At 62.4% G+C, this 57,671-nt stretch carries 47 protein-coding genes (1 of these 47 running past the window's edge); 18 read left to right on the plus strand and 29 right to left on the minus strand.

The features are described from left to right. From ACFMO7_RS14885 to ACFMO7_RS14900, 4 genes are all read right to left on the minus strand, one after another. Window positions 1-2,856 (minus strand): malectin domain-containing carbohydrate-binding protein (locus ACFMO7_RS14885; protein WP_376796278.1); only part of this gene is annotated, 2,856 nt, incomplete at its 3' end. Window positions 2,857-2,997: 141 nt separating this feature from the next. Further along, window positions 2,998-4,008, minus strand: coding sequence for a carbohydrate ABC transporter permease (locus ACFMO7_RS14890; protein WP_376796279.1), 1,011 nt, complete (start codon window positions 4,006-4,008; stop codon window positions 2,998-3,000). A 3-nt stretch (window positions 4,009-4,011) separates the two neighbouring features. Further along, window positions 4,012-5,025: a carbohydrate ABC transporter permease gene (locus ACFMO7_RS14895; protein ID WP_376796280.1), complete on the minus strand. Its 1,014-nt coding sequence runs from the start codon at window positions 5,023-5,025 to the stop codon at window positions 4,012-4,014. A gap of 109 nt (window positions 5,026-5,134) precedes the next feature. Next, window positions 5,135-6,505 (minus strand): ABC transporter substrate-binding protein, encoded by a 1,371-nt coding sequence (locus ACFMO7_RS14900; protein WP_376796281.1) that lies wholly within the window; start codon window positions 6,503-6,505, stop codon window positions 5,135-5,137. A 620-nt stretch (window positions 6,506-7,125) separates the two neighbouring features. On the opposite strand from ACFMO7_RS14900, the gene ACFMO7_RS14905 reads away from it, so the two are divergent. Together ACFMO7_RS14905 and ACFMO7_RS14910 are read left to right on the plus strand one after the other, a co-directional pair. After that, window positions 7,126-8,172 (plus strand): LacI family DNA-binding transcriptional regulator, encoded by a 1,047-nt coding sequence (locus tag ACFMO7_RS14905; protein ID WP_376796282.1) that lies wholly within the window; start codon window positions 7,126-7,128, stop codon window positions 8,170-8,172. Window positions 8,173-8,701: 529 nt separating this feature from the next. Then, window positions 8,702-9,562: an aldo/keto reductase gene (locus ACFMO7_RS14910; RefSeq protein WP_376796283.1), complete on the plus strand. Its 861-nt coding sequence runs from the start codon at window positions 8,702-8,704 to the stop codon at window positions 9,560-9,562. 494 nt (window positions 9,563-10,056) lie between these two features. Here ACFMO7_RS14910 and ACFMO7_RS14915 read toward each other — a convergent pair whose 3' ends face one another. The 9 genes from ACFMO7_RS14915 to ACFMO7_RS14955 all read right to left on the minus strand — a co-directional run bounded on the left by ACFMO7_RS14915 (window position 10,057) and on the right by ACFMO7_RS14955 (window position 17,564). Continuing rightward, entirely contained in the window at window positions 10,057-10,431 is a 375-nt protein-coding gene (locus tag ACFMO7_RS14915; RefSeq protein ID WP_376796284.1) for a MauE/DoxX family redox-associated membrane protein, read from the minus strand. A gap of 21 nt (window positions 10,432-10,452) precedes the next feature. Then, entirely contained in the window at window positions 10,453-12,129 is a 1,677-nt protein-coding gene (locus tag ACFMO7_RS14920) for a hypothetical protein (protein ID WP_376796285.1), read from the minus strand. Window positions 12,130-12,259: 130 nt separating this feature from the next. Beyond that, complete coding sequence (locus tag ACFMO7_RS14925) at window positions 12,260-13,036, minus strand: ABC transporter ATP-binding protein (protein ID WP_376796286.1); 777 nt, start codon at window positions 13,034-13,036, stop codon at window positions 12,260-12,262. A 32-nt stretch (window positions 13,037-13,068) separates the two neighbouring features. Continuing rightward, window positions 13,069-13,380 carry a hypothetical protein gene (locus ACFMO7_RS14930; protein WP_376796287.1) on the minus strand — a complete coding sequence of 104 codons (312 nt, stop codon included), beginning with the start codon at window positions 13,378-13,380 and terminating at the stop codon, window positions 13,069-13,071. After that, on the minus strand, window positions 13,367-13,993 hold the full coding sequence (locus ACFMO7_RS14935; RefSeq protein ID WP_376796288.1) for a hypothetical protein: 627 nt from the start codon (window positions 13,991-13,993) through the stop codon (window positions 13,367-13,369). The genes ACFMO7_RS14930 and ACFMO7_RS14935 overlap by 14 nt, the downstream gene beginning before the upstream one ends. A gap of 250 nt (window positions 13,994-14,243) precedes the next feature. Next, entirely contained in the window at window positions 14,244-14,567 is a 324-nt protein-coding gene (locus tag ACFMO7_RS14940) for a helix-turn-helix domain-containing protein (RefSeq protein WP_376796289.1), read from the minus strand. Window positions 14,568-15,230: 663 nt separating this feature from the next. Next, on the minus strand, window positions 15,231-16,655 hold the full coding sequence (locus tag ACFMO7_RS14945; RefSeq protein WP_376796290.1) for a PTS ascorbate transporter subunit IIC: 1,425 nt from the start codon (window positions 16,653-16,655) through the stop codon (window positions 15,231-15,233). A gap of 121 nt (window positions 16,656-16,776) precedes the next feature. Beyond that, complete coding sequence (locus ACFMO7_RS14950; protein ID WP_376796291.1) at window positions 16,777-17,049, minus strand: PTS sugar transporter subunit IIB; 273 nt, start codon at window positions 17,047-17,049, stop codon at window positions 16,777-16,779. A 35-nt stretch (window positions 17,050-17,084) separates the two neighbouring features. Then, complete coding sequence (locus ACFMO7_RS14955) at window positions 17,085-17,564, minus strand: PTS sugar transporter subunit IIA (RefSeq protein WP_376796292.1); 480 nt, start codon at window positions 17,562-17,564, stop codon at window positions 17,085-17,087. A gap of 598 nt (window positions 17,565-18,162) precedes the next feature. On the opposite strand from ACFMO7_RS14955, the gene ACFMO7_RS14960 reads away from it, so the two are divergent. The 4 genes from ACFMO7_RS14960 (at window position 18,163) to ptsP (ending at window position 21,713) form a co-directional block, all read left to right on the plus strand. Continuing rightward, complete coding sequence (locus ACFMO7_RS14960; RefSeq protein WP_376796293.1) at window positions 18,163-19,077, plus strand: MerR family transcriptional regulator; 915 nt, start codon at window positions 18,163-18,165, stop codon at window positions 19,075-19,077. Between the two features lie 131 nt (window positions 19,078-19,208). Beyond that, entirely contained in the window at window positions 19,209-19,610 is a 402-nt protein-coding gene (locus tag ACFMO7_RS14965) for a PTS sugar transporter subunit IIA (RefSeq protein WP_376796294.1), read from the plus strand. Window positions 19,611-19,660: 50 nt separating this feature from the next. Then, window positions 19,661-19,993 carry an HPr family phosphocarrier protein gene (locus tag ACFMO7_RS14970; RefSeq protein WP_376796295.1) on the plus strand — a complete coding sequence of 111 codons (333 nt, stop codon included), beginning with the start codon at window positions 19,661-19,663 and terminating at the stop codon, window positions 19,991-19,993. Beyond that, window positions 19,986-21,713, plus strand: coding sequence for a phosphoenolpyruvate--protein phosphotransferase (gene ptsP, locus ACFMO7_RS14975; protein WP_376796296.1), 1,728 nt, complete (start codon window positions 19,986-19,988; stop codon window positions 21,711-21,713). Before ACFMO7_RS14970 ends, ptsP begins: the two co-directional genes overlap by 8 nt. A 53-nt stretch (window positions 21,714-21,766) precedes the next feature. Here ptsP and ACFMO7_RS14980 read toward each other — a convergent pair whose 3' ends face one another. The 6 genes from ACFMO7_RS14980 to ACFMO7_RS15005 all read right to left on the minus strand — a co-directional run bounded on the left by ACFMO7_RS14980 (window position 21,767) and on the right by ACFMO7_RS15005 (window position 29,889). Beyond that, complete coding sequence (locus tag ACFMO7_RS14980) at window positions 21,767-22,501, minus strand: response regulator transcription factor (RefSeq protein ID WP_376796297.1); 735 nt, start codon at window positions 22,499-22,501, stop codon at window positions 21,767-21,769. Further along, window positions 22,455-25,229: an ATP-binding protein gene (locus ACFMO7_RS14985; protein WP_376796298.1), complete on the minus strand. Its 2,775-nt coding sequence runs from the start codon at window positions 25,227-25,229 to the stop codon at window positions 22,455-22,457. The genes ACFMO7_RS14980 and ACFMO7_RS14985 overlap by 47 nt, the downstream gene beginning before the upstream one ends. Before the next feature lie 280 nt (window positions 25,230-25,509). Then, window positions 25,510-26,553 carry an ABC transporter substrate-binding protein gene (locus ACFMO7_RS14990; protein ID WP_376796299.1) on the minus strand — a complete coding sequence of 348 codons (1,044 nt, stop codon included), beginning with the start codon at window positions 26,551-26,553 and terminating at the stop codon, window positions 25,510-25,512. 272 nt (window positions 26,554-26,825) lie between these two features. Continuing rightward, window positions 26,826-27,716, minus strand: coding sequence for an ABC transporter permease (locus tag ACFMO7_RS14995; protein WP_376796300.1), 891 nt, complete (start codon window positions 27,714-27,716; stop codon window positions 26,826-26,828). Next, complete coding sequence (locus ACFMO7_RS15000; RefSeq protein WP_376796301.1) at window positions 27,691-28,584, minus strand: ABC transporter ATP-binding protein; 894 nt, start codon at window positions 28,582-28,584, stop codon at window positions 27,691-27,693. The genes ACFMO7_RS14995 and ACFMO7_RS15000 overlap by 26 nt, the downstream gene beginning before the upstream one ends. A 429-nt stretch (window positions 28,585-29,013) precedes the next feature. Further along, the gene (locus ACFMO7_RS15005) at window positions 29,014-29,889 is read right to left on the minus strand and encodes a class I SAM-dependent methyltransferase (protein ID WP_376796302.1); all 876 of its coding nucleotides are present in this window, start codon (window positions 29,887-29,889) and stop codon (window positions 29,014-29,016) included. A gap of 496 nt (window positions 29,890-30,385) precedes the next feature. Between ACFMO7_RS15005 and ACFMO7_RS15010 the strand changes: the two genes are divergently transcribed. Next, the gene (locus tag ACFMO7_RS15010; protein WP_376796303.1) at window positions 30,386-31,327 is read left to right on the plus strand and encodes a class I SAM-dependent methyltransferase; all 942 of its coding nucleotides are present in this window, start codon (window positions 30,386-30,388) and stop codon (window positions 31,325-31,327) included. A gap of 266 nt (window positions 31,328-31,593) precedes the next feature. On the opposite strand, the gene ACFMO7_RS15015 is transcribed toward ACFMO7_RS15010, so the two are convergent. The 10 genes from ACFMO7_RS15015 to ACFMO7_RS15060 form a co-directional block, all read right to left on the minus strand. Next, on the minus strand, window positions 31,594-33,111 hold the full coding sequence (locus ACFMO7_RS15015) for a carboxylesterase/lipase family protein (RefSeq protein WP_376796304.1): 1,518 nt from the start codon (window positions 33,109-33,111) through the stop codon (window positions 31,594-31,596). 306 nt (window positions 33,112-33,417) lie between these two features. Then, a complete protein-coding gene (locus ACFMO7_RS15020) occupies window positions 33,418-34,296 on the minus strand; it encodes a PHP domain-containing protein (protein ID WP_376796305.1) in 879 nt (292 codons plus the stop codon). A gap of 394 nt (window positions 34,297-34,690) precedes the next feature. After that, a complete protein-coding gene (locus tag ACFMO7_RS15025; RefSeq protein ID WP_376796306.1) occupies window positions 34,691-35,128 on the minus strand; it encodes an RbsD/FucU family protein in 438 nt (145 codons plus the stop codon). 243 nt (window positions 35,129-35,371) lie between these two features. Further along, on the minus strand, window positions 35,372-37,861 hold the full coding sequence (locus tag ACFMO7_RS15030) for a TIM-barrel domain-containing protein (protein ID WP_376796307.1): 2,490 nt from the start codon (window positions 37,859-37,861) through the stop codon (window positions 35,372-35,374). After that, window positions 37,858-38,607: a transaldolase family protein gene (locus ACFMO7_RS15035; protein WP_376796308.1), complete on the minus strand. Its 750-nt coding sequence runs from the start codon at window positions 38,605-38,607 to the stop codon at window positions 37,858-37,860. Before ACFMO7_RS15035 ends, ACFMO7_RS15030 begins: the two co-directional genes overlap by 4 nt. Before the next feature lie 29 nt (window positions 38,608-38,636). Next, window positions 38,637-39,527 carry a carbohydrate ABC transporter permease gene (locus ACFMO7_RS15040; protein ID WP_376796309.1) on the minus strand — a complete coding sequence of 297 codons (891 nt, stop codon included), beginning with the start codon at window positions 39,525-39,527 and terminating at the stop codon, window positions 38,637-38,639. 41 nt (window positions 39,528-39,568) lie between these two features. Continuing rightward, entirely contained in the window at window positions 39,569-40,507 is a 939-nt protein-coding gene (locus ACFMO7_RS15045) for a carbohydrate ABC transporter permease (RefSeq protein WP_376796310.1), read from the minus strand. Between the two features lie 180 nt (window positions 40,508-40,687). Next, entirely contained in the window at window positions 40,688-42,058 is a 1,371-nt protein-coding gene (locus ACFMO7_RS15050) for an ABC transporter substrate-binding protein (RefSeq protein WP_376796311.1), read from the minus strand. 178 nt (window positions 42,059-42,236) lie between these two features. After that, window positions 42,237-43,613, minus strand: a complete 1,377-nt coding sequence (locus tag ACFMO7_RS15055; RefSeq protein WP_376796312.1) for a hypothetical protein — start codon at window positions 43,611-43,613, stop codon at window positions 42,237-42,239. 80 nt (window positions 43,614-43,693) lie between these two features. Continuing rightward, window positions 43,694-44,899, minus strand: coding sequence for an ROK family protein (locus ACFMO7_RS15060; protein WP_376796313.1), 1,206 nt, complete (start codon window positions 44,897-44,899; stop codon window positions 43,694-43,696). A gap of 467 nt (window positions 44,900-45,366) precedes the next feature. Here ACFMO7_RS15060 and ACFMO7_RS15065 point away from each other — a divergent pair, with 467 nt between their 5' ends. The 11 genes from ACFMO7_RS15065 to ACFMO7_RS15115 all read left to right on the plus strand — a co-directional run. Further along, window positions 45,367-45,705, plus strand: a complete 339-nt coding sequence (locus ACFMO7_RS15065) for a UxaA family hydrolase (RefSeq protein ID WP_376796314.1) — start codon at window positions 45,367-45,369, stop codon at window positions 45,703-45,705. Beyond that, entirely contained in the window at window positions 45,687-46,844 is a 1,158-nt protein-coding gene (locus ACFMO7_RS15070) for a UxaA family hydrolase (protein WP_376796315.1), read from the plus strand. Before ACFMO7_RS15065 ends, ACFMO7_RS15070 begins: the two co-directional genes overlap by 19 nt. Window positions 46,845-46,900: 56 nt before the next feature. Next, on the plus strand, window positions 46,901-48,349 hold the full coding sequence (locus ACFMO7_RS15075) for an NAD-dependent succinate-semialdehyde dehydrogenase (RefSeq protein WP_376796316.1): 1,449 nt from the start codon (window positions 46,901-46,903) through the stop codon (window positions 48,347-48,349). A gap of 63 nt (window positions 48,350-48,412) precedes the next feature. Then, window positions 48,413-49,357: a hydroxyacid dehydrogenase gene (locus tag ACFMO7_RS15080; protein ID WP_376796317.1), complete on the plus strand. Its 945-nt coding sequence runs from the start codon at window positions 48,413-48,415 to the stop codon at window positions 49,355-49,357. 111 nt (window positions 49,358-49,468) lie between these two features. Further along, a complete protein-coding gene (locus ACFMO7_RS15085; protein WP_376796318.1) occupies window positions 49,469-50,551 on the plus strand; it encodes an Ldh family oxidoreductase in 1,083 nt (360 codons plus the stop codon). A 4-nt stretch (window positions 50,552-50,555) separates the two neighbouring features. Further along, window positions 50,556-51,347 (plus strand): FadR/GntR family transcriptional regulator, encoded by a 792-nt coding sequence (locus tag ACFMO7_RS15090; protein ID WP_376796319.1) that lies wholly within the window; start codon window positions 50,556-50,558, stop codon window positions 51,345-51,347. A gap of 194 nt (window positions 51,348-51,541) precedes the next feature. Beyond that, window positions 51,542-52,600 (plus strand): LacI family DNA-binding transcriptional regulator, encoded by a 1,059-nt coding sequence (locus tag ACFMO7_RS15095; RefSeq protein WP_376796320.1) that lies wholly within the window; start codon window positions 51,542-51,544, stop codon window positions 52,598-52,600. A gap of 248 nt (window positions 52,601-52,848) precedes the next feature. After that, the gene (locus tag ACFMO7_RS15100; RefSeq protein WP_376796321.1) at window positions 52,849-54,426 is read left to right on the plus strand and encodes an APC family permease; all 1,578 of its coding nucleotides are present in this window, start codon (window positions 52,849-52,851) and stop codon (window positions 54,424-54,426) included. A gap of 229 nt (window positions 54,427-54,655) precedes the next feature. After that, window positions 54,656-55,504, plus strand: a complete 849-nt coding sequence (locus tag ACFMO7_RS15105; protein ID WP_376796322.1) for a BtpA/SgcQ family protein — start codon at window positions 54,656-54,658, stop codon at window positions 55,502-55,504. A gap of 2 nt (window positions 55,505-55,506) precedes the next feature. Continuing rightward, window positions 55,507-57,051 carry an FGGY-family carbohydrate kinase gene (locus ACFMO7_RS15110; protein WP_376796323.1) on the plus strand — a complete coding sequence of 515 codons (1,545 nt, stop codon included), beginning with the start codon at window positions 55,507-55,509 and terminating at the stop codon, window positions 57,049-57,051. Between the two features lie 118 nt (window positions 57,052-57,169). Beyond that, window positions 57,170-57,671, plus strand: partial view of an SDR family NAD(P)-dependent oxidoreductase gene (locus ACFMO7_RS15115; protein ID WP_376796324.1) — the 5' portion only. The gene runs 284 nt beyond the window's last position; only the first 502 of its 786 coding nucleotides appear in the window; the start codon lies at window positions 57,170-57,172; the stop codon falls past the right edge of the window.

Raw genomic sequence — 57,671 nt, forward strand, 5'->3', positions numbered from 1 at the left:
GGTCGCCGTGAACTGGCGTTGCAGAGCTGTCTTGTAGCCCGCCGTGGCGTAGACGTCGAAGTTGCTCAGCACTGACTGGCCATTGATAGCCACATTGAAGACGCGCTTCCCGGGGGCCTGGAAGGTCAGCTCAGCCCAGTCCAGTTTGACGACATAGAGGGCACCCGCCGTCAGACCGGGGATTGTATACGTAAACGAGCTATTCCAGCGGCAGGACTGCCAGACGGCCTGCGGGGCGGGATTGCTCAGGCCGCTGGTGTTGATGGCCGTCGAGCTGTCGCTATACTGGTTGCCCTGGTTGTAGTCCGTATCGGCTACAAAGCTGCCGACTGCCCCGCCGCCAGCGTTGATCGCCAGCACCAGTGTGCCTGTAGGGGTGGGAGTCGGGGTCGGCGTGCTGGTGGGAGTCACCGTCACCGTCGGAGTGGGCGTGGCAGTGCCGCCCGAGGGCTGCCAGATCTCAATGCCGCTGATGAAGGGATTATCGGCCCCTCCCTGCGTAAACGAGATGACGATCTGGCCGCTGCTGTTGGCGGTCGCCGTGAACTGGCGTTGGACGGCCGTCTTATAGCCTGCTGTGGCATAGACGTCGAAGCGGCTCAGGACCGTTGCCCCGTTGATCGCCACGTTGAAGAGGCGCTGGCCGGCAGCCGTCCAGGTCAGCTCGGCCCAATCGAGTGCCACCGTGTAGGTGTTGCCCGCGCGGAGATTGCCGATCGTGTACGTAAAGGCACTATTCCAGCGGCAGGACTGCCAGACGGCCTGCGGGATAGCCTCGGCCACCAGGCTTGTATTGATGACTGTCGAAGTATCGCTATACTGATTGCCCTGGTCGTAGTCCATATCGGCCACAAAGCTGCCTGCCGCGCTCCCACCGGCGTTGATCGCCAGGACCAGCGTGCCTGTGGGGGCTGGTGCAGGCGTTGGGGTCGGGGTGGGAGTTGGTGTTGGCAGGGGAGCTGTTGGTGAGGGTGAGGGCGTGGGGGTCCCCGTTGGGAAGCCACAGACTTGCGAGCTGGGACTCCAGCCCGAGTTTCCGCTTCCCAGCGTGATGTTCCATGACCCGCTGCTCTCGCAACTCTGCACGCTGGCCACCGTCAGCCCACTGGCCGTCACGTTGCTGGCCGAACCCGTGATCTGACTCACCTTGTTCGAGAAAGCGAACTCGGCCCCGTTAATGTTCACCCCGTTCAGATTCACCGTACTGATGGGGTTGCCGCCATCGAAGGAGATGGCCATATACTGGCTGGCATCGATCTCCACGTTCGAGACCGTGAAGGTCGCATTGATGGCCCCGCTATCGGCCCAGAACATCAGCGCTCCGAACTGCTGAATGCCTTGATCACCGATCCCTGCCGTCTGCCGGATCGTATCGTTGCTGACCGTAGTAGTGCCGGCGAAAGGAGCAGTGGCGTTGCCAAAGTCCTCATAGTCCAGCATGATGCCGCCGCCGCGATACTGGGAGCCGGTCACCAGGTCGTTCGTAACGCTGTTGCCGTTGCCGCCGTAGATGGCAATGCCGTTGGCCAGGTAGGGCGACTGGACCGTATCGTGGTCAAAGGTATTGTTGCTATCGCCGGTGGCCGGTACGTTGTCGGTGGCCGACCACATAGCCAGGCCATCGTCACCGGTGCCGCGGATGATGCTCTGTGTGACGCTGGAATCCGTCACATTGCGGTGGAAGTTGATGCCATCAGCCAGAACGCTATCGATGCGGCAGCCCGTTACCGTAAGACCACTGAACGGGCCATCGAACCACATACCAACCTTGGTATGTTCAATCCAGATGTTCGAGATCGTCGAATTGTTCAGTGAACCGCCAATCCCGTTATCCTGGAGGCAGTCGATGCGGTTTGTAATCTGACCTTCGATAGCGAAATTCGACAGCGTCACATTGGAGCTGGTGCGACCATCGTAGGCGTCGTAGCCATAGACGCCGACGCCCGTCCCGTTGCCCACGGGTGCGCCCGTCAGGACCGTGTACCAGGGACCGGCCCCCGTCATCGTTACCTTGTCGACGAGCAGATGGCTGGTCACAAGATAGGTCCCCCTGGGCAGCCAGACCGTTTTTCCCTGGGCCGAGGCATCATTGATGGCCTGCTGAATGGCGCTGGTCGCGTCGACCTTGCCGGCGGGATCGGCATTATAGGGAGGATCAGTCACCGAGAGCGAGCCAGCGGGCTGTGTCAGCGGGGCTGGCACCTGCTCGAAATCGGCCACGTCAATGGCGTACCAGGGCGCCGTATTCTCGGGGTCGACCTGCAGCTTCACTGTCGTGCCAGCGCTCATCTGGGGCAGCAACAGATGTACCTCATCAAACTGGTGGTGCGGCGTACCGCCAGGGGTATCGTTCCAGTCGTTAGCATTACAGTTCGAGAAGTTCGGCTGCCCATAGAGCCAGCTATACTTAGAGGTCAGAGTCAGCTCCTGGGACTGCTTCACGCCATTGATATAGATGCTCAGCGTCGCCGTGATGCCGCCGCCGCTGGCGGAGTCCGGAATGCTATAGCGCAGATTCAAAGCGTTGGCAGGCTGAGTCAGCGTGAACTGCACGTACTGGCCGCTGGTCAGCAGCACCGCCTGGCGATCCACAGCGTCGGAAGCCAGGCTACCGAGCGTGAAGTCTGGCCCCAGAATGCTCCCGTTGGTCTTCGCCTGATGAGCTTCCATCTCGACGTAAGGAAGTGTGGCCCCGGCCCCGCCGGTCACGGCCGCGCTGCTGGCCTGGGCTGTGCCCGTCAAGCGCCACATCATCAGGAGTGTCCCCAGGCTTCCCAGAACCAGCACAAGCGCCGTAAGCAGGAGTCCCAGCCTGCGACCTGGTCCGACAAAGACATGCTTCATTGCATTCTGCATCAGATACCTCCTTTCTTATCCTCTCCCCGCTCTCAAGAGAGACGGGGTGCTTCCCCCAGGCCCTCCCCTTGTGAGCGGGCGAGCAGAGAGCTAGCACCGGCCTCCCTTCTGCCTTCGCCGTCCCTGTCCCCTCTCTGCTGGCTAGCCCTTCAGACCGGTCAGATTGACACCGCGGATAATTTGCCTCTGGAAGATCAAGAAGAGCAGAACGGGCGGAAGGCTGGCGAAGACCAGGCCGGCCATCAAATAGCTGAAGGGCAAATTAGCGTTGAGGCTCGACTCGTGGTAGAGCGCCACCATCAGCGGCTGCAGATTGCTATTCGAGAGGACCAGCAGCGGCCACAAGAAATCTTTCCAGGAAGCGATCACGGTAAAGATCGAGATCACCGCCAGGGCCGGGCGCGAGAGCGGCAGCACGATGCGCGTAAAGACCTGCCAGTTGTTGGCCCCATCCAGGCGTGCGGCCTCGACCAGTTCGCTGGGGATCGTATCGAAGAAGCCTTTCAGAACCAGAATATTGAAGGCATTCGCCGCCTCCGGCAGCCAGACTCCGGCCCAGTTATTGATCAGGGAGACATGGATCAGCGGTAGATCGCTGATATTGACGAACTGGGGGATCAGGTAGACGACCGAGGGCACCATCAAAGTCGCAAAGAAAGCAAACTGAAGCACCCCCTTGCCCCGCAGAGGTAGCTTCGAAAGGGCGTAGGCAGCGGTCGCAGAGACCAGCAACTGAAGCAGCACCGCCCCCGCTGCCAGAATCAGCGAATTCCCCAGATAGAGCGGCAACTGCAGAATCTGCCAGGCATTGACGTAATTGCTCCACTGAGGATGAGCGGGCCAGAAGGTTGGTGGCCTCTGAAAGATCTCCACATTCGACTTCAAAGCTCCGCTGGCCATCCAATAGAGCGGGCCGAAGGTCGTCACCGTGGCCGCCAACAAGAGCAAGAAGACGCCCCAATAGAGCAGGCGCACCAGCGGGCGGCGCAGCATCAAAGGCGAAACCAGTGAGCGCGCGCTGCTCGCCGTCGCCTCGCCAGCGGAGCGGCGTCCGCGGGGCCAGAGCCGGCGGAACCGGGTCCCGAGCCTCCTGGAGGAGGAAGGCTGATCCTCCTCCTGCGCAGACCAGCGTTCGAACCAACCCATCGTCATAGATCACTCTCCTTGCAGCAGGCGGCTGCTCAAGCGCATATAGACCAGAGCAAAAGCGGCCAGGACCAGGAAGAGCATGACACTCAGAGCGCTGGCCTCGCCGAAGTCCGCGTTCTGGAAAGCATAGGTATAGATCAGCAGGAGAATACTCAGAGTCGCGTGTTGGGGGCCGCCGCCGGTGATCGTAAACGGCTCGATAAAGACCTGCATAGTGGCGATGATCTGCAGGACCAGCATCAGCAGCAGCATCGGGCGCAGGCAGGGGAGCGTCACATGCCAGAGGCGGCGCCAGAAGCCGGCCCCGTCGATCTCCGCGGCCTCGTAGAGGGAAGCGGGCACTCCCTGAAGAGCGGCCAGATAGACCAGCATCGTCGAGCCGGCGGCGCTCCAGGTTGCCACCACCACCAGGCAGGGCAAGGCCGTCTGCGGATCTTCCAGCCAGAGCCGGCCCGGTAGATGAAGCAGGCCCAACAGCGCGTTCAGCAGGCCCGAATCCGGATCGTACATCCAGCGCCACAGAAAAACTGTCACAATCGGGGGGAGCATGACCGGCAAATAGAAGGCCAGACGAAAATAGCTCTTCCCGTGGCGCATCTCATTGATGGCCAGAGCCAGTCCCAGTGGCACCAGATAGCCGAAGAGCAGAGCATAGCCGGTAAAGGCCAACGTGTTGCGCCAGGCGATAGCAAAGAGAGGATCGGAAAGCACGCGGCGATAATTGGTCCAGCCCACCCAGGTGGCGGGATTGATCAGATCGACGCTCTGAAAACTCATCAGGAAGCCCAGCACCACCGGATACCAGACAAAGAGCGCAAAGATCAGCAGCGCCGGCAGCACGAAGAGATAGCCCTGAACCTGGCGAGGCCACCACCAGCGCCTGCCTGGCCGTAACAGCCTGTTTCTCCCCCTCCTCGAGGGTCCCCGCTCCAAAGGGCCAGACTGCCCGTCCTGGACCTGCGTTTGAGCCGGGGCACCAGCCGGAGAGAGCGACGATGACGAAGACGAAAACAGCAACATACGGCACCTCTTCAGCGGGCCGCGTGTGCGAGGGACTGAGAGACGCAGGCGCTGGCTTCCCTGCGCAGGCACGCGGCCACGCGGACTGGCAGACAGCTCGCTGGCAGGATTAGGAGGAAGCCGACTGATCGAGAATCTGCTGAAACTGCTGTGCGGCCTGGTTAAGCAGCGTCTCGGGGTCGGCCTTTGGATCTGTCAGAACAGCCTGCATCACCGGATCGAGAGCGGCGTACATCTTCTGGGTCTGGTTGCGCGGCTCTGGGCGCAGCTGAAGCTGAGCGTTCATGAAAGCGGTGTAGTTCTCCAAAGGGACCGTTGCGTACTTGCGATAGAGGGCCGAAAGCTGCTCCTGAAAGGATCCCTGGAAAAGGACAGCCGTCGGCGCGCCCACCGCCTGGCCGGCAGCGGCCTGTTGGGCCAGACTGCGCTCAACAACGTCCAGATTGAAGTTGGAAAAAATCACATAATCGAAGGCCGCCTTGATCACCTCGGGAGCCGACTTCGGGTTGAAGACCCAGAGATTACCGCCGGTCAGGGCGGCGTTGCCCCCGTGCTGAGGCATTGGCCCGATCCCAAAGTCCTTCAGATTGGCCTGATACTGGGCCTGCAAGGCGTTGAGCTGGTCCGGAGCCATAACCACCATCGCCACCTTGCCGGTCGCCAGCAGCTGCAGGGTGTCGGCCTGAGTCAAGAGCTGCTGCTGGGTCATCGAGCGATCGCTGAAGCGCATGGCCTTCAAGAAATTGAGCACGCTCAGGCCCTGGGGACTGTTGAAGACGGCCTTTGTGCCATCGGAAGACTCCATATCGCCGCCAGCGGTGTACATCCAGTTGGTGAAATGCCAGCCGCCCTGGTTAGCCGTGCTGGTTTCAGCAAAGCCGGCAACCTTAGAGCTGGTCAGCTGCCTGGCGTAGCCGCGGAATTCCTCCCAAGTTGTGGGTGGCTTGTCGGGATCCAGACCCGCTCCCTGGAAGAGCTTGCGATTGTAGAAGATGCCCAGGACGTAGCCATTGACCGGAATCCCGTAGACGCGATCGCCACGGGTCACGATCGAAGCGATGCTGGGAATATAGTCCTTGAACGAGGGCCAGCTCCTGGCCAGGCTCGTGATGTCGGCTACCGCGTGACGGGCGATCAGAAGAGGGGGTTCGGTGAAATAGCTCTGGACGCCGTCTTCAAGCTGACCGGCGGCCAGTTTGGCGAAATAGGTCGTAGGATCGTAGGGATCGTTCTTGCCGACGATATGCTCCTGGGGATGGGCCTGCTCGAAGTCTTTGACCACCTGGTTGAAGACGTAAACGGCGCCCGGATTAGTCGCCGGAGGAAGCGTATTGACGGTGGCTGTCACCGTGGTGGTCGGGCTGCCGCCGCAGGCCGCCAACAGTTCCAGCCCTGCGAAGCCAGCACCCAGCGCGAGCGAGCGCTGCAGGAAGCGACGGCGGTTCAGGTGAGACCCTCTTGCCGCTAGTGGGGTGCTCATAGGTTAACCTCCTTGTCAAATAGACACGATGTCTCTACGTCATGCCATACGGACGTCCTATCGAGGACATCCCCACACTGGCATGAACCTGGTCCCGGCTGAGCCAGAGAGGAAAGAGGCTTGACTGCGCCTGGCTATGCTGGCCCCATCAGAGGTTATTCAGCGCAAGCGGGCGAAAGCAAGGCGCGTGCTGATTGAACGGATGAGGACGGCTCAGGATGAACGTGCTGGTTGGGGAGAAGTGAAGAGCGCCATAGCTGAGTGACCTCCTTAAGCGTATCTGTCGCTGGCAAACGTTGGCAGGCACTGGCTCCCGTCAGGCGCTGACGAGCTGGGGTGAGCCGAGGCAACGTAAGGTTAACGTTTACTCTGCCTTCTGAGGTAGAAGGTAACATAGAAACAGGGGATTGTCAAGGGGAGGTGCGGGTACTCGTTTTCCTCGGCCTGGCAGGCTCGTGGGGCCGGATAGGCCTCCATCCTTCCCGGCGGCGGTTGGGATGATGCGTTGACACGAGCTGGCCGGGCATGGTACCATTGAAACAACCTGTTTAAGTTATCGTTTACCTTTTGGGACAGGGGAGGGGTCGACACTGGAATCAAAACGACCAAAGCGCTTAACAATGGTGGAGATCGCCAGGCGCGCGGGCGTATCGACCACCACGGTCTCTAAGGTCCTCAATCAGCGGCCTGGCGTCGGCGAGAAGACGCGGGCCCGCATCCTGCGTCTGATTGAGCAGAGTGATTACGTCCAGAATCACGCCGCGCGTCATTTGCGCAAGGGACGCAGCGGCCTGATCGATCTGGTGCTGATGCGTCTGGAGGGCGGCTACGATCTCGGCATCATGCAGGGTGTGCAGGAGGTCCTCGAAGCAAGCGGCTATCGCCTGGTGGTCTTTGCAACCAACGAGGACGAGACTACAGAGCGGCTCTGGCTCCGGCGTATCCTCGATCAGTCTAGCGATGGGGTGCTGCTCTTGCTTCCCTACGAGCGCGTCGGCATCGCCAATACGCTCTTAGAGCAGGGCATTCCTTTTGTGGCCATCGGGGATCGCAATGAGCCGACAACGGCTTTCCCGACGATCGGCTCGACGATCTGGCTCGGTGGCTATACGGCCACGGAGTACCTGCTTTCGCTTGGCCATCGGCGTATCGCTATCATCACTGGTCCGCTGCATCTGACGACTTCGCGGGCTCGCCTGGCGGGCTATCGTGAGGCGCTGGAACAGGCCGGGATCGCGGTTGATCCGGCCTTGATCTGTGAAGGGAGTTATCTGCTGGGCGACGGGATTCGGCAGACGGAGGCCCTGCTTGATCTGCCGGATCCGCCAACCGCCATTTTCGCCGGCAATGATGCCCAGGCGGCGGGCGTCTATCAGGCGCTCTATCGGCGCCATATTCGTATCCCTGAGGAAATGAGTGTCATTGGCTTCGATGATGTGACCTATTCAGCGCACATGGCGCCGCCGCTGACGACTATCCGCCAGCCTTTGGAGGAGATGGGTCGCATGGCGGCAGAGATGCTGCTGCGCCTGATCGCCGGTCAGCCCCTGGAGACCCATCATGTCGAGCTGGCAACCTCGCTGGTCATTCGTGAGTCGTGTGGGCCGCCGCGTCGGGGTCCACTCCGCAAGGGCCGGGAAGGTGGTGGCACTGGCTGCGGGGACTGACCGCCGACGATCCCCGCGCCGGGCCTCCCCTCTACCTGTCTCCTTCCTGCCGGCCACGGCCAGGCTGCCCTGTTTGTTCCCTTTTCTCTCTCTGGCAGCTTGTTCGGTTGACAGCTCACACTCCTGCCTCTGGACGGTTGCTGACATCCACCTCCTGATACCTGTTGTTCAGCCGGGTCGCCGATAGACTTTTCTTCCGCTTCTGGGACCGAGGCCGGGGGAAGGTGAGTCTCTTTTGGGCGCTGGTAAGTGCCTGGAAACAGGTCAGGCTGGCCGCCTGAGAGAAGGAAGCTGGCAATAAATAAGCTTGCTGGTTGGATTGAAGAGAATCCGCCAATTTTGGGAGAGGATTCTCCTATCGCTCTCAGCGTGCGGCCGCTTATACTCTTCTTTCTGGAGAGCGAGCGACAGAGGTCGGGGCCGACTCGCGGGAAAGGAAAAGGCTGGGCTGAGTGGCCCTGGCCTGACCTGGATCGTGGGTCGGCGAGCTACGCAGATCGACATCACCTTCGAGAGGAGCAAACCCAAGATGCAGGGACACCAACCGCATAGCGATATTCCCTCGGTTAGCCTCAACAATGGGGTGAGCATGCCCCAGCTTGGTTTAGGGGTCTTCCTGACTCCTAAGGAGCAGACCATTCAGAGCGTTCTGGCCGCCTTTGAGAGCGGCTACCGCCTGATCGATACTGCTGCCGCTTACCACAACGAAGAGGAGGTGGGCGAAGCGATTCGGCAGAGCGGCCTGCCACGCGAGGAGCTGTTTATCACCAGCAAGCTCTGGAATTCCGATCATGGCTACGATCAGGCTCTCAAGGGGTTAGAGGCAAGCCTCAAGAGGCTGGGACTCGATTACCTCGATCTCTACCTGATTCACTGGCCACTGCCGATGAAAGGTCTGGCCGGGCAGACCTGGAAGGCTCTGGAGCGAGCCTACAGGGATGGCAAGGTGCGCGCCATTGGGGTCAGCAACTTCAAGCCGGCCCATCTTGAGCGCCTGCTGCAGGAAAGCGAAATAGTTCCGGCGGTGCTCCAGATTGAGCTTCACCCAACGTTCACTCAGGAAGAGACGCGGCGTTATGCCCAGGCCCATGGGATTCAGGTTGAGTCCTGGTATCCACTGGGAGGCCAACGCAGCAAGGACAGCCTGCTGAGTACTCCCTTGCTCAAGCAGTTAGCTGACAAATACGGCAAGACTCCGGCGCAGATTGTCCTGCGCTGGCATATTCAGCTTGGTCTGGTGGTGATCCCCAAGTCGGTGCATCCCGAGCGCATCAGAGAGAATCGCCAGATCTTTGATTTCGAACTCAGTCAGGAAGACATGCGGGCCATCTCAGCGCTTGATACTGGAGTGCGCCTGGGACCCGATCCTGACACCTTTGACGCCGAGTAGGGCGAGGTGCCATTAAGGCGGCTGGAGACCTTCGGGGTCGCGGAGCGGATTTGCTGCGCTGGAACCCTCTGCGAGGAGGGAGAGTGCGAGAGAAGAATAGCGGCGTGAGAGATGGCGATCCGCAATCCGTGAATCTGAAGCCTCTCCGGCCTCCACTGCCGCCAGTTCTGTCGGCTCTCTCGCCTGCTAGTGGTTCCGCGAAAGCGCCTCAGTATGGGAGCAGGTTGCGCCACCCCTAAACCTCTCTTTTGCTTCTCACCGCCAGAAATTTCCCCCAACGTCTCTCTTCTTTCTGATTTCATCGGACCCCGACCTGTCTCTTTCCAGACCAGAGGGGAAGAGGAGCGTCTGCAGCGCCATGATGGTCGCAAGGAACGCCAGAGCGATCAGGGCGCTGAGCAATCCGAGCTGGTATGACGGCTCAATGAACAAGGCTGGAAACAGGGGACGGAGGGCTAACGCTGGCGCCAGCCCTATTCCCAGCGCTGCCAGCCCTAGGCCAAGATTGCGCAGCAAGGAGCGAGGAAAAGAGCTGACCTCTCCTGGATTGGCCTCTCCGAAACAATGGCAGGCCAGACTAAGATGCCTGCGCAGGCTATTGCTAAAGCAAAAGAAAATATTAAGATCATAGCGAGCAGGACGAAAGCCATCCAGCGTGTGGCTATTCCCAGCAGCAGAGCCAGCGCGCAACCTGCCTCTGCGCCAGGCAGGAAGAGCGCCAATTGGCGAGCAAGATAGCCTGGGACGAGCTGGAAGGCCACAATCGTAGAGTAAAAGCCCGCTCGTACCCGGAGCTTCTGCAAGCCGGCGTAGAGAAAGAGTGCTGCCAGCCAGAAGCGTACAGCGATAAAAAAGAGGATGACCACCATCGGACGTTCCTTTCTCTGGGTCTAGCGAAAAGGGCCTGAGCCTCGAGGCAGCGGGCTGAGGACCTTGGACAATACCCGGGCGCTCTGTAGAGTCAATGCGATCAGGAAAATGAGGGTAGCAGCGGGCAGTCCCCAAAAAAACCACATTCGGAGCTGGGGGGAGAGCGAAAGATGCGTCATAGCTTGCAGCAGTCTCAGTATCAGATAGCGCTTAGCCGGATCGAGATCCAGCAGAGTGGCAGCGCTGAGGGGCAACAAGGAGCTTAGCGCCAGACCCAAGCCACCCAACAGGAAAATGCCGGCGCTAACCCGCAGGCTTCCTTGAACGCTCAGTGGTCTTGCCGTCGGGCAGCCGGCGCTTACCGAAAGCAGGCTAAAGCCGAGGCCGCAGCCCAGCAGACAGAGGTAGAAGAGGGCCGCCAGTCTCGACGTCAGAGGCATCAGTACCAGGGTCAGAATGAAGAGAAAGTTGTTGATGAGAAGAAGGGGGAGACCTGTAGCCAGCAGACACGACCAGAGCAAGGTTCCTGCAGTTGTCGGCGTCATTTGCAGCAGCGACCGGGCCTCTAAGAGGCGTCGGAGCGCGGGCAGGCCGAGCATACGCGCGATTAGGGCGTCGAGGCTCAGAGTCAGGGCTAGCACCAGAGGGAGCGCCAGCGGCCCACTCAGCGTTGCGTGCCAGCCAGCCGCCAATAGCAGCAGCGCAGAAATCACAATACTGGAGAGACGGCGCCAGTCGTAGAGAGCGTCCTGCCAGCAGAAGCCGATCAAGGCAGAGACGGCAGGAGGTCCCAGGTGCAGACGCTGAGCCGATTCCCACAGGCTTCCACCCCGCAGAGTGGCACGATCCACCGATCGATCCCGGGCCTGGCGACCAGGCGCCGCTAACACGCCCTCCCAGCCAGCAAGGTAGCCGCGCCTGCCTATCCACACACACATTCCCCCCAGCAAGAGCAGCCCTGCGAACATGGCAGCCAGCACCAGGAGCGAGGTCCCTGGCGAAAGTGGGGCCAGTGACGGGCCTGTTCCGCCTCCAGCGGGAGTCAGAATGAGCGCTGTCAGTACTGTACCGGGCCATAAAATGCTGCCTGAGAGCTGTTGTAAGCCCATATGCTCCCCGATTTCAGGAAAGCGACTGAGGAGCACCAGCCCGAGTGGCAGACAGCAAAAGCCGACGGCGACAACGATGATGAGTCGTCGCAGGTGGCGCTTGCCAAAGTAGCGGGCCAGCCACAAGGTCAGCAGCAGGGCGACCAGCGTTGAGCAAAAGGCCCCGTAGAGAAGCAACAAACCGAGCGCAAGGGCCAGAGGCAGGGAGAGCTGCAGTGCGGCCAGAGCTACGGCGCCCAGGGCCAAGAGGATTACCCCTATGCTTCCCAGGGTAGCCAGTAGGCGCAGGCTGACGCGCATCAACACCAAGACCATCGATACGGGGGCGGTCAGCCACCATTCCTGGTCGGGCAGATCCCAGAGCGCAGTCGGGGCCTGGAGAAGCTGCCAGCCGAGGCAGAGCAGCCACAGGCCGGTCAGACCACCCGGCAAGATCGCTGACTCCAGACGACGCGCTGTTGTTGAAGGGAGGGCATGTGAATGACCCAGCAACCAGCATGCAGCCAGGAGGGCCAGGGTCAGAGCACTCATCACGAGTCTGGGAATGATCTGTTCTCGCTGACGACGGAGGTGCAGTTTCCCGTACAAACCCAAGAGCCTCAAGCCCTGATGGAGAGTTCCAGGCTGGCTGGCTCTCTCTCCAGATGCGCGATGACCGGCCGACAACGGCATCCTATACTCCTTGCTCGCTGAGAGGCTAGGCCTGACTGACTGGACTTCACTGCTCGCGGCGGGCTGCCTCCTCGCCGGAAACTGTCAGGGCGAAGAAGACCGCTTCGAGCGAGGCATCTGCTCCCTTGCTTGCCAGACGACGTAGCTCGTCGAGATCTCCATCGGCGATCAGGCGACCGTGGGAGAGGATAATAGCGCGGGAGCAGAGACGCTCGGCAACATCAAGCAAGTGAGTGGATACGAGTACCGCGCCCCCTGTGGCGCAGTGTTGACTCAAAAGGCCCTTCACCTCGCGAACGTTGGCCGGATCAAGGCCATTGAGAGGTTCATCCAGTAGTAGGAGACGGGGCTGGTGGAGCAGCACGCTGCAGAGAGCGAGACGGCGCCGCATACCCTGCGAATAGCTCTGAATGCGCTGCTGAGCTACCTCACGCAGCTTCAGTTGGGCCAGTAGCTGCCCGGCGCGCTGCTGGCAGAGGACGCGGGGCAGGCGGTGCAATGCGCCTACCAGCTCGAGAAACTCGAAGCCTGAGAGCGTCTCGTAGAGAAAAGGCTCCTCGTCCAGGTAACCCACGAACTGCTTCCAGGAGGGGGAACCCCAGGTGATGCGTCCGCCCAGGCCCTGAATCTGGCCAGCATCCGGTGAGAGCAGACCAGCGATCACTCGCAGGGCGGTTGTTTTGCCGGCTCCGTTCTCCCCCAAGAGGGCTACCAGCTCCCCCGGATGGAGAGCAAAGCTAACCGCTTCCAGGGCCTGTGTCCTGCCATAGGAGCGGCTGATCTCCGCCACTGTGACCACAGGAGAAGTCTGCTCCTTCATCATTGAGTTTCTCCCTTCTTCCCTGGAAGGTCTCATCAGTGGACCCAGAGATTTTGGAGCAGAAAGAGGATCGCCACGATCACTATGGTCCAACCGAACAAGAGCAAGCCCCTGTTCCCTGAAGCTGGGCGATCCTGAACACCCACTTGAGGGTGGCGCTGCCTGGTGTAAGCCAGCCACAGGGCCGCCACTCCCAGGGCCAGCAGCAGGATGGGCAACACCCAGAAAAGAGCGCTGAGGGCCTGCTTGAACGAGCCTTGTGCGGACGAGTACTCTAGAACCAGGTTCACCAGGAGCAATACGAAGAGAATAATTGCTACCTGGAGTAAACGGCTACGCCATTGCATAAGATGCTTGACCTACCTCTTGCATCGATCGCGATGCCTCAAGCCCTGGCTGTTGAATGGTAACGGCATCCCCTTGATCTTCTATCCGCCCTGTCCAGGTGAGGCGACCGTCGCGTGCCTCATCTACCTCGCCTACTGTCTGCCTGCCATCATGGAAGAGGATGAGGCCAAGGGATTCCTGGTCGGCTCCTACGTAGGAGTGGAGCGTTGCAGCCGCCAGATGCCGATAGTGCAGGGTCAACGAGGTGCTGGCTGTCCAGGTCTGCCCGCTCTGAATAAAAACTTGCAGTCCCTCGACAGTGCGTTGGCCTGGGCTAAATCCTTGAGTTGCAGGCAGGTCGGCTGCACGATGGAACTCCGAAGTGGCTTCTAGACGGGCGAGTTCCCTGGCCAGAGCCTTGCCTGTTAGCTGGAGCAGGCGGACTTCCCCGCTACCGTGATAGCCGAGTGACGCAGCGCTCACCCCTGGGGACCCCTCTAGCAGCGGCGTTAGCGCTGCCACTCCGCTACCGAAGAGGAATTTACGGACGGCATCACGACGCCCAATGGGAGCTATGAAGCTGCTGACAGCAGGGTGCTCAAAGATCGAGCTGACGAACGATCTCCTTGCCATGGCGACCTCCGTTTCTGATGGCTTAGATGGCCAAAGCAGAACATATCTTTCCACTACCATGTATCCCCTTTTCCTGGAAAGGAGTGTACCATAGCACGGGACAGAATGGAGATCATAAAGCTACAGGATAAGCATGGGCATTTTGATCCCGAAGAAGCCAGGCATTTTTCACCTGAAAGGTGACCCCATCTGCCTGGTAATTCAAGGGCTATACTCTAAGCCTGGGAGGGTAAAGCCTTGAGTCTTGCGATTACGTATCGATGGAATCTACTAAAATATAGCCATAGCGACTAACTCGATGGATGGAAAGACCGCTTGGTTCAAGTTTACTGCGTAAATTCTCTATATGCCGTTTCAATGACCGGAGACTTGTTGCTGTACAGGCTTCGGCAAAGGCCGCCTCCACCAAATAATGGTCTGGTAGTGCTCTGCCTTGCAGCAGTGGTTCCAGAATACGGTATTCAGTGGGGGTACAACGCAGCAAGATCTCGTCGACGATGATGGTCCTATTCATCTGGCTGAGCTTCACAGAGTGCTTTCCTACCCTCAGAGAAACCAATTCCTCTGATGGCATGCCTGTCTCCCTCCCTTTAATGCTGATATAAATACTCTGATAGACATATATAGTAATTGTTAATTGAGTTGCAAGGTCTAACCGGTGGCTAGACTGGGGCTTTTGGGGAGTAAGCTGTTATAAACTCTACCTTAAATGAGATTGACTTTTTAAGGTATCTCCGATAATATAGAGAAATTGTATAGACAAAATATTTTCGTGAATCTAAGAATAGTTCGGTTCTCTTGTGAGGCTGGCACTGGGCCGCCAGGCCGGACCAACCTCCTTGCTTCCGGGTTGAGCATAAGAGTGGGGGTATAGAGGGGAAGGTATGCGTCTTGGCCTGGAGTGCCCGACCAAAGTCCAGAGGACAGGAAGCCACAAAAGCTCTCGGGGAGACCCGAGACGGAGCAAAGCCAGCTGTGCCAGGTGGTCTTGGATGGAGGTGTACCCGCAGCGTGCGCTCCGCTCCAAGGCGATCGCTGCGGCTTCCGACGAGCAGCACTGAGCGGTCGGGCGAACCCCATCCCGGCGCCTTCTACTGTGGGTACCGCGCGCGGGAAGCGCTGTTGCCGCTCCGGCCAGCAGCAGAAGAAGAAACGGGCGGGCCTGTAAGGGCCTTGTCCACTCCGAGTAGGGGACAGGCAGGCCCTTACAGACCTTATAGTCAGCGTGAAGGTCTTCTCAGGCGGTGGTTTCAGCGGTGGCCTGCGTCTCCACCGCCTCCTCCTGCGGCCCGCTGCGCGGCGTGATGCGCAGCGTCACAAATGAGGCCAGTGCCAGCAGGACCACGGCCAGCACCACCACCACGGCGTAGGAGCCGACAAAGCCCGTCTTGGCCCCCAGACCTGCGATAATGCCTGCCAGGCAGAAGTCGGTATCTCCGAACGTCGTATTCGCCAGGCCGAACGACCCCATGAAAGCCAGCAACAGGGCGGGCAGAAGCGTGATCAGCAATCCATTAATGAAGGCGCCGAGCGCTGCTCCCAGCCAGCCACCGGTAGAATTGCCATAGACGCCCGAGGTGCCGCCATCGAAGAAATGAGGAACCATGCCGGGAATAATCAAAGCCAGGCCCAGTGGTCCCATCAAGAACAATCCCACGATGCCGCCCAGCAGGCTCATAATGAAACCGATCAGAACCGCATTGGGAGCAAAGGGGAAGGTCGTTGGACAGTCTAGAGCCGGCAAAGCGTTGGGGACTACCTTTTCCGCGATGCCGCGGAAAGCCGGCACAATCTCCGCCAGGATCATGCGCACACCGACCAGGATAATGGCGACGCCAGCCCCGAAGGTCAGGGCCTGAGTCAGAGCGAACATAATATAGTTCCCGCCGCCGGCGGCCTGGGCCAGAGCCGCCGGTCCGGCGATGATGGCCAGCACCAGATAGATGATCACCATCGTCAGCGTCGTCATTACGAGCGAATCGCGCAAGAAGGCCAGACCTTCCGGTACCGTCAAATCCTCAGCGCTGGCCGGAGGCGCTCCCAGGCGACGGACCAGCTTGCCGACGAATCCCGAGGTAATGTAGCCAAACGTATTGAAATGGCCCAAGGCAAAGCCGGCATCGCGAGTCACCTTGCGCGTAAAAGGATGGACCAGGGCCGGCATCACGGCCCCAATCGTCCCCAACAGCAAGGCTCCCAGCACGACCTGATGAACCCCTGTGATGCCCGCACTGCCCAGAACCACGGCCAGCACTGTGGCCATATAGAACAGATGATGACCGGTCAAAAAGACAAACTTCACGGGAGTCAGGCGGGCCAGGATCAGGTTGACCAGAAAACCGCATGCCATGATGAGCGCGGTTGGCGCGCCAAAGGCTTTCTGAGCCAGACTGACGATCGCCTCGTTGGTCGGCACCACGCCCTGCAAATGAAAACCAGCCTGGACCATCGTCCCCAGCGGTGTCAGGGCACCGATCAAAATAGTCGCCCCGCCCGTCAGGATCAAAAAGCCAACAATGGTCTTGAGCGTCCCCGCAATCAGCTCACTGACGGGGCGCCGCAGGACCAACAAGCCCAACAGGGCGATTAATCCCACCAGCAGCGGTGGCTTGCTCAGAATCTCCGAGACAATGAACTGAACGATTGCAAGCACTATGTTCATCGTTCACCATCCTTCTTCTGGCTGGCTGACTGGCTGGCCTGGAGGTCTCTCTCCAGACCACAACGCTGCCTGCTTGAAAGTATCTGTCTTCAGCGCTTACTGAGAGGGCCTCAGTTGGAGATTACTTCCCTTGTACCAGGGGCAAGAGCTTCTCCTTCATCTCCTTTCGATCGACATAATTCTTGATCACGACAATGGGGATGCCGCGATCGGCCAGCAAGCGTGCGAATTCGGCGGAGGTGACAATAATATCGGCCCGTTCCGAGCGGGCAGTTCCGATGTCGCTGACAACGACTTGAGCCTTGAGGCCGGCAGCCTTAAGAACGTCCTCAATGGTCATGCGCAGGACGAGGCTGCTGCCAAAGCCCATACCGCAGACGGCTAAGATCTTCACAGTCCATTCCCCCTGATTGGCCTGAGTGCCCTTGCTTACTGAGTGGACGATGAAGCTGCAATGATCTGCATGACTTCCTCGGCAGTGGTGCTGGCCACGATGGCGGCCAGCGCCTGCTCATTGGCCAGGAGTTGGGTCAGCATAGTCAGGGCTTGCAGATGTTTCTGGCGGTCAACGGCGCCAAAGGCGATCGCGATCCTGACCGGGTCGTTATCCTCGTTGCCGAAGCGCACAGGCGGCTCCAGCGTCAGCAAGCTCAGGCAAGGCTGTTTAACGCCATCGCTTGGGCGCGCGTGTAGCAGAGCGACACCGGGCACAATGACCATGTAGGGGCCGTAGGTCTGCAGTGCCCGCTGCATGGCCTCGATATAGCGCTCCTCGATGGCGCCGCTGGCCAGCAGCAACTGGCCAGCCTCGCGAATGACCTGCCTGGGGTCGCTGGCGGCGACGCCCAGGCGAATGGTGGCGGGCGTCAGTAGATCTTTGAGCTGAAAAGGCGCTTCAGATGAAGTCACAACCGACCTCTCCAGGATTGGAAGAAGGAGCGGGCGAGACGGGGCGACCAGGGTGGTTGCTCTGTGCTGCGACTCTCATCTCGCTCGCCTGCTTCTGCGCTCATGCTGGCTCTTCCTTCTTTTCTCCTTCCCTCGCTCAGCCGGACCTTAAAGCTGAGGTCGCCGATGTCTCTTGTAGCCGGGCTAACGGGCCTGCGACCAACTCACCAGGCCAGGTGCCAGGTGGGCGTCTTGCTGATCTGGGCTGGGACCTGGCCGAAGCCGGGCTGACCGGCACGCTCCCTTCACCTTCCTCACTCCCGGCCTCTTGGGCGCCTGGTCCAGGTGGAAGAGCCTGCTTGCTACTAGGATAAACTTTGCCGTCGTGTCAAAGTCAAGCAGTCGTGGCCCTCTTTCGCTCTGACGGCTCCAATTCCGCCCTATCCTGGCTGTCTGTGGGCGTACGGGGTAGAGCCTGGCCGGCCCGGTCCGCTCCGCCCTTGCCTTGACTTTCACGTCGCGGCAAGGTTTATCCTAGAGAGAGGAAAAGCGCCTGTGCTCTTTGCGGATGCCAGGCCAGAGCGCTTCCTCAGAGATGAGGAAGGAGGAGAGCAAGCTGGTGCTCAAGATCAGCGATTTCGCCAGGCTCGGGCAGGTCTCCATGAGGACCTTGCGCTACTACGATGAGATTGGGCTGCTCAAGCCGGTACAGGTGGACACCCTCACGGGGTACCGCTACTATGCTGTAGAGCAGCTCACCCGCCTTCATCGCATTCTCGATCTCAAAGAGATGGGCTTCGAGCTGGCTCAGATTGTTCAGTTGCTGGATGAGCAGGTGACCCCTGAGCACTTCCGGTCTGTGCTGCAGCAGCGGCTGGCTGAAGTGCAGCAGCAGATTCTGATCGAGCAAGAGCGACAGGCGCGCATTGAAGCTCGTCTGAAGCAGCTCGCGCTCGATAGTCAGCAGGCCAGCTACGAGGTCGTGCTCAAGCGTCTCAAGCCGCAGCTTGTGGCCTCCAGTCGTACGACGGTCCCCAGTGTGGCCCTCCAACTGCGCTTTGCCCGGCAGATGCTGCAATTCTTGAAAGAGTGCGGGGTCAGGACCAGTGAGCAGCTCCTCTTATTGACGCTGGACACCAATGGGGAGGGGGACAGGAGCCTGGTCGAGGTAGCGATCCCGGTCGAAGGGTCCTCAGTGGGCAATATTGTCGAACGCAGCAGTGGCCACATTACTATTCGAGAGCTACCCGCCGTGACCGCAGCGACCTTACTCTATCGGGGGGACCCCTATGGGCTAAGCGAGGTCTACCAATCTCTGGGCGCCTGGATTGAAGCGCATGGCTACGCTGTTGCTGGCCCTTCCCGTCACCTGCTGCTGCATTATCAGGACGAGCCAGGGAGCTGCCTGAGCGAGGTTCAGCTTCCAGTCGAGCGCAAGGAGGGGGGAGCTGGGCGACTCTTCTTACACAGCGGCCGGCGTCCGGTGGGGGCGGAGGGTGTGGCCCTTCCGGCGCGCGCCACAGCGGGGAGCTGACAGTCGAAGGAACAGGCAGGTTTCCTGCCTTGAGCGTCTACCAGAGCGTGACCGTGTGACCGTGTGATTGATTTGGCTTCACACCCAGGCTGTCCCCTCTGGGCAGCCTTGCTTGAGAGAGGAATGGCCGCGTGATCGGTGTTGTCCTTGTTTCTCATGGCTCGTTAGCTGCCGGGCTAAAGGATGCAGTGGAGATGATCGCTGGTCCCCAGGAGCGCTTCGTGGCCATTGGCATGCCCGCGGGTGGCTCGCTGGAGCAGCTGAAGCGGCAGGTCGAGGCGGCGGTCCGCGAGGTGATGAGCGATGGCGGGGTGCTCATCCTCATCGATATCCTGGGAGGCAATCCGGCCAGCGCCTCCCTCCAATTGGCGCTGCAGGGCACGCAAGTCATTTGCGGCGTCAATCTGCCGATGCTCCTTGAAATTCTCGTTCAGCGAGAATACATGAGCTTGCGCGATCTCACGCCTATCGCCATTCAGGCGGCGAAAGAGGGCGTTATCAATCTTACCCAGCGCCTGGCTGATCGTGGATAGCGGCCTCTGCGCCCTCACATCAGTCCAGCGGAGCAGGAAAGGGGATAGGTTTGGCTGCATCAACAGAAGTGGTTGTTGCCTATCGCGATGGCCTGCATGCCCGTCCGGCCACCTTGCTGGCGAAAACAGCGGCGGCCTTCTCGTCGACGATCACCATCGAAAACCTGACGCAGGGCAGCAAGCCGGTGAATGCCAAAAGTCCACTGACGATCTTATCCATTGGCATCCAGCGCCATGACCGGCTGCGCATCGCTGCTGAGGGGGAAGACGAACAAGAGGCCGTAGAGGCTCTCGCCCAGCTCATCGCTCACAACTTCGGCGAGGCTGAGGCCGAGACCGAGGCCGAGGCGGACGAGCAGCAGGAGCAGATGAGCCATGAATGAGAAGCAAATCCGTGGTATAGCGGCCTCTCCCGGGATAGCTGTCGGCCCCGTCTATCGCTACGAGCCGCCGCGGATCCAGGTGGCAGAGGCAGCGGCTCAAGATGCCGCGGCGGAGCTGGCGCGTCTCGAAGCAGCCCTGGCTGCGGCCCGTCAGGAGATCCGGCTTCTGGCCGAGCAGGCGGGCAAGACTGTAGGACCCCAAGAGGCGGCCATCTTCTCCGCCCATGAGCTATTTTTACAAGATCCCGAGCTGCTGCAGCAGGTTCGGGAGCGCATCCGTCACCGACAGGCTGCCGCTTCCGCCTGGCAGGAAGGCTTTCAGTACTATATTCAGCAACTGCGCACGGTGCCGGACGAGTACCTCCAGGCGCGCGTTCTAGACCTGGAAGATGTGGCGCAGCGGGTGCTTCGCCATCTGATCGGTCAGCCCGAGGAGGGTCTGCAGCTGAGCGAGCCGGCGGTCATCGTGGCGCAGGAGCTGACCCCCTCAGTGGTAGTGCGCTGTCCGCGGGAGCTGATACTGGCTTTTTGCACGGCTCGGGGCGGGCCAACCTCGCACGTTGCCATTCTGGCCAGGGCCTTAGGCGTGCCGGCGGTAGTTGGTTTGGGTGAAGGCCTGCAGGCTTTGCGTTCCGGGCAGACGGTGATCGTGGACGGAGAGCAGGGTCTTGTCGTTGCAGAGCCGGCGGAGGACAAGTTGGCCTCCTATCTCCAGCAAGCTCAATGGCGCCAGCAGCAGGCCAGGCAGGCGGCAATGGCCAGCCTGCAGCCGGCCTGTACCAGAGATGGCCGCTGCTACCCCGTGCGGGCCAATCTCCAGGCTCCCGAGGAAATCGCCGATGTGCGGGCCTTTGGTGCCGAGGGTATTGGCCTGCTGCGCACCGAATTCCTTTTTCTGAACCGTGGTGAGGCCCCCAGCGAGGAAGAGCAACTGGCAGTCTATCGCGCCATCATAGAAGCCATCCAGCCGGCGCCCGTGGTCTTCCGTACCTTTGACATCGGTGGAGACAAGCCGGTCCCCTATCTCTCTCTGCCGCCTGAGACTAATCCTTTTCTGGGCGTGCGCGGTCTGCGCCTGGGACTGAGGCACTCGGAGCTTCTGCGTACCCAGTTGCGGGCCTTACTGCGCGCGGGAGCGGAGCGAGAGCTGCGCATCCTCTTTCCGATGGTTAGCAGCTATGAGGAAGTTGAGGCCCTGCGTCGACTCTTGGAGGGCCTCCAGGCCGAGCTGCGCCAACAAGGGCAGGCTCTGGCCAGGCGGGTGGAGCTTGGCATTATGATCGAGGTACCGGCTGCTGCCCTGCTTGCCGATGCTTTGGCCGAAGCTGTTGACTTCTTGAGCCTGGGCACCAACGATCTGACTCAGTATACCCTGGCAGCCGACCGGACCAACGAGGGCACGGCTCCCCTGGCCGATCCTCTTCATCCGGCGGTGCTGCGTCTGCTTCAGTTGACCGTTGAGGCTGCCCACCGTCACCGGCGCCGGGTGGAGATCTGCGGTGAACTGGCCAGCGAGCCGCTGGCTCTCCCCCTATTGCTGGGCCTGGGCATCGACGAGCTGAGCATGGTCCCTCGGGCTGTCCCCCAGGCCAAGCAAGTGATTCGGCGCTGCAGCCTGAGCGAGGCGCAGCAGCTAGCCCAACAGGCCCTGCGCCTGCGCACCGCCGCGGAGGTACGTGCCTGCCTGCGAGCCAGCTTCCCCGCAGACGTGGTCCCTTGAACAACAGGGGCCGAGAGCAGAGGCGGTGGAGGAGCCGGAGGAGGCCGCCGGCTCTAGTCCTCCGCGGGGCCAGGAATCACCAGGCGATAGCCCACTCCCGGCTCGGTCAGCAAGTAGCGGGGGTGGGCCGGGTCCGGCTCCAGCTTCTGGCGCAGGCGATTGAGGTAGACACGGAGATACTCCACCTCGCCGCCATACTCGGGTCCCCAGACGTGCTGAAGCAGCCAGCGATGAGTCAGGACCTTACCGGCCTGGGTAACTAACTGCTCCAGCAGCGCGAATTCCGTCGGAGAAAGACGGACCTCCTCGCCGCCGCGGCGCACAATGCGCCTGGCCAGATCCACCTCGATCTCTCCAAAGCGGTGTGCACCTGGGGCCGGCGAGACTGAGACCCCGCTCTCCCAATGAGCGCGTCGCAGCACCGCCCGCACTCGTGCCAGCAACTCCTCGACCCCGAACGGCTTAGTCAGGTAATCGTCTGCTCCCAGGTCGAGCGCCGCCACCTTATCGCGCTCAGAGTCGAGGGCCGTCAGCACGATAATGGGGACCGTCGACTGCTCGCGCACGCGCCGACAGACCTCCAGTCCATCCATACGGGGCATCATGAGATCAAGGATCAGCAGGTGCGGTCGTTCGCGCTCAAAGATGGCCAGCGCCTCCAGGCCGGTAGCGGCCTCCAGTACATCGAAGCCCCGCACGCGCAGATTGCGGCTCACGAAGTCGCGCAGCGCCAGCTCATCCTCAGCGAGCAGAATGCGCCTGGCCTTGCCTGTTCCTGTGGTAGCCATCGCTGCTCTCTCCCTCTGCTTTGTCTGCCTCACCAGGCGTTCCAGGCGCCGTCGGTGAGGCGCACGGCAGCGAAAAGTAAATAGCGGTGCCCTGGCTGTCACTTTGGACCCAGATGCGTCCCCCATGGGCCTCCACGAAGGCCTTGCAGATTGCCAGGCCCAGTCCTGTCCCGCCAGCATGCTGGTGGCGTCCGCGTGAAGCCCGGTAGAAGCGTTCAAAAATATGCGGCAGCTCCTCGGGAGCAATGCCGGGCCCGTCATCGATCACCGCGAAAGTGAGCATGGATTCGCCATCGGAGGAGGGCCAGGCTCTGACCTGCACCTGCTGTGCTCCGTAGAGCAGAGCATTGTTGATCAGATTGTGCAGGACCACCTCGATCCGTCCGCGATCGACCAGTACCGGCGGCAGTCCCGGCGGGATCTCCACAGTCAGCCGGGCTGTCCCTGACTTGATCCGCTCGCCGACCGTCAACACCAGGGCGCGCGGCTCGACAGGAGCGCGCTGGAGCTGTAACAGACCGGCCTCCTGGCGCGAGAGATCGAGCAGATTGCGCACAAGCTGTGTCAGGCGATCGGCCTCCTGCATAATAGTCTGCAAAAACTGCTGCTGCTCTTCTGGGGGCCAGACCACGTCTTGTTGGAGCAAGGTCGAGGCGTAGCCCTTGATAGCGGCTAACGGCGTGCGCACCTCGTGGCCCACAGCCGCCAGCAAGGTTGTCTTAAACTCATCCAGCTCGCGCTCGCGCGTGACATCGCGCACCAGCAAGCCGCGTCCGATCGTCTCGCCACTTTCGCTCTGGACTGCGAAGAGTCGTAGCTGGAGGGCGCGCGCCTGGGCACCCTCGCGGTTCTTGATCAGGAAGGCTGCTGGCTCCGTGCGCTTCACGGCCCGAGCGCAGGCCTCCGCCTCAGCCCCGCTCTCCTGGAGAGCCTCATAAAAGGTGGCCATGGGCTGCCCCTCCAGCGCCGGGCGGGAGAGGCCGGCGATCAGGCAGGCTGCCTGGTTAGCGTAGAGAATCCGGTCATCGCTGCCCAAGAGGAGCAACCCATCCTGCATGCTCTCCATGATGGCTGCCAGCCGCCGCTTCTCCTCGCTGGCTTGTCGGTAGAGGCGTTCGTTCTCCTGAGCCACCTGGCGCAGGCGCTCGTCGCTGCGCTCATAGAGCATAGCGTGCTCCCAGGCCAGAGTAGCATAGTTGGCGAAGGTCGAGAGCAGCTGCACCTCATGCTCCTCGAAAAGACGAGGCTCCTGTCGGTGGACCACCAGGACGACGCTGCCAACGTGGTGGCTGATGATGGGCAGGGCCAGAACGGCGCGGAAGCCGTCGTCGTAGGCGAAAGAAGGCTGGCTGCCATCGAGGAGCTTCTGGACTGGCTGGCCGCTGTGTAGGGCCAGCACGGCTGCCGAGCTAACGCGCTCGGGCGAGAGCGAGAGCAGGCGGTTGTAGCGCTCGCTGTGGCCGCTACTCTGCAAGACGCGCAGCACTCCCTGCTCATCAGGGAGCAGTACTGCCACCGCCTGGACATCGACCAGGCGCTGGACCTCGGCCATGATCTCCTCGATGACAGCACGGGGATCAAGAGAGCTGACCACGGCGTTAGAGGTCTCTAACAGGGTATGCAGCTCGCTCAGCTTGCGCAGGCCGTCGCGTTCCAGCCGAATCAGGGAACGCGCCAGATCGCCGATCTCGTCGCGCTGGCTGGCGAGCAGGAGGGTGGCCGGGGGAATGGCTTGGGCGCTGGCTGGCAGCGCCTGGTGCTGGCTAGCCAGCGTCTGCAGGGGACGAATGACGCGCATGAGCAAGAGCAGCCAGAAGAGGAGGCCGCCCAGGGTGAACAGCAAGGCCACGAGCAGAAGCCAGAGATGAAACTGATCCACTACGGCCAGAGCCTCGCCCGACGGTCGCTCAACTACCACCGCCCAGCCGACGTTCGGTACCGGCACCGAGCTAAATAGCCAGTCCTGGCCATCTGGTCCCGGTCCGGGGCGCGAGAGACTCTGACCCTGGAGCGCTTGCGAAGCGCCCGCTAGCTCGCTGAGGGCTGTCTCCAGAAGGCGGCGGCGCTCGGAGGCGGCTACGACCACCCCGTTGCCGTCGATCACTGTGATGATCAGGTGCTTCCCCTGTCTCTGCTGGGCCTGGACCACATTGACAAGTGGCAGGCTCAGCTCAGCCAGAGAGAAACTGGCGGCGATCAGACCGCGCAGGCGGCCCTGGGAGCGCACCGCCTGGGCCACAATGACACCCGGAGTAGCCAGCCTGCCGGGCGCCAGACCCACGATGCCCACCTCAAAAGCGGGCTGGCTGCTCTTGAGGGCTTGCTCGACAACCGTGGGCGGCGAGAATTCGGCGCCGGTGGCAACGTGGCCTGCGGGCCAGGCCACCAGCACGGCCCCGAAAGGATCGAGCCAGTAGACATGGTCAACGTCGCTCCGTGCCTCCTGCCATGCCTGGAAGAGGCGTTCAAGCGAGGAGGGGGCTTCTCCCGGGATCTCCAGCACCAGACGGCCCAGCCTCGCGAGCGCTTGCTCTGCCCCCAGGAGCTGCAGGCTGGTCTCGCGGGCAATTTCCTCCGCCAGGGCCTGATCGGCGGCCTGAACGTCGCCGCGCAAACGCTGCTCAACAAGCGTGTTGATCCCTACTCCGCCGAGCAGGACAACGCTAACGAAGAGCAAGTAGACCGTGAGCAGGCGAGTAAGTAGCGAGCGACGCGCCGCTGGCCGCATACGCCTTCCTCCACGCTGAAGCTGGCCGGCTCCGCCATAAAGGGGCGCCCGCTTTCTGCTTCTCTGACGAGACGTCTGCCAGGGTGGTTCTCTCCCCTCACAGAAGCAGCAACCTGGCGCCTCTGCTCAGTAGGGACCGGATCGTCTCCCAGGCTCTGCCCCCTTCTTCCCCTCTGGCTCATCGAGGTGGGGGCAGAGCCTGCGTCATTCATTATACTATGCCTATCCTTGTGATCGCTCTGCTGTTTAGATCCCCTGGCTTGCTTTCTTCTGCTGCCAGCTAGCTGGCCTTACTGGCAAACTCGTTGGTGTAGGTCGCGCCTAAATCGATCTGCTTTCCCTGCACCGTCGAGTTCGACTGTTGCTCGGTGCTCAGGACGAATTCGGGGCCGCCGGCTGGCATGAGGCCATCGGGACTAAAGATCGCTAGCTGGTTCTGCAGGGCCGTCACATAAAGTTGTTTGTTGCCGGCGTAGTAGTCGGCGGGCATCATGTCGGCGATCTGCTCCGCGGTGTGGCTGTGAATCCATTTCAGAGTTTTGACATAGGCATTGACCAGTTTCTGCACCACATCCTTATGAGCGTTCACATAGTCGTTGCGCATGAAGACGCAGATAAAGGGATAGGGGCCGCCGAGGGCGGCTTGGGTTGTCTGGGGCGTGCGCAGGTCGACCAGGACCTTACCGATGCCGCTTGCCAGGATGCGCGAAATAGTTGGCTCCGTGGTCATTCCGGCATCGATCTTGCCTTGCTGCAGGGCGGCAATAAAGGTATCGCCGGCCCCCACCGGGACGAAGTGGACCTGACTGGGAGCAATGCCGACCTTGTGGAGAAGGACCGTCGTCAGGGTCTGCGTCCCTGACCCCAGCTCGGTGACACCGAGGTTCTTCCCCTTGAGATCGCTCACCGAGCGGATCTGGCCGGCCTCGCGGGTGGCCACGATCTCAGCTTCGCCTGGGGCGATATCGAGCTGGACGACGCATTCCATCTGTTTGCCTGCCGCCTGCAGCTCGATGGTATGGTTGTAGGAGCCGGAGCCGGCATCAACCTGCCCGGCCAACACTTCGTCCTCAGCCGATTGGCCTGAAGCTTCGTCGATGAGCGTGACGGCCAGGCCCTCCTGAGCGAAATAACCCAGCCGCTGCGTCAACATATTAGGCAAATAGATCTGCTTGCTCAAACCCCCGACCATGATCTTGAGCTGAATCTTGCCGTTGCTCACGGTTGGCCCGCTCGTGCCGCCGCCACAGGCGGTGACCAGTAGGGCCACCGAAAGCAGGAGCACGCTCATGGGCAGTCGTAGCCACTCTCGCTTGACACTCATGGTCTTCCTCTTTCTCCCTTCGTGCTTTTGTTCGGGTTCGAGTGCTCGGGCAGACAGTCCCCAGGGGTCCTCTCTTCGCCGGTGCTTCTGCGCTAAGGGTGGGTTGGGTTAGGTAAGATGAGGTGCTCGCCAATGAGCTAGCTGTCGGCTGGGCCTGGCTGGACTGACCAGAAGGGCTGGCCAGGACAGACCAGGAGGCTCACCCGCCCCAACCCAGCACAGGAGCCGCTTCCTGCCGGCGTCTGCGCCGGCCAGGATAGAGGGAACCGACCTCAGAGGGTGACCTCACTGAGGGCGGTCGGACGCCAGCGCAGCAGACGCCGCTCTAGGGCCGTGATCACGACCTCCGAAAGGAGGGCGACCGTGGCCAGAATCAGCATGGCGGCGAAGACTCCATTGGCATTGAAGGTTGCCCCGGCATTCTGGATCATCAGGCCAATGCCCTCGATCGAGCCGACGAACTCGCCAACCACGGCCCCGACCAGGGCAAAGCTGAAGCTCGTATGCAGGCTGGCAATGATCCAGGTGAGGGCCGAGGGCAAGATCACCTCGCGGAAGAGTTGCCAGCGGTTCGCTCCCAGAATACGGGCGTTGGCCAGCAGGTTCCGGTCGACCTCGCGTACGCCCTGGAAGGCGTTAAAGAAGACGATGAAGAAGACCAGGACGACCGCCAGGGCGACCTTCGACTGACTCCCCAGGCCCAGCCCGATGGCGAAGAGCGGCGCCAGGGTCACGCGGGGAATCGAGTTGGCGGCCTTGATGTAGGGGCCGAGCAGCTCGGCCAGAAAGGCGTTGCGACCCAGCAGGACGCCGAAGCTGATGCCGAGAACGACCCCGATCAGGAAGCCGAGCAGAGCCTCCTCCAGGGTCACGGCGATCTGGGCCCAGAGCGGTCCCTGAGCGGTGCCGTGCAGTACCCAGGTTACAAGCTGCTGCCAGATCCCAGACGGGCGCCCCCAGAAGAAGGCATCGATCACCCCGAGGCGTGTGCCCGCTTCCCAACCGCCGATCAGAGCTACCAGGAGCAACAGGCGCAGCACGTTGATGAGCCAGCGCCGACGTCGGCGTCGACGGCTGAGGGCCGCCAGGGCTGCGCTATCTGTCTCCTCTGCCAGGTTGGCGATCTCCTGCCGCCGCTCATGAAGAGTGCTTGGCTCGTTCATAGCTGATCATCACCTCGTCGCGGAGGTCCTCCCAGATGTCGTGATAGAGCTGGATAAAGCGCGGATCAAAGCGGATCTCGGCCACGTTGCGCGGGCGAGGTAGATCGATGGGGTAGATGCCCTTGACCGTAGCTGGGCCGGCGGTCAGCACGCAGACGCGATCGGCGAGGGCGATCGCCTCCTCCAGGTCGTGCGTCACAAAGACCACCGAGGCCGAGAGCGCCGACCAGAGTTGCAGTAGTTCGTTTTCCATCAGGGTACGTGTTTGTACGTCGAGCGCGCTGAAAGGCTCGTCCATCAGCAGAATCTGGGGCTCGTTGATGAAGGTCTGGGCGAGAGCCACGCGCTTGCGCATGCCGCCCGAGAGCTGATGGGGATAGCGATCTTCGAAGCCTGCCAGACCAACGCGGGCGATCCAGGCCCGGGCCCGCTCCAGGGCTTCGCGTTTTGGGACACCGCGGAAGAGGGGACCGGCGGCCACGTTATACAGCACGTTCTTCCAGGGGAAGACAGCGTCGGTCTGGAAGACGTAGCCGATGCGTGGGTCGCTGCCGCGTACCTCCTCTCCCATGACCAGGACGGTGCCGGCACTCGGAGCATCCAGTCCGGCGATGAGGCTCAAAGTGGTCGATTTACCGCAGCCGGTGGGACCGATCAGGGCGCAGAATTCGCCCGGGGCGACGCTGAGGTTCAGATCCCGTAGCGCGGTGTAGCTCTGCCCACGGGGAGTGAGAAAGCGCTTGGTCACCTGGCGCAGTTCGATGGCTGGCACACTGTCCTGGGGGGAGCTATTCCTGGCCGTGTCCTCGGCCAGAGCACGCGGAGCATGAGATGGGGCGGGTGAGATGTTCCTCTGCGAATGGTGCATTGTTTCTGTATTTCCTGCCGCGGAAGATTCTGCCCGTATCGCGGTGATGGCTTGCCAGCCAGGCGGCCTGCTGAAGGGATGGGACAGCAGGGCCGTTCAGCAGGCCGCCTGACTCCGTTCTCAATGGCTCGTTTCCGAACGGACATTCTGAATCTACCCGATGATGCGTAAATAAGGCATAAATGAACCCTGGAAAGAGTTAAACATTGCGTAAATGCCCGGAGCCATTCAAAGAAACCTGGCTCGCCGGGTTGCCTGAGCTGTGTGTCCACTTGTCAGGAAGAGAAGGGGGACTGAAAGGAAGCAAAGAAGGAACGATCGTTTGGGCAGGAGAGGTCTGAAGCTCGAAAGGGGAGAGTGAGGCAGCCCGCTAGTGCCGATGGCGCTGGCTCCTCTCTGCGAGCATGCCGCGAGCATGCCTCACGCCCGTTATGCCTCGGTCTTATCTGTAGCTGTCGCCGTCGGCTTGCGTCCCCAGACAGTCAGCAGCAGCCAGAGAGCGCAAAAATCCTCTTGCTGCATCTCGGCCAGGGCCTGCTGAATGAGGCGTTCCAGCTCCTCTTTTTCGACCAGGCCCACCTTGAGCAGAAAGGGTTGGATCAGTTCCATGCCGACCAGATGGTCCTTGAAGACGGGATAATGGGCCTCTGTCCCCATCGACCACTCGATAGCGCTGGCTCGGAGCCGCACGTCCCCAAAGCTGGCCTTGCGCACCAGCCGTGGCAGCACGGGCGTGATGCCGAGGTGGCGCCCGTCGGGAGAGAAGCTTTGTCCAACGCGCCGGAAAGCCTCGGAGATCAGCGAGCTGAAGCGCTCGTAGGCGGGGCTGGTTGTCAGGGGCAGCTCCCCCTCGGTCAGGCGAATGACGCCCCCGGGTTTGAGCAGGCGATAGCACTCAGCCAGCAGGCGGGGCCAGGCATCGGGCAGCATGAAGCCTGAGAGGGCACGCCCGTTGATCAGATCAAAGGAGGCGTCGGCGAAAGCCAGCGGCTCCATGATATTGCCAACCTGGAAGCGGACGTTCTTCAGTCCACGCGACTGAGCCTGGGCCTGGGCATATTCGATCACCTGGGGGCTGATGTCGATCCCAATCACCTCGACGTGGGGATAGTGGAAAGCGACCTCCAAAGCCCAGCCGCCAGGGCCACAGGCCAGATCGAGCAGGCGCCCACTCTCCGGCAGGAGCTGGCCCTCGGGGAAAAGGCCGCCCATGCCTTCGGTGAGCAATCGGTCCTGTTGCATCAAGCGGGCCAGCTCGCCGGCGTTTTCTGGATCAATGACGTAGGTATGATCAGGTTCCGCCATGCACTCGCTTCCTTTCCTGTCTGGATGAAGAGGCACGCCGTTCGGGGCGTCTCCAAAGCCAGGCTGTCGCTGCTGTTCATGACTCTGCTCCCTCAAGTGTAGCAGAAAGCGGTCCGGGAGTGGAAGGGGGTTGGGAGCGAAATGCGGGCAAAATGATGTGACACCGGTAAGCTGTTTCCTCTCCTGGCAAGGCCCGTTTCCTTCTCTGCAAAGGGCCTTGTGAAAAAACCATAAAAATCGGAGAGAGTGCTCTTTTCTCCCGCGAGGCGCCTTGACAGCGGCTTATCTGCTTTTCTACACTCTCTACTGAACTGTCTTCCCTGTCTTGCTGCCTGTTTCCCTGGAAGATGAGAGGGGAATAGCCTGTCGCTGGCTGTCCGGTGCTGTCTTGTCTACGAGTGTGGCGCTGTGGACGAGGGGAGGGAAATGGGCCGGGGAGGAAGCTATGCTACGATCTTGCTTGAGAGGGGCAGAGCGGAGCAGAAAGGAGGAGAGAATGCCCTGGTGGTTGTTTCGGCGCCGGCGCGAGAGCAGGGCCGCCGAGGGGGTAAAGGTAACAGGACGCCCGCCTCGCAGGTCTCCGGATGAGGTGGCTTTGCCGCGCTTGCAAGGGAGCCGCCGCTATTTGGGGGAGCAGCCCTACTTGTTGCCGAAGGATCTGGGGGAGGTCAATCGTCTTGACTTTCAGCATTATGTGCTGCGCAGTGTGCTGAAAGGGAACTATCTGGCGCCGGTCAGGCGGCCGCGCCGCATTTTGGATGTGGGCTGCGGGACGGGGCAATGGGCCATTGAGCTGGCGCAGCAATTTCCGGAGGCGGAAGTCATCGGGCTGGATGTGGAACAGGTGAAAACCAGGAGCGCGCCACCGCCAAACTTCCGCTTTGTGCAGGGAGATATTTTGGAGGGCCTGCCTTTTGAGGAGGGCTACTTCGATTTCGTCCACCAACGTCTCCTGTTCCTGGCCATTCCTTTGCCTGCCTGGCCAGGAGTTGTCCAGGATCTGGCGCGCGTCACGGCTCCCGGCGGCTGGATCGAACTCGTTGAAGGTAGCCCGAGTTCGAGCAGCTTTGTTCCTGCTGGCCCAGCCACGCAGCAGCTCTGTGGCTTGATCGGCCAGCTTGCCTCGCTGCGCGGCCTCGATAGTGAGGGCGTAGTAATGCGCTCACTGGAGCGCTACCTGGTGGAGGCCGGTCTCATCAATATTCAGCGCTGCCCAATTGAGATTCCTGTGGGGGAGTGGGGGGGACGCCTCGGCTCCTTAATGGCTTTGGATGTCCGTGAAGGAGTCAAGGCTGTTAGCGCTCCAGTTGCGGCGCGCTTTGGTATGTCCGAATCAGAAGTCCTGAATCTGCTTGACCGAGCCAGCCAGGAATGGAACGAGCTGAGGACCTCTTACTCGCTTGCCGTTGCCTATGGTCAGAAGCCGGCAATCGGCTAGGGCTGGTGGCCGATGCACGCTGCGAGGAGAAGCGCCTGGCTGGGAGCGGCGCAAGAGAGGCTCCCTGCCTTGCGGCGGCGACCGCCCGGAGTGAGTGACTGGGAGGTCCTCGGTGGCAGAAAGATCAGCGCGAGGCAGATGTCTTGCGCACCTCGCGCTGACCTGGCTGTGGCCAGCCTTTCTGACCAGCAACCTTCGTCGGGAGCTGCCCTGCTTACTGCAAGCAGGCCAGATGGCTGGCTGGCTGACTGCGAGAAAAGCAGGCTTTAGGAAGCGGCTGGAGACAGCCTGTCCCATAGTACCCGCAACTCTCCCCTGGGGTCCTCCACCAGAGATGGCTGTTCATCCCAAATGAGTGTTGCGCGCCTGTCAAGATCGTAGCGTGGCCAATCTAGCTGGCCAGGAAGAGCCGGGTCGCCGCTGCGGATAAAGGCAGCCCATGAAGCTTGCATCAGGTCTGCCAGGGCCTGCCGACGGGGGTCAGTGCCCGTAAAGAGGCGTGAGAGGCCCACATCGAGAGTATTGAAGACAAAAGGAATATCCATGGCATGAGCGGCGCCCAGCACACCGCCAAAGGCCGGGGATTGCCAGTCGAAGCGATACATCCAGACGGGCGCTCCCTGCCGAACCTGGGCCTCCGCCAGGCGAATGGCCGGGATGCGAAAGACCAGGTCTCCCATGAGGTCGATCCAGGCCAGCTCGGGTGAGTGATCCTCGCGGGCGGCAATGTACTGGGAGAGCACCTGCTGGGCGGAATCGCCGAAAAGCCGGGTAAGTAGCTGCTCATCCACCTGCGCCCCACCGCTGAGCAGGGCGAACAGTCGCCACTCATCGCGGTTCGTGCCCAGGAGAACGGCCACATCGCTGGCTGACCCCTGGGCCAGCATGGCCAGCGGGTGTTGTGGCAGGGTCTCGCCGTCGATTACCGGGCTGAAGGCACGAACCTCGCCAAACTCCCGTCCCAGCTCCGGCTGAAGCTTGAGCAGGACCTCCAGCGGTAGCTCGTCCAGAGCTTCGAGCCGCCCGGGATCTACATTGAGCTTACTCAGCAAGGCCCGGGCCACGCGCGTAGCCTCGCTGCCGCTGGGCAGCTCCCCGGCGGCACCGCTCTGCAGAATTGCCCGCTGAAAGAGGCCGCGCGCTGCCGGCATGCCCAGCAGAGCTGCGATACTCATGGCTCCTGCTGATTCGCCCATCACTGTGACATTCTCGGGGTCCCCCCCGAAGGAGGCGATGTTCTCGCGCACCCAGCGCAGAGCGGCGATCTGATCGAGCAGTCCGCAGTTGCCACTATAGCGAGAGGTGGGACCTGCCAGCTCTTTGAGATAGAGAAAGCCCAGAAGTCCCAGCCGGTAGTTGAGCGAGACCACCACGATATTGTGGCGGGCTGCAAATGAGGTGCCATCGTACCAGGGGTCGGAGGCCGAGCCGATGGTGAAGGCGCCGCCGTGGATATAGACCATGACCGGACGCTTCCCCTGGTCCGCGGCGGGCGACCAGATATTCAAGTACAGGCAGTCCTCGCTGATGGGGCGTGGATCAACGGCCCGCTCAGCTCCTATCGCTCCTACCATCCTGGTCCCCATCTCGGCAACCTGGGGCGCCATTGGACTGAAGGCGGTTGTCTGGCGCACGCCTGTCCACGGCTCCGGCGGCTCTGGTGCGCGGAAACGCCTGGCCCCAAGAGGGGGGCGAGCGAAGGGAATGCCCTTCCAGACGCTGATGGGACCTTGTTGGTAGCCCTGGACCTTGCCGTAGCGGGTTTCGACAATGCATTGGCTCATACTTATACTCCCGCCGAGATTGGTTAGAGGGATGGCTGTGGCCGATGCCTGGCACCAGGAACCCCGCGGCCTCCTCTTCGCCAGGTCCGTCGCTGCACGCTGTGAACGCCGCCAGCCGGCGGGCGCTACCATCCGATGGGCGGGCGGATGACTGTCTGCTGCTCTGCTCCAGGGGCAGCACCTGATGAGAAGCGAGGGAGATCTTGGTGGCCGCAGCCATCAGCATCTTACCACCTGCCCGATACTTCCATCCAGTTGACCGCCGGTCCTCTAGCTATCCCCTCTCCCTCAATTATGTATCCACCGTCAATTGTCTCTCGCAGCTTCCGCTTCCACCCCGATCGCCAGGCGTTCCAGCAGCGCCTGGCAGAGCGCGGCCGGGTAACCGATGGGAAGGCGTCCCGGTGGACCATGCGAATCCGAACCGGCGCTCATGAGCAGGCCATGTCGCCGGGCGTACGCTTCATAGGTGGCCTCTAGCTCTGGTCCGTGAGCGGGATACCAGACCTCTAATCCATCGATGGCTACCTCTGCCCGGACACGGTCTAGCAACTGCGGGGTGTAGAAAGTAAACTCTGCCGGTTCGCGCAGGCCACGGCCAGGATGGGCGATGATGGCCAGTCCTCCGCTGCGGTGAAGAGTGTCGACCGCCTTGCCCAGCTCTACCTTGATCTCTCGATAGCCGGCCTCGCGGATCAGGGCCAGGGCCGCCCTCCAGTCAGCGACATAGCCATGCTTGAGGAGCAGGTAAGCGCAATCGCCAGCGACACGGAGCCGATTGCCCTGTCTGGCCAGCAACCTCTCTCGCTCGGGAAAACGGTAACCGCGGCGGAGTAGCTCCGTGTAGACCTCCTCGGCATTGGCGCGCTGCCCTTCGCGCACTCGTTCCACCAGGCGCTGCAGGTCGGGCTGGTGAGGGTCAAAACCATAGCCGAGCACATCGACCATCTGACCTTGCCAGGCAGCGCTGATCTCAACGCCGTTGAGGAGGGCGATTCCCTGCTCTGCCGCCAGGCGCTGCGACTCGAGAATAGTATCCACCCGATCGTGGTCCGTAACGGCGATCAATCCGAAACCCTGCTCGCGCACGTGCGCGAGCAGGGCTGCTGCGCTCCAGCGTCCATCGCTCCAGGTGGTATGCAGGTGCAGATCGATCCTGGTCTGGGCAGAAAGACGTTTCTGCAATTGTTTTTCCCTCCTCTCTCCAGGTTCTGACAATCACTCCAACGCGAGTCTTTCTCGATGCTGATGGACCCTCCTGGCAAGGTGGGCTGGCCAGCGCCCTGGACCGCCTCGCTTAGCTTAGTAGAGCGCAGCGCCAGAAGCGAGAGGAGTCAGAGCGCCGCCATGAGAAAAGAGGAAAGGACGCAGGAAGGGGCGGGAGCAGGCTGAGGACGGAGGCTGTTCTCGATGGTAGGCCATCCGTGTCACATGCACGACCGACCACCCCTCGGAGACAGCCTCCTGCCAAACGAGGGCTTGCTCAGGAGCATAAGTGGCGGTAAGCACTCAGAAAGCCACGTCGTTCTTCCCTCTCAGTGTCGCAAAGGACGCCTTTCCCGCTCGCTGGCCTATTGGCTCACCGGGGGGCTTCCCGGGTAGGGGGAGGTACCACGCCGATCGTCAGAAGGATATTGGCCCACAGGCGTTGCTCTCCCGTCGCGATAGCCAGCGCAACATCGGAGGAGCAGGCCAGATCATAGAAGGCGAAGCGTCCGACCCCTTGCAGCTCGCAATGCGGCAACAGAGCGCGAAACTCGCTCAGGATCTCCGGCTCGCTGCCATCATCGGGCAACATCACATGGGCCGCCTCGACAGGGATGGCCGTCAGAAGCGTCTCCAGCACCGCGGTGACGCTGACCAGACCTGGCCTCAGATTTAGATAGACCAGTCTGGCCCGGGGGGCCGTTCTGGTGGCGAGGGGATAGTTCCCGTCAGCGATGAGCACGCGGCTGCCATGACCCGCGGAGGCCAGGCTTTCAAGGATAGCCGGGTGAAGCAGGCGATAGGAGAGCATAGCAGATAGTTGCCTCCTCTCAAGTCAAGAGTCCAGAAAGAGAGATAGCTCGAGGCTGCACGCAGGCTGCAGAAAGCTGAGCTTGCAATTCCGCTCTGGCCGCACAACTGTCTCCGGTCGGGTCAAGCCAGACCAGAACGGGGCAATGATAGGCTCTCCTGCTCGAGCTGTCAAGAGGAACAGGCCGCCCGACCGCTCGCAGGAGAGAGCGCCAGAGCTGGTCATCCTGTCTGCTTGCTCAGCTCAGAGCGTGACAACGGCCTGTGCCGTATGGCCCAGCGCCTGCTCTTGCAGGCCGCTGACCGTATGCCAGCGCACCTGCCAGGTCGCCGGACGCTCGCCTCTGATCTGCAGTTGCCAGCCTCCCGCCTCAGTCCCGACTAATCGGAACTCCGTTGCTGTCCCCTCCGCATCCCAAATCAGCCGTCCCTGGCCTTCTGCTCCAGGATAAACCTCCAGAGTGAGCCGGTCAGGCGGGGCCTCGTCCAGGAAGGAACACTCCGGCCCGAGCGGCAAGACGGTTCCAGCCCGCACGTAGAGAGGAATAATCTCCAGCGGTGCCTGTCGTGTAATGAAGCGTCCCCCCGCGAGCCGCTCCTCGCTCCAGAAGTCGATCCACTCGCCAGCAGGCAGGTACAACTGGCGTGCGACCGGCTCCCGAGCCTCGCTGAAGACCGGTGCCACCAGCAAAGCCGGACCAAGCAGATAGGCGTCGTCGATCATCGCCGCCACCGGGTCGCCCGGAAACTCCAGCAGCAACGGACGCAGCATCGGTAGACCCTGCGCGTGGGCCTCCCAGGCCACACTATAAAGGTACGGGTTGAGCCGCATACGCAGCCGCGCATAGCGCCGGAAGATGGTCAGTGCCTCCTCGCCGAAGGCCCAGGGTTCGCGGGGAGTCGTCCCATGCGCCCGCGCCAGCGGCGAGAGCAGACCAAATTGCGCCCAGCGGATATACAGCTCAGGAGAAGGTGGCGGTCCATAGAAGCCGCCGATATCGTGGGCCCACAGACCCGGCGCGCTCAGCGCCAGGTTCAGGCCGCCGCGCAGCGAACAGGCCATCGCTTCCACATCGGTCTTGGGATCACCGCCCCACTGTGCCGGATAGCGCTGCGTGCCCGCCCAGCCCGAGCGACCCCAGACCATGCCGGGCCTACCCGTCTCTTGTGCAATCACCTCATGAACCGCCGCGTTATAGAGCAGCGGATAGAGATTGCGCAGCTCATGACCAGTCATACCGTTAGCGGCGCGGGCGGCCGCAGGAACTCCCTCGCCGAAGTCGGTCTTAAAGACCGCCACCCCGGCGCGCAGCAAGGGGCGATGGAGGTCCTGCCACCAGGCGCGGGCCGCAGGATTAGTGAAATCAACCACCGCGCGCCGGCGTCCATCGGGTGGCGGCCCTCCGAAGTCGGCCCCGATCGGCTCCCCATGCTCATCGCGTAGAAAATAGCCGGCCCTGGCTGCCTCCTCGTAGCGAGGGGCCGTCTCCGAGACGTAAGGCAGCTCCCAAAGCGAAACCTTGAACCCCTGCTCGCCCAGTTCCCGTAGCAGGCCGGGCAGATCAGGAAAAGCCTCTTCATTGACAGTAAAGTCGCACGACAGATTCGGCTGGGCCAGCCAGGCGGGATCGATATGCAAGACATCACAAGGAACCTCCTCGGCCCTGGCCCGCCTGGCTACCTCCTCCACCTCGGCGCGCGTCTGGTAGCGGCAGCGCGATAGCCAGACCCCGAAGGCCCAGCGCGGAGGCAGCGTAGCCCGTCCCGTCAGCCGCGTATATTCCTCCAGGATCTCCCGCGCCCCCTGACCGAAAATCAGAAACAGATCAAGGCCAGGCTCACCGCAGCGCAGCAGGGCCGAGCGAGCCGAGGGCGTTCCCAGCGAGAAGACCACCGGGGTCGGAGTATGCACGAACAGGCCATAGCCCCGTGATGACAACAAGAAAGGCACATGCTTATAGGCCGCCTCCGTCGTCGTCCCCCAGGCATCACTATTCCACAGCACCACCGTCGTCCCACGCTGATCCAGGCGCGTAAAGCGCTCCCCCAAGCCGTAGCAATGTTCTTCTGGAGAGAGCGCCCAGGACCACAGCCCTTCCACCTCGTCGGCAGCCGGACAATGCAGTCCCGGTGGAGGCGTGCATAACAGGCCATGCACATTGCGGTCATCCAGCGGCGTGCGTATGGTCGCCGCTGGTGCGGCAGCACTGGCAATGCTGATGCCGAAGGGATCGCGCTGCAAAGCAATCGTGACCCCCTCCAGCGTAGCCCGCACCGTCGCTGGCGTTTCCTCCAGCCCTGGCTCAGGTGGAGGCGAACCAGACGGGCCATAGGTCGCTCTCTCCAGCTCCTCCAGCGCTCCGGGAACCAGCATGCCATAAGCCCGCTCCTGCTGCAGCTCCTCATGCCGTCCCAGACGGACCCGTACGAGACGCGGCGTCAACACCCGCACCTCCAACGTCAGCTGCGAGACAGAGCCAGTCGCTAGCGGAGCCATCAGCTCGCTGGTCGTCCGTCCCATCGCGGTCGGACGATTCGGCGTACTCGTATCCATCATCTGCTCCGCCAGCGGCTCCGCGCTCACAATAACGGGGCGCTGAGCCGAGCCGACGTTGCGGAAAGGGACAAGAGCGACCTCCGCGCGCAGACCTCCCGGTAGAGCCGATACCCTCAGCAGGCGCCGGGCATAGGCCCCTGGTCGCAGCGTACCTGGCTCACCTTGCTCGATCCTCATTGTCCCTGACTCCCCTCCTGACTGCGCCTGTAATCCTCCAGAAAAGCCTCAAGACCCGCCGCCGTCAGCGGATGCTCAACCAACTGCGTCAGAATGGCAAAGGACATCGTAGCGATCTGGGCGCCGGCCCTGGCGACAGCCGTCACGTGTACCGGGTGGCGCAAGGCGGCGGCAATAATCTTGCCCGGCTGCTGCTGCACCCGCAGAATGTGGGCCAGATCGGCTACCAGCGCCACCCCATCCTCGCCGACCGCATCGAGTCGCCCCACAAAAGGACTAACATAGCTGGCCCCGGCGGCCAGTGCCAGCAACGCCTGGTTGACCGTAAAGATAAGGGTTGCATTGATCTCTGGCCGACGCCTCAGTCGCTGCTGCTGAGCGAAGCGCGCCCGAATCGGACAATCCGGGGCGTGGGCGCACCCCTGGCAGGAAGCCGTCACCTCGCTGTGAGAGAGGCGCGCCATCGCCTTCAGGCCCTCGACGGTAGTTGGCAGCTTGACGACCACATTGGGCGACCAGCCAGCGAACTCCGTGCCCTGGGCCACCATCCCATCGGCATCGAGGGCCACCACCTCCACGCTGATCGGCACGTCGGCGATCCAGCACAGCTCTTGGACATGGCGGCGCAGATCACGCACGCCCGCGCGGGCAACGTGGCTGGGATTAGTCGTCACGCCGCGCAGGATACCCCAGGAGACCGCCGTACGCACCTCATCCAACTGGGCCGTATCAAGATAAAATTCCATAACTCGCCGTAACCTCCTTCCTTCTCTCCTTATCCTTTCAAGCCGCCCGCTGTCAGCCCGGACACGATGCGCCGCTCGAGCAACAAAATCAGAGCCACCAGCGGCACCACCGACATGATCATTGCTGCCGAAAGCACTCCGAAATTGGTCGTAAATTCCGTCTGGCTAAGAATGACGATGCCCACAGGGAGCGTATAGGTGGCCGTAGTCGTGTAGTTGAGAGCGAACAAGTACTCGTTCCAATCGCCGACGAAGACAATAACCGCCGTCGTGAACAGGCCCGGAATTGTCATGGGCAGCACGATGCGCAGAAAGGCTCCCAGTCGGCTCATCCCGTCGAGGGTGGCCGCCTCCTCGAACTCCAGGGGCACCTCCTGGAAAAAGGCCATCAGAATAAGAATGGCCAGCGGCAACCCAAAGACAGAATAGGGCAAGATCAGGGCCAACAGCGTGCCAATCAGGTGCATACCCTGTAGCAGCACATAGAGCGGTATCACCTGGGAGAAGGGCGGAAAGAGAGAGATCGAGACCACGAACAGCAACAGCAGCCGCTTCCAGCGAAAGCGCAGGCGTGCGAAGGCATAGGCGGCCAGCGTCGCCAAAACCATCGTGATCAGGGTCGAAGCCAGAGAGGCAATCACACTATTGAGATAGTAGCGCCCGATATCTCCCTGGAGGGCCTCGCGATAGCTGCTCAGGGTAGGATGGGCCGGCAGCAGCGGAGCGGGGATGGCCGTGGTCTCCTGGGGAGTCATCAACGAGGTCAGCAAGGCCCAGAGCAGCGGCAGAAACTGTACCACCAGAATCACCGCCAGCGTCAGATAGAGAAGCGTGCGCCTCGAAAGGCGTCCCAACAGCGACTGCCCCCGCCCCGCACCCCGTGGCTTGAACGCTGCCGCCCTGCCAGACTGCATTGCCATGAACGTTCCTCCTTTGCAGCCGAGCAATCGGTCGATGTCGGCTAGCGCATCCCGCTGCGCGCGAGCATGCGCATATAGAGCACAATGAAAACCAGCGTGATCGCCATCAGGACGGTGGCGAGCGTAGAACCGTAGCCGAAATCGCCGAACTGCTGAATCTGCAAGTAAATGTAGAGGCCCAGATTCTGCGTGGCGTTGCCCGGTCCCCCATTGGTAAAAGCGCTGATCAAATCGAAGGCTTGCAGCGATTCAATCGTGCGCAGGATGAGCGTGACCAGCAGAACCGGGCTGAGCAGTGGGAGCGTGATGCGCCAGAGGATCTGCCAGCGTGAAGCGCCATCCACGCGCGCCGCCTCGTAGATTTCATCCGAGATGCTTTGCAGCCCGGCCAGCACCAGGAGCGCCACCAACGAATTAGCCTTCCAGACAGCCAGCACGTAGATGAGGACTGTCGCCAGTTGGGGCGAGCCGAGCCAGACGGTGGGATGAGCCGGGTTCATCAGCCCCAGGTGCTCCAGCAGGCTGTTAATCAGACCATACTGATCGTTGAACATGTAGGCCCAGATGACCGAGTTCGTGGCGGTCGGGATGGCCCAGGGAAAGAGAATAGCGGCGCGCGCCAGCCAGCGCCCCGCAAAGCGCCGATTGGCAAAAAGGGCCAGGGCCGTTCCGCAGATCATCTGGCCTGCGACCGTAATCAGACTATAGAGCAGCGAGAAACGCAAAGCGCTCCAGAACTGTTCATCGTGGAAAAGGCGCACGTAGTTGGCCCAACCGGCGTTGGTAGTTCCCATTCCGAACGAGCCGCCCTGCTGGAACGAGAACCAGAGCGTACTCAGGGCCGGATACACTCCCAGCGCCAGCAGGGCTAGCAAGACCGGCAGCAGCATCAGCCAGGCCAGCCGCTCCTCCCGGCGTTCCAGCGGTCCGCGCACCTCGCTCTTCTCGACCTGGGCCAGTGGCGTCCCTATTGTCGCCATAAGCCACCTCTTCTCAGCATTGCTCTGCTGCAGGCAAAGGCCATTGCCCCGCCCTGGGGGTGGCAGGCCAGACCGCCGGAGAAAGCAAAGGAGGGACCCTCTGCCTCTGTCTTTCTTCTCTCCTTCTCGCTTCTTCCTTCCCTCCTGCCCTCTGCCTGCTGGTTGGCCTGCCTTCCTGACTCAGGTGAGCGAGGCCACCTGCGCCTGCACACTGTTGAGCGCCTCGGCCGGTGCTGCCTGGTTGCTCAGGACAGAATTGATGGCCGCCTGGAGAGGCGTCGTAAACTGGTTATAGTTCTTGAGGGTCGGGCGATTGACCCCGCTGTTGAGAATGCTGCCAACCTGCTTAAAGTAGGGCACCTTTGCCTGCACGCCGGAGTCGTTGACCACGTCTGGACGGCTTGGAATCAGGCCGGCATTGATGGCCATCGAAGTCTGAGTTTCCTTGCTCAGCATGTAATCGATAAAGGTCCAGGCGGCCTCTTTATGCTGCGAGAAGGCATTGATTGCCAGCACCCAGCCGCCGGTACAGCCATGTCCGCTGTGGCCCGCCGTGGCCAGCGTCGGGGCCACACCCACCTTGCCGCTCACCTTCGAGCGTGAAGGCGTATTGGCGATCGCGTAGGCAAAGACCCAGTTGCGCATGAAAGGGGCCTTGCCCTCGTTGAAAAGGGCCAGGATATCGTTGGGGGCATAGGTAGAGGTGCCTGTTGGCGCTAGCTTGAACTTGTAGATCAGATCGTGCATATACTGCAGGGCCTCGACCTGCAGCGACCCATTGACCTGCAGCTTGCCCGGCTGCCCGATAGAGCCACCGGCCCCCCAGAGGAATTCCAGCCACTCATCGACGATGGCCTCGATCTTCTTGCCCGGCATCAGATAGCCGTAGCTGACGCCGCGGGAGGACTCTCCCGAGAGAATGCGCTCTGCCAGCGCCTGCATTTCCTCGCGCGTCTGGGGCACCGTTCCACCGTACTTCTCAACCAGATCGGTGCGGTAGTAGAGCATGCCAATGTCCATGTAGCGCTGGATGCCGTAGAGATGGCCGTTGACCCGTCCAACGGTGCGGGCACTGGGCCAGAACTGGTTTAAATAGCTGGGGGTCACATACTGATCGATGGGAGCCAGCCAGCCGGGAGTAGCGAATTGGGCGGGCCAGGTGACATCGATCTGGACAACATCCGGCGTGGGCGACTGAGCGCGGAAAGCGTTTACGAACTTGCTATACTGATCCGTCGCTACCGAAGGTAGCTCCACGTAGTCGACGTGGATCTTGCCGGCGTGCAAATCGTTGAAGCGCTTGATCTCCGCCGTTTGCTCGCCAGTCGTATCCACCAGGGCGGCGAACTGGATCGTCACCGGGCCACTGCTAGAGCTGGTCCCACCGCCGCAGGCCGCCAGCAAGGGACCGATGGCCGTTACCCCAATCCCGACCTTCACCCCCTGACTGAGCAGCCTGCGGCGGGAAAGCCTGGGGGGAGCCACCTGGTCCAGCTCTGGCTGAAGGCGTGGACCAGCGGGTAGTACTCCCCCTGTCCAAAAATGCTGCATCTGTCTTGAATCATCGCTGATTGCCATTTTATGACATACCAACCTTTCTTGGTGGCTGTGAAGCACAGGGCCAGTCGGGCTGGCCTGTGTTCAGGCTCCGACACGACAATGTGGGCGCTGCGGACCATCGCCCGCCTGTACCTTTACGGGCCGCCGGTCTGGGCCGGCTGAGCCTGAGCTAAAGCGCAACTCCCTCGATCTGCAGCAGCTCTGCCAGAGCCTCAAGCGCCTGTGCCTGATGCCCTGCCACGAAAGCGACGTGGTGCTCCCATCCGTCGAGGATCAACCGGTCAAGCAGCGACCGGGCGGCGGTGATCGGACGGAAAACGGCGGTATTGCCGGCGAAGCGATTCACTGGTTCGTCGAGAATCTCGCCTTCCACGTAGAGCAGGCGATAGCCGTCTGGCCCGACACCCAGGCGAGCCAGGGTAGCAGGGCCGGGGCGAATAGCGAAGTTGCCCGCGACGCCAATCCGCCGGTTACAGTGGACGGTGAGAGGCACCTCCTCAGCGGCGCCGGCACGAGCCAGGCAGGCTGGAGCATTGCCACAGTGCCAGAGCGAAATGGTGTTGGTCTCCTCGTTGAGAGCAACCACGTCGGCCAGCAGCGGGGCGGCGCCGCTGAGCCACTGCAGCAATAGCAGGGTGACCGCCCCGTGGAGATCGGCTTCGCAGGCACAGATAAAGCCATCATCGGCTAGCCGACCGAGCGTAGCACAGGGCATCAGGCCGAAGTCCTGGGGAAACTCCGGCCAGCAGCGCACGGCCAGACCGTCGAGCTGTTGCTCCTTCAGAAAGGTCCGCAGAGCAACGTAGGCTGCCCCAAAGCGCTGCACCTCCTCTGGCGCCAGCGCCTGCAGGCTGGGAGAACGCTCCTGCGTTGAAGCAATAGCCGCTGCCACTGCCGACGTGGGGGCCGAGCGGGCCGCGCTGAAGACTCGCTGCAGGTCCAGGCGAGAGACGGTGGTTCCGATCACACGCGTCAGCGCCAGGTCATCAAACTGGCAGCCGTAGAAGCCGGTAGGGGCCTCACCGACCAGGCCAAGCCGGCTTGCGCGCAGCCGCCGCCGCGTGGCCGCCGCCCGCGCCAGGGCCGCCAGAGGGACAAACAGGTTCTCCTCTCCAGGATCGCCGTAGAGGTAGCGAACGACTCGTCCTGTCTTGCGCAGCGCGTGGGCGGCAATATGGGCCCCGCAAAGCGAATTGAGCCAGAGCCGCTCGCCGGCGGCTCCTGGCTCACGTAACGCCCAGAGGCAGACCGGAACAGCCAGCTGATCTGCCAGCTCAACGACCATGCTTGCGTCGCTAAAGGTTGCGCAGAGCAGAACCAGAACATCCGGCTCGTGCTCCTTGAGGCGCAGGGCCTGCTCGTGAGCAGCCTGGGCATCCATCAGCAGCCTGGCCTCGCCGTAGACCGGCCAGCCTTCCTGCTGCAGGGCTGCCAGGGCCCTGGTCGCCATCTGTTGGGCATAATCGACGGCAAAGGTCGGACGGGCGATACAGGCCAGGGCCAGCACCGGGACCGGTGCCTCGCGCTTGTTTTCTCGAGTAGACATCTTTCTGCTTTTCTTGACTGAACTTCTTCAAGCTCGCCGGCTGGCGGGAGCCTGAGCCAGGCGAAGCACGAGACGGCGAGTTAGTGCTCGCGGGCAGAAGCTCCCAACACCAGCCTATCGAGGGCCAGGCTGGCAGCTCCGACCAGACCGGCATCCTCTCCGAAGGTCGGTGCCACCAGCTCGACCGAGGCATCTCTCGTCAGAAAGGCGCGCTGATGAAGACACTCCGCCACGGCGGAGAAGAAGATCGCTCCTGCGACAGTGATGGCGCCGTGCAAGACGATCCGGCTGGGGTTAAGGATATCGGTCAGAGTAGCCAGGGCGATGCCTAGCGATTCACCGCAGCGCTGGACAACCTCGCGGGCCAGAGGATGACCATCGAGGGCCAGCCTGGCAAGCTGACGAACGGCCTCCTTCGGGCCAGCCGTCGACGATTCCAGGGTCAGGCCACGAGCACGCGCCTGACGCAGTATGGCTGGCTCTGCCGCGATCGTTTCCAGACAGCCTCGATTGCCACAGGCACAGCGCTCGCCCGCCGGATCAACCGTGATATGACCGATCTCGCCGGCACTGCCGTGCGCACCACGGTAGGGATGGCCGTTGATCATCAGACCGGAGCCGATGCCGGTGCCAATGTAGACGAAGGCGAAGTCCGGCCAGTGGCGTCCCTGGCCAAGCAGAGCCTCGCCCAGGGCCATAGCGCGCACATTGTTTTCAATGGCTACTGGACACTGCAAGCGAGCGGCCAGCAGGTCACCCAGCGGAACCCCCTCCCAGCCCAGACTGGGCGCACGCTTCACCAGACCACGTGCGCCGTCTACCAGGCCGACCACTCCCGCTCCGACCGCCAGCAGGGCTGTTGAGGCATACCCGGCTTCTATTAATAGATCCTGCAAGATCTGCACGATCAGCCCAACTGTTGCTTCGGGGCTGGAAGGCCCGGGGGTGCGAATAACGCGGCGCGCCAGCAGGCGACCGCGCAGCGTGCAGAGCGCCAGCCGCAGGGCGCTCACCCCTTGATGCACAGCCCCAAGCAGTGGCCCCTCTTCCGGCAGATCCAGCAGGATGGCGCTCGCTCCTACTCGCTTGCCCCGTGCCGTCCCCACCTCTCTTAACAGACCGTCCTCGATCAGCTCACGGGTGATGTTGGTGATAGCTGCCGTCGTCAGACCTGTCTGATGCGCCAGATCAACGCGCGCCAGCGGTCCTTCGCGCAAAATGGTGCGCAGCACCTGCTCGCGATTGAGTTCCCGCAGGCCGTGCCGGCTAAGGCTGGTGGTGGCCATCTCTCCTCCTTGAGCCGCGCCTTAAATTGATTTAGTTAATTAATTTGAAGCTCTGAGCAAGACTATACCCGGCGGCCGAGGCGCTGTCAAGGGGGGAGGCCCTCCTCCCTCACAAGTGGCGGACCTTGACAGAGAACGGAGAGGGTGATTATACTTCCCATCGTCTGGTCATACCTCCTACCTCTCTGAGGCAACGGTGGAGCGAAGGAGGGAAGGCAAGAAAGGAGGCTGGCCCATCCGGGCGCAGGGACCAGTCGCGATGGTGGGGAGAGAGCAACCTTTGGGAAACAAGGTGAGGAAGTGCAGACCGAACGGGGAACAGGTTGAGCCTTGCCCGGCTTATTCCCCTTATGCATGAGAGGCCATGGGAGGGCGACCTGAGCGTGAGCCTCTCGCCTCTCTCCCGTGCCTGTTGGCCGCCCCTTCGTTGCCGGGCGCCAACCACCAAAAAAAGCAGGAGCGTAGCCATGAGCCACCCTGAAAGCCAGGCTCCCGAAGAGCAGCCAGTCGCGCCAGCAGCGCCGGGCTTTCTGATTCACAACGAAGGCGACCACGTCGCTGTAGCGGTCCGGGACATCACCCCTGGCCAACACCAGGCGGTCTATATGGACAGCGAACGCGAAGTGACCATCACTGTCCTAGAGGCCATTCCTCTGGGACACAAAGTAGCCCTGAGCGACCTGGCCGAAGGCGAGCGAGTCATCGAATACGGCCTACCGATCGGACTGACACGCCGACCCATTCGGGCCGGGCAACACGTTCATACCCACAACATCAGGAGCGCACGATGGCAGAACAGCCTCTAACCGGCTACCGTCGTCCTGACGGTCGCGTTGGCATTCGCAACCACGTCGTCATTCTTCCCGTTGATGATCTCTCCAATGCCGTCTGTGAGGCCGTTGCCCATGCCGTGCCTGGCACGCTGGCCCTGCCTCATGCCTATGGCCGTCTGCAATACGGCGCCGATCTTGAACTCACCTTTCGCACGCTGACCGGCAGCGGAGCCAACCCCAACGTGGCCGCCGCCGTTGTCATCGGCATCGAGCCGAACTGGACGCAACGTATTGTCGAAGGGATTGCCCGTACTGGCAAGCCCGTCGAAGGATTCTCCATTGAACGCTTCGGCGACCTGAAGACGCTGGAGCGTGCGGCTCGCGTAGCCCAGCGGATGCTGCAAGATGCCTCCGAGCTGCAGCGGCAGCCGATCGCCCGCGAGGAAGTGCTGATCAGCATCAAGTGCGGTGAGTCCGATACCACGACCGGGCTAGCCTCGTGTCCCACCGTGGCCCAGGTTGTTGATCGCCACGTGCTGGCCGGTGGCAGCGTCATCTTCGGCGAGACCTCCGAGTTGACGGGAGGTGAGCACCTGATCGCTCAGCGCTGCAGCGACGATGACGTACGTGCCCGCTTTCAGGCCATGTACGCGGATTACATTCGCGAGATCGAGGCCAGCGGGGCTAACCTGCTGGGATCGCAGCCGACGCAGGGCAATATTCGCGGCGGCCTGAGCACCATCGAAGAAAAAGCCCTTGGCAACATCGCCAAGACCGGCACAGTTCCCGTTGTGGATGCCCTGGAGCCGGCCCAGGCTCCGACCCGCCGTGGCCTCAATTTTATGGATTCCTCGTCGGCTGCCGCCGAATTCATTACCCTCATGGGGGCGGCGGGAGCGGTTCTGCACCTCTTCCCTACGGGGCAAGGCAATATTGTCGGCCATCCGCTTGTCCCAGTCATTAAGATCACAGCCAATCCCTTGACGGCCACCACAATGGCCGAGCATATCGATCTCGATGTCTCGGGCCTGCTGCGGCGGGAGTACGGCCTGCGCGAAGCAGGAGACCGCCTGATGGCCCTCATCGACCGTACCATTAATGGGCGTCTGACCTGTGCCGAGGCCCTGGGCCACCGCGAGTTTGTGCTAACGAAGCTCTATCGCAGCGCCTGAGCCGCACGGGCAGAGCGCCGAGAGGAGAAGCTCACCAGAAGGATCGTTTTACTGCTATGGCTGGTCAAAGCAATTCGTCGACAACCTTGCTCTATATTCGTGGGGAGTGGTGCACAGCCGCCACAGGGCAGACACGCGAGGTACGCAACCCGGCGGACGGCTCGCTCGTCGGAGCGGTGGCTTATGGGGGACGGACTGAGGCGCTGGCGGCGGCTGCGGCGGCTCAGGAAGCCTTCGCCGCCTGGGCGGGGCTGCCAGCGCGCGCGCGCGCCGATCTGCTGTTGCGAGCCGGCAGCCTCTTGGAGGAGCGGGTCACCCAGATCGGCTATCTACTGGCCCTGGAGTCGGGCAAGCGCCTGCCGGAGGCCGTAGCCGAGGTGCGTTTTGCCGTCGAGTATCTGCGCTGGTTCGCTGAACAGGTGCGGCGTCCTGCCGGGGAGCTGCTGCGTCACGAGAGCGGCCAGCGGCGGCAACTGACCTTGCGCCAGCCGATGGGAGTGGCTCTCTGCCTGACGCCCTGGAACTTTCCGGTCTCGATCCAAGCCCGCAAAATCGCCGCGGCTCTGGCCGCCGGCTGCACGGTGGTCTCGCGCCCATCCGAGAAAGCGCCCCTGGCCGTCATCGAACTCTTTCGCTGCCTGCATGAGGCCAGCCTGCCGCCGGGGGTGGCGAATCTGGTGCTGGGGCCGGCGGAAGAGATCACGACAGCTCTCCTGGCCCATCCTGCCGTGCGTGTGGTCAGTTTCACCGGCTCGACCGAGGTGGGGCGCCGCATCATGGGCCTGGCCGCTGAGCGAATCGTGCGCCCCTTATTGGAACTGGGTGGCGACGCGCCCTTCATCGTCTTTGCCGATGCCGATCTGGAGCGAGCAGTTGAGGGAGCCATGCTGGCCAAGTTCCGCAACAATGGCCAATCGTGCATTGCCGCCAATCGCTTTTTTGTCGAGGCTCCCATCTTTGCCGACTTTGTCGAGCGCTTCGCGGCCCGCATCAATGCTATGCGCCTGGGCAATCCGGTCGTCGAGCCGATTCCCGACCTTGGTCCAGTCATCGACGAGCGGCGCCAGCGCGCCATCGCCTCCCTGGTGGAAGAGGCTCAGGCGGAGGGCGCTCGTCGGGTCACTGCAGAGGTACCTGTGCCCGCTCAAGGCACATTTGTCGCGCCGGCCCTGCTGGTAGATGTGCCCGACCAAAGTGCCCTGGCGCGCCAGGAGATCTTTGGTCCGGTGGCGGCTGTCTTCCCTTTTGAAAGCGAGGAAGAGGTGATAGAGCGAGCCAACGCCAGCGAGATGGGCCTGGCGGCCTATTTTTATACCAGCCGGCTTGACCGTGCCTGGCGAGTAGCCGAGGCTCTGGAGGCCGGCATAGTGGGTCTCAATACGCCCCTGCCCTCGGTGGCTTACGCCCCGATGGGAGGCATCAAGCAGAGTGGTCTGGGGCGAGAAGGGTCCCATGAGGGCCTCGACGAGTTCCAGGAGGTCAAATATCTCTGCTGCGAATGGTAGCAAGCACCGTCGAGAACTAGAGGGGGGAAGGGGAGCGACCCGGAGAAAGGGGAAGGAGAAACCATGATTCTGGTGACAGAGTGGCTGGCCTCGCCCGGTCCCGAGCTGCTGGCAGCCTCAGGGCAGGCCGTTCGCTACGAGCCGACGCTCTGGAGGGATGCGCCGCGCCTGCGCGAGCTGCTGCCGCAGGCCGAGGCCCTGATCGTGCGCAACCAGACGCGCGTCACGGCTTCCTTACTGGAGACGGCCCCGCGGCTGCGCGTGGTAGGGCGTCTGGGCGTGGGATTGGATAACATCGAGGTGGAGGCCCTGCGGGCGCGGGGAATCGCTCTGGTCACGGCCAGCCAGGCCAACGCCATCGCCGTGGCCGAGTACGTCCTGGCGGCCATGCTCCATGTGGCTCGCAACCTGGCGGCTGCTGATGCCAGTGTGAGGGCCGGTCAGTGGGAGCGGACCCGGCTCGGAGGAACAGAGCTATGGGGACGAACGCTTGGGCTGGTCGGAGTTGGGGAGATCGGACGGCGGGTGGCGCGGCGCGCCGCCGCCTTCGGGATGACGGTCCTGGGCTACGATCCCTTTGTGGGGCCATATGACTACGCGCCGACAGAGCTGGGCATTGCCATGCTGCCCCTGGCTGAGGTCCTGGCGCGGGCCGACTTCGTCAGCATTCATGTACCGCTCCTGCCGACCACCTATCACCTGTTCGACGCTGAACGCCTGGCTCAGATGCGCCCCCAGGCCGTCCTGATCAATAGCGCGCGGGGCGGTATTGTCGATGAACAGGCCCTGGTGGAGGCCCTCAGCGCGGGCCACCTGCGCTATGCCGTGCTTGACGTCACCGAGCAAGAGCCATTGCCTGCCGACAGCCCCCTGCGCGCCTCGTCGGCGGTCCTGCTGACCCCCCACATCGCCGGCCTCACGGCGGAGGCCCAGGAACGCACCTCCCGTCTGGTGGTGACAGAGGTTCTGCGCCTCTTGGCGGAAGGAAAGACAGAGGCCGCCCCCTAGCCGCTGAGCGCAGCTTCCTGTCAGGGAGAGAGCACTTCTCTCGAGTCGCTGCGCGGGCCAGCCTTTGATCTTGTTTTAGACCTGGAAGAGAAGGAAGGGAAGAGGCCAATAATGGAGCATACGGGATCTTCTGCTGCCACCGCTCTGGTGGCGGCTCCCGCCTTGGAAGAGTTTGCTCGCGCCATCTTGGAGGCGGTCGGCCTTCCGTCTGCTGATGCCTCTACGGTAGCCTGGGCCTTGGTGGCGGCCAATCTGGAGGGCATCGATACGCATGGCGTCTCGCGCCTGGCCCTCTACGCCCGACGTGTGCGGGCTGGTCTGGCGGCGGCGCGTCCTCAGCTACGCTGGAGCCATCCCGCCCCGGCCCTGGCCCTGCTCGATGCCGACAACGCCCTGGGCCCTGTCGCCGCCGTGGCCGCCATCGACGAGGCAGTTCGCCTGGCGCGTGCGCAGGGCGTTGGCATGGTGGCGGTGGCCCATACCAATCACGCGGCTGCCCTATCAGCTTACGTCGAGCGAGCCGCGGAAGCCGGCTGTCTGGCCATGATGGCCTGCAACACCCCGCCGGCCATGCCTCCCTGGGGAGGACGCCGGGCCTTTCTCGGCACCAATCCCCTGGCCTTTGCCTCACCCGGGCCAGCGGCCGGCGAGCCGCCGATCGTTGTCGACATGGCAACCACGGTCGTAGCGCGTGGTAATATTATTATGGCCGCGCGTCAGGGCCTGCCCATTCCCGAAGGTTGGGCCGTTGACGCCGAGGGCCGCCCGACCACCGATGCTCGAGCTGCCCTGGAGGGCGCAGTCCTGCCAATGGCCGGCCCCAAGGGCTACGCGCTCGCCCTCATGGTCGAGATCCTCTCGGCGATCCTGCCCGGGTCTAGTTGGGGACCACAGTTGCGCTCTCCTTACGAGGATTGGACGAGGCCGACCGATGCGGGCCTCTGGTGCCTGGCTGTCTCCCTGCCAGAGATCATGCCCTTGGAGGTCTATCGGCAGCGCTTGCAGGCCCTGGTCGAGGCCCTGCATGCCGAACCTGCCGCCCCGGACGCCTCGGTACGCCTGCCGGGTGAGCGGCGCGCAGCAACGCGCTCCCTGCGCCTCCAGCAGGGCATTCCGATCGATCCGGCAACGCGAGCCGAGTTGACGACCCTGGGCACCGAGCTGGGAGTAACGCCTCCGTGGAGGGAGCTATAGCACGATGAGCGTCTTTCAACCTGTCCAAGATGGCCAGCGCAGCCTGGAAGGGCGGATCGTTTCCTATATTCGTGACCTCGTAGAGCAAGGGATTTTGACGCCGGGCGAGCGCCTGCCGCCGGAGCGGGAGCTGGCGGCCCAACTGCGTGTCAGCCGCACGGCGTTGCGGGAGGCTCTCCACACCCTGGCGGCCCTCGGGCTGGTGGAGGCGCGTCATGGGCGCGGCATCTTTGTCATCGGTGGCTCGCTGCAGGCCACGGCTCAGCGGCTCTCGCTGGCCCTTGGGACCCAAGATGCCCAAACGGAGAGCCTGGCTCGCATTCGTCAGCTCTTTGAGATCCGACGCGTTCTGGAAGGCGCGGCGGCGGAGTGGGCGGCCCAGCGGGCTCAGCCCGAGCAAATCGCCGAGATGCGCGCCGTGCTGGCGAAAGATCAGGCCCTGCGCACCGCCCAAGACGTTGACCGCACCCTTATCAGCGAGCTGGATGGCCAGCTTCACGCCCTGATCGCTGCCAGCACAGCCAACCGCTTGCTCGTCCTGCTCATGGCTACCCTCCTTGATGAGCTGGCCAGCGCGCGCAGCCGCAGCCTGGCCCTGCCGGAGCGTATTACCCGCTCCCTCGCTCAGCACATGGCCATTGTCGAAGCCATCGCCGCAGGCGATCCGCAGGCTGCCCGCGCTCGCATGATCGAGCACCTTGACGACGTCGAGCAAAGCATCGTGCGCAGCCTGCCCGCCGAAGCCTCCGATCTCCCCAGAGCGAGATGGCAGGATGACCCCAGGCCCCCTCGCTGAGCCAGACAGTTCAGGGCAGAGCGCAAGAGCGGGTCTGCCCTGCCTGCCCCGGTGCTAACGGTGACCGGCCCGGCTCCCTCAGCGACCGGTCAAGACTTCTCTCTTCCCCTTGACAATCAAAACGTTTTTCCTTATACTTCCACTAACGTAATCAAAACGTTTTGATTATAGCAGGCGGCGGGTGCACAGCAGCGATGACCACCATTAAAGATGTAGCGCGGGCCGCGGGTGTCTCGGTGAGCACGGTCTCCCATGTGCTGTCGGGCCGCAGACCGATCAGTGAAGCGACACGCCTGCGGGTAATGGAGGCCATTGAGCGCCTCGGCTATCGTCCCAATCGGCTAGCTCAGGGTCTAGTGAGCAAAAGCAGCCGTTCGCTGGGCCTGCTGGTCCCGGATCTGGCCAACCCCTTCTTTGGCAGCATGGCTGAGGCCCTGGAGATTGCGGCCCATGAGCGCGGCTACAGCGTCATTCTTTGCAACACCAACCTGGACCCGGCGCGTGAGGCCGACTATCTCTCGATGCTGCTCAGTCGTCAGGTGGACGGCTTGCTCTATTTTCCCGGCACCCGGGTGCCCAACCGCTCCCTGATGGAGGCGATTGCTGCCGGTGTGCCGGTGGTAGTGGTAGACGAGCGCCTGGATAATCTGCCGGGTGTCTTCGTTGACAACTTTGATGGTGGGCGCCAGCTCGGGTTGCTGCTGGCACGCCTGGGGCATCGCTCGCTGCTCTTTCTGGGCGGGCCGGAGGGCCTGCCGACCGTCACGGATCGCCTTAACGGCTTGCGCGCCGGCCTGGCCGAGGGTGGCCAGACCAATGCCAGGCTGCTCTTGCGCTTCGGAGAGTACCGTGCCAGCCACGGTTACGAGACGATCCACGCCTGCGCCCGCGAGGGAATCTTGGCCGCCCCTCCTCAACAGCGCCCAACGGCGGTAGTGGCCGCCAACGATATGATCGCGCTCGGAGCCTTGCGGGCCTTGCGCGAGCTGAATCTGCGCGTGCCGCACGATTGCTCGCTGACCGGCTTCGATGGAGTTGAGTTCACAGCCCTGATTACCCCCTCGCTGACAACGGTGCAGCAGCCTTCGGGGCGCGTAGCGAGCGCGGCTGTCGAGCTGCTGCTAGCCCGGATCGAGGCCGTTGCCCATCGACACGATGGGCAGGCTCAGGGCGAGGAGGCGCCAGCTATTCCTCATGTGATTTTGCCCGTCTCGCTGGTGGTGCGCGAGTCGGTGGCGCCACCACCACAGTGACCTGGAGCTTGCCTGTCCGCCCGTCTCGACGGCGAGCCGCTCCGTCGCTCTAGCTCTTCTCCTCCGGAGGTGGAAACGCGCCTGCTGCCCTATGTCCTTCCCATCTGACCAGCGTACGTCTTGATATCTGGACATCGTAACTACCCGATCTCTGCCTCGGTGAGCTGCTTTCGCTGAGAGGAAGGGCTATCACGGTCTGCTATCCATTGTTGTCTCCTGCTTTGATGACCTCACATCTGGAGGATCTGATGTCTAGCGTCAGTAAAGGTACAGCCGGCACAACCACACATTTTGTACGCAATGCTACTGGTCTGGTGCGCGAGCTGTCGCCGTTTGATGCCTTCAACCTCGTCTTTTCGGCAGTGCTCATTCCGGTCGGGATTACTCAGGTATTCTCATTTGCGCCCACGTTCTGGCCTGGTGCGAATGTCCTGGTCTCCTTTCTGCTCTCACTGCCGCTGGTCTTCTGCTTCGGCATGGTCTACCTCTATTTCACGGTTGCCATGCCGCGCTCCGGGGGTGATTATGTCTGGGTCAGTCGGGTATTGGGGCCGGGAGTTGGCTTTCTGACGAACCTGACCCTCACCTTCGTCTTTACGACCTGGATCTCTTTTAATTTCACCACCATGCTGACGCTGCTCGGTCCCAGCCTGGGCTTTGTGGCCGGCTGGAACTGGGCCCCTGATCAGCTCACCCAGTTCCTGATCGCTACGGCCCTCACGCTGATCTTTGCGGCCCTGATGGTCTTGGGGGCGCGGCGCGTTGCCCGCTATATGTTGGTCATGTTCGCTTTGGTCTGGCTGGGGATGCTTGTCTGGCTTGTTGGCCTGGCCATCACCGACCACAGCGCTTTCGTCGCCAATTTCAACGCTCGCAGCGGCACGACACTCTCGCAGGTGGTCAGCCTGGCGGCCAGGGCTGGCTTTGCTCCCGGCTCAGGACTCGACTGGGCTGGGACGATCTTCGCCATGATCTACGCCTTCCAGGTCTTCACCGGCTTCCAGTGGACTGGCTACTTCGCGGGTGAGATCAAGAACGTGCGGCGGACGGCCACCTTCTCTATTCTGGGAGCCCTGTTCTTGAGTGCCTTGCTCTACATTCTGGGGAGCGCCCTGATCTACCGCACCTATGGCACTGAGTTCGCCCCTCTGGTCTTCCTGGGCTTTAATGCCTCGCCGACTCCGCTTCCGTTCGCTCCCTACCTGCCTGCTCTGGTCAAGTTTCTTTCGTTGCCGTCCTTCTTGCAGATCTTTGTGGCGGCCTGCTTTGTGCTCTCGGTGCTTTGGTGGACGCCGACCGGCTTCATGATTGCTACGCGCAATCTCTTTGCCTGGTCGTTCGACCGTCTGGCGCCGGCGGGGGTGGCCGAGGTGAGCGAGCGGCTGCATACGCCCGTCATCGCGACGGTCGTCATTGCGCTCTGGGTCGAGGTGCTCAACTACCTCAACATCTATCAGGGGCTGAGCGCCTTGCTGATCAACGTGATTGCCGTTATGGCTCTGGCCTTCATTGCTGTGGCGCTGGCGGCTATCCTGATGCCCTTCACGCGGCGTCAGCTCTTTGAGGAGGCGCCAGCTCTGGTGCGAGCGCGGCTCTTGGGAATTCCGGTGTTGACGCTGGTGGGGATTGTGATGTTGCTGAGCTGGGCCTTTGTGCTCTATGTGACCTTCTCGACGACGGCCTTCGGCAAGGTCTCGCCGCTCTCGATGGCCGAGGCCTTTGCTGTGCCGGTGCTGGGCCTGGTCTACTACCTGATTGTGCGCTTCGTGCGCCAGCGCCAGGGGATTCAGCTGAGCGCGGCCTTCCGCGAGATCCCGCCCGAGTAGGAGAGCGGAAGGGGCCTGCGGTGGGTGGGCCGGAACGGAGGTGAGGCGCCAGATCTGGTGCTCGGTACTGGCCGCCGGTGGACCCTCGGGCCGGTCCTCCCTCGCCCGGCCTCTCCATCCGGGCCGGTCTGGCCTGGCCCGGACGGACAGGGGGTGGCCCACCAGGGAAAGCGCCAGCGATGGATCGGATCGGTGTTTCGCTAGTTTCAAGCCAGGAGCAAGAGAGAAGATGTCTGAGACAGGAGTTGGAGCGACGAGGGCGGAGCGTCCGCTCTTGGAGCAGCTTTTCGGGCGGGCGCGCCCGGTGATCGCGATGATGCATTTGCTCCCCTTGCCGGGGCGACCGCTCTACGATGGGCGTGGAGGGATGGCGGCTGTTGTCGATGCGCTGCGGCGGGACCTGGAGGTCTTGCAGGAGGGTGGGGTCGACGGACTCTTGTTTTGCAACGAGGGAGATCGTCCCTACTCGCTGGCGGTCGAGCGCGCTCAGGTTGCGGCTATGGCGGCGGCGATTGGTGAGCTGCGGCCCTCCATTGGCCTTCCCTATGGGGTTGATATGCTCTGGGACCCGCTGGCGGCCCTGGCGGTGGCCCAGGCGGTGCGGGCCAGCTTCGTGCGCGAGGTCTTCACTGGGATCTATGACAGCGATATGGGCCTCTGGCAGCCGAATGCGGCGGCGGCCCTGGATTATCGCCGTCAGATCGGAGCTGAGGGCGTTCGCCTCTTCTTCAACATCGAGCCGGAGTTTGCGCGTCCCCTAGGGCCGCGGCCTATCGGAGCGCTGGCGCGCAGCGTGGTCGTCTCTTCGCTGGCCGATGCCATTCTGATTTCCGGGCCGATGGCTGGGGCGGAGGCCGATCTGAGCCATTTGCGCGAGGCTAAGGCCGCGGTGCCTTCTGTTCCGGTGTTGGCGAATACGGGGGTGCGCATCGAGACCGTGCGGGCGACGCTGGCGGTGGCCGATGGGGTAATCGTAGGCACGGGTCTCAAGCGCGATGGCTACACCTGGAATCCGGTCGATCCGGAGCGCGTGCGGCGCTTTATGGAAGAAGTGCGGGCTGCCCGCGAGGAGGGCTAGCCATGCCCGGACAAGGGCGCTACGTGCTGGGGCTGGACGTGGGCACGACCGCTTTGAAGGCCGTGGCCCTGGAGCGCAAGCGCGGTCTGGTCGCTCAGGTCGATTATCCGCACGAGCTGCGCTCTCCCGCTCCTGGCTGGGCTGAGGAGGATGCTGAGCAGTGGTGGCGGACCTGTAGGGAGGCGATCCGGGCTTTGCTGGCGCAGGTCCCTGCCGACGAGGTGGCCGCCATCGGCGTCTCTGGCATGGTGCCGGCTATCGTCCTTCTTGACGCCACCGGCCACCCGCTGCGCCCGGCCATCCTGCAAAACGACGCCCGCGCGGCTCTCGAGGTCGAGGAGCTGCGCGCCGCTGTTGATGAACGTGAGTTTTTTCGCATCACGGGCACGATCGTCAATCAGCAAAACGTTGAACCGCGCTGGCGCTGGTTGTGCAGGCATGAGCCGGGCGTCGTTGAGCAGGTCGCCCATCTGTGCGGCTCCTACGACTTTATTGTCTTCCGCCTGACAGGCCAGCTCTCGCTAGAAGAGAATTGGGCCGCTGAGAGCGCGCTCTACGACATCGAGCGCCATGCCTGGCATCAGCCCTACCTGGAGCGGGCCGGCCTAAGACAGGCCCTGCTGCCGCCTGTGCATGCTCCAACGGAGGTCGTGGGGGGAGTCTGCGCGGCGGTTGCTGCTGAGACCGGTCTGCGGGTGGGTACGCCGGTGGTGGCCGGCAGCGCCGACCATGTGGCGGCGGCCCTGGCGGCGGGCCTGACGCAGCAGGGCGAGGTTCTCCTGAAGTTTGGGGGAGCGGGCGATGTGCTCTATTGCAGCGATCGTCAGGAGCCTGATCCCCACTTTTACTTTGATTATCACGATGTGCCCGGGCTGATCCTCATCAATGGTTGCATGGCCTCCAGCGGCTCGCTGGTGAAGTGGTTCTCCCGCGAGCTGGCTGGCGGTCACTCGCTGAGCGAGCTGGATCAAGAAGCGGCGGGCGTGCCCGCGGGGGCGGATGGAGTGCTGGTGCTCCCCTATTTTCTCGGCGAGAAAACGCCGGTCTTTGATCCCCTGGCTCGTGGGGTCTTTGCGGGCGTCATGCTTCATCACAGGCGCGCTCATCTCTACCGCGCGATCCTGGAAGCCGTCTGCTATGGCTTTGCCCACCACCTGGCCCTCTTGCGCGAGGCGGGGCGCCCTATCCGCCGCGTCTATGCCGCCGATGGGGGAAGCCGCAGTGCTCTCTGGATGCAGATAGCCGCCGATGTGGTAGGTGAGCCGGTCACCCTGGTGGCCGGCGAAGCGGCTTCCGCTCTGGGAGTGGCCTATGTCGCCGCTATGGGAGTCGGCCTGTTCGCTAACTGGGACGAGATTGCCCGCTTTATCAGGCGTGGCCCAACTTATTCTCCCCGGGCGGAGCAGGCGGCAGTCTATCTCCGGGGCTTTCGCCTCTACCGCGATCTCTACCGCCGTCTGCAGCCGCTCTTCGTCGATCTGGCCCGCCTGAGCAACCCCTCTGACGGCCCGCAAGGTGGAGAGAGCGACAAGGGAGACAGGCGCTAGCCGTTAGCTGGCTGGAACCCTGGCCCTGCCCGACTGGATGGATGGCTCGCTTGGGCGGGGCGGGACGGCCGGCGGACCAGATGCGTGAGTGATGTCTATTGAGGAAAGGCAAGAAGCTATGCTCTTAGCTGGTTTACGTGGGTTTATTACTGGCGCTGGCGCCGGTATTGGCCGGGCCATTGCCCTGGAGATGGTGCGCGAGGGGGCTGATCTCTACATTACTGATCTCGATGGCACGGCGGCTGAACGCACCGCCGCTGAGGCTCAGCAGCTGCGGCCCGAGGCCCATCTGTATGCGGCTCCCCTCGATGTGCGGGCGGCAGCGGCTGTTGCGGCTTGTGTCGAGGAGGCGGTGGCCCGGCTGGGTGGGTTGGAGCTGGCGGTCAATAACGCCGGCGTCTCCTCGATGGGGCGCGTCGTGGAGCTGTCTGAAGAGGACTGGGATTTCAATATGGATGTGAATGCCAAGGGAGTCTTTCTCTGTTGCCAGGCCGAGGTGCGCGCTCTCCTGCGGCTTGGCGGGCGGGGCAGCATCGTCAATATCGCCTCGATGGCGGGGAAAAAGGCCGCTCCCTTGCTGGCTCACTACTCCGCCTCCAAGTTCGCGGTCATAGGCTTTA

It is taken from the genome of Thermogemmatispora sp., assembly GCF_042408735.1.
Classification (GTDB): Bacteria; Chloroflexota; Ktedonobacteria; order Ktedonobacterales; family Ktedonobacteraceae; genus Thermogemmatispora.

Bases quoted from the DNA above. Each gene is read 5' to 3' on its own strand.
- ACFMO7_RS14890 (WP_376796279.1), bottom strand. From the start codon at position 4,008: ATGACGATGGGTTGGTTCGAACGCTGGTCTGCGCAGGAGGAGGATCAG.
- ACFMO7_RS14895 (WP_376796280.1), bottom strand. From the start codon at position 5,025: ATGTTGCTGTTTTCGTCTTCGTCATCGTCGCTCTCTCCGGCTGGTGCC.
- ACFMO7_RS14900 (WP_376796281.1), bottom strand. From the start codon at position 6,505: ATGAGCACCCCACTAGCGGCAAGAGGGTCTCACCTGAACCGCCGTCGC.
- ACFMO7_RS14905 (WP_376796282.1), top strand. From the start codon at position 7,126: ATGGTGGAGATCGCCAGGCGCGCGGGCGTATCGACCACCACGGTCTCT.
- ACFMO7_RS14910 (WP_376796283.1), top strand. From the start codon at position 8,702: ATGCAGGGACACCAACCGCATAGCGATATTCCCTCGGTTAGCCTCAAC.
- ACFMO7_RS14915 (WP_376796284.1), bottom strand. From the start codon at position 10,431: ATGGTGGTCATCCTCTTTTTTATCGCTGTACGCTTCTGGCTGGCAGCA.
- ACFMO7_RS14925 (WP_376796286.1), bottom strand. From the start codon at position 13,036: ATGATGAAGGAGCAGACTTCTCCTGTGGTCACAGTGGCGGAGATCAGC.
- ACFMO7_RS14930 (WP_376796287.1), bottom strand. From the start codon at position 13,380: ATGCAATGGCGTAGCCGTTTACTCCAGGTAGCAATTATTCTCTTCGTA.
- ACFMO7_RS14935 (WP_376796288.1), bottom strand. From the start codon at position 13,993: ATGGCAAGGAGATCGTTCGTCAGCTCGATCTTTGAGCACCCTGCTGTC.
- ACFMO7_RS14940 (WP_376796289.1), bottom strand. From the start codon at position 14,567: ATGCCATCAGAGGAATTGGTTTCTCTGAGGGTAGGAAAGCACTCTGTG.
- ACFMO7_RS14945 (WP_376796290.1), bottom strand. From the start codon at position 16,655: ATGAACATAGTGCTTGCAATCGTTCAGTTCATTGTCTCGGAGATTCTG.
- ptsP (WP_376796296.1), top strand. From the start codon at position 19,986: ATGAATGAGAAGCAAATCCGTGGTATAGCGGCCTCTCCCGGGATAGCT.
- ACFMO7_RS14980 (WP_376796297.1), bottom strand. From the start codon at position 22,501: ATGGCTACCACAGGAACAGGCAAGGCCAGGCGCATTCTGCTCGCTGAG.
- ACFMO7_RS14985 (WP_376796298.1), bottom strand. From the start codon at position 25,229: ATGCGGCCAGCGGCGCGTCGCTCGCTACTTACTCGCCTGCTCACGGTC.
- ACFMO7_RS14990 (WP_376796299.1), bottom strand. From the start codon at position 26,553: ATGAGTGTCAAGCGAGAGTGGCTACGACTGCCCATGAGCGTGCTCCTG.
- ACFMO7_RS14995 (WP_376796300.1), bottom strand. From the start codon at position 27,716: ATGAACGAGCCAAGCACTCTTCATGAGCGGCGGCAGGAGATCGCCAAC.
- ACFMO7_RS15000 (WP_376796301.1), bottom strand. From the start codon at position 28,584: ATGCACCATTCGCAGAGGAACATCTCACCCGCCCCATCTCATGCTCCG.
- ACFMO7_RS15005 (WP_376796302.1), bottom strand. From the start codon at position 29,889: ATGGCGGAACCTGATCATACCTACGTCATTGATCCAGAAAACGCCGGC.
- ACFMO7_RS15010 (WP_376796303.1), top strand. From the start codon at position 30,386: ATGCCCTGGTGGTTGTTTCGGCGCCGGCGCGAGAGCAGGGCCGCCGAG.
- ACFMO7_RS15015 (WP_376796304.1), bottom strand. From the start codon at position 33,111: ATGAGCCAATGCATTGTCGAAACCCGCTACGGCAAGGTCCAGGGCTAC.
- ACFMO7_RS15025 (WP_376796306.1), bottom strand. From the start codon at position 35,128: ATGCTCTCCTATCGCCTGCTTCACCCGGCTATCCTTGAAAGCCTGGCC.
- ACFMO7_RS15030 (WP_376796307.1), bottom strand. From the start codon at position 37,861: ATGAGGATCGAGCAAGGTGAGCCAGGTACGCTGCGACCAGGGGCCTAT.
- ACFMO7_RS15035 (WP_376796308.1), bottom strand. From the start codon at position 38,607: ATGGAATTTTATCTTGATACGGCCCAGTTGGATGAGGTGCGTACGGCG.
- ACFMO7_RS15040 (WP_376796309.1), bottom strand. From the start codon at position 39,527: ATGGCAATGCAGTCTGGCAGGGCGGCAGCGTTCAAGCCACGGGGTGCG.
- ACFMO7_RS15045 (WP_376796310.1), bottom strand. From the start codon at position 40,507: ATGGCGACAATAGGGACGCCACTGGCCCAGGTCGAGAAGAGCGAGGTG.
- ACFMO7_RS15050 (WP_376796311.1), bottom strand. From the start codon at position 42,058: ATGCAGCATTTTTGGACAGGGGGAGTACTACCCGCTGGTCCACGCCTT.
- ACFMO7_RS15055 (WP_376796312.1), bottom strand. From the start codon at position 43,613: ATGTCTACTCGAGAAAACAAGCGCGAGGCACCGGTCCCGGTGCTGGCC.
- ACFMO7_RS15060 (WP_376796313.1), bottom strand. From the start codon at position 44,899: ATGGCCACCACCAGCCTTAGCCGGCACGGCCTGCGGGAACTCAATCGC.
- ACFMO7_RS15065 (WP_376796314.1), top strand. From the start codon at position 45,367: ATGAGCCACCCTGAAAGCCAGGCTCCCGAAGAGCAGCCAGTCGCGCCA.
- ACFMO7_RS15070 (WP_376796315.1), top strand. From the start codon at position 45,687: ATGGCAGAACAGCCTCTAACCGGCTACCGTCGTCCTGACGGTCGCGTT.
- ACFMO7_RS15075 (WP_376796316.1), top strand. From the start codon at position 46,901: ATGGCTGGTCAAAGCAATTCGTCGACAACCTTGCTCTATATTCGTGGG.
- ACFMO7_RS15080 (WP_376796317.1), top strand. From the start codon at position 48,413: ATGATTCTGGTGACAGAGTGGCTGGCCTCGCCCGGTCCCGAGCTGCTG.
- ACFMO7_RS15085 (WP_376796318.1), top strand. From the start codon at position 49,469: ATGGAGCATACGGGATCTTCTGCTGCCACCGCTCTGGTGGCGGCTCCC.
- ACFMO7_RS15090 (WP_376796319.1), top strand. From the start codon at position 50,556: ATGAGCGTCTTTCAACCTGTCCAAGATGGCCAGCGCAGCCTGGAAGGG.
- ACFMO7_RS15095 (WP_376796320.1), top strand. From the start codon at position 51,542: ATGACCACCATTAAAGATGTAGCGCGGGCCGCGGGTGTCTCGGTGAGC.
- ACFMO7_RS15100 (WP_376796321.1), top strand. From the start codon at position 52,849: ATGTCTAGCGTCAGTAAAGGTACAGCCGGCACAACCACACATTTTGTA.
- ACFMO7_RS15105 (WP_376796322.1), top strand. From the start codon at position 54,656: ATGTCTGAGACAGGAGTTGGAGCGACGAGGGCGGAGCGTCCGCTCTTG.
- ACFMO7_RS15110 (WP_376796323.1), top strand. From the start codon at position 55,507: ATGCCCGGACAAGGGCGCTACGTGCTGGGGCTGGACGTGGGCACGACC.